This is a genomic window from Sulfurovum aggregans, from assembly GCF_055385215.1.
Map to the genome: position 1 here is coordinate 1,494,102 of NZ_AP042387.1, position 57,671 is coordinate 1,551,772.

At 38.9% G+C, this 57,671-nt stretch carries 57 protein-coding genes and 2 tRNA genes (1 of these 59 only partly in view); 36 read left to right on the top strand and 23 right to left on the bottom strand.

The genetic code is table 11. The features are described 5' to 3' along the window. The 5 genes from ACZ48W_RS07595 to ACZ48W_RS07615 all read left to right on the top strand — a co-directional run. On the top strand, positions 1-108 hold the 3' end of the coding sequence (locus ACZ48W_RS07595) for an IS110 family RNA-guided transposase (RefSeq protein ID WP_464827745.1). 897 nt of this gene lie to the left of the window's left edge; only the last 108 of its 1,005 coding nucleotides appear in the window; the start codon falls outside the window, past its left edge; its stop codon occupies positions 106-108. Between the two features lie 315 nt (positions 109-423). Continuing rightward, the gene (rpsL, locus tag ACZ48W_RS07600) at positions 424-795 is read left to right on the top strand and encodes a 30S ribosomal protein S12 (protein WP_464827746.1); all 372 of its coding nucleotides are present in this window, start codon (positions 424-426) and stop codon (positions 793-795) included. A gap of 198 nt (positions 796-993) precedes the next feature. Then, positions 994-1,461: a 30S ribosomal protein S7 gene (gene rpsG, locus ACZ48W_RS07605; protein WP_464827747.1), complete on the top strand. Its 468-nt coding sequence runs from the start codon at positions 994-996 to the stop codon at positions 1,459-1,461. 11 nt (positions 1,462-1,472) lie between these two features. Further along, positions 1,473-3,563, top strand: coding sequence for an elongation factor G (gene fusA / locus ACZ48W_RS07610; RefSeq protein WP_464827748.1), 2,091 nt, complete (start codon positions 1,473-1,475; stop codon positions 3,561-3,563). 203 nt (positions 3,564-3,766) lie between these two features. Then, positions 3,767-4,132, top strand: coding sequence for a hypothetical protein (locus ACZ48W_RS07615; protein WP_464827749.1), 366 nt, complete (start codon positions 3,767-3,769; stop codon positions 4,130-4,132). A gap of 14 nt (positions 4,133-4,146) precedes the next feature. On the opposite strand, the gene ACZ48W_RS07620 is transcribed toward ACZ48W_RS07615, so the two are convergent. The 3 genes from ACZ48W_RS07620 to queF all read right to left on the bottom strand — a co-directional run bounded on the left by ACZ48W_RS07620 (position 4,147) and on the right by queF (position 5,239). Then, positions 4,147-4,488: a DUF2853 family protein gene (locus tag ACZ48W_RS07620; protein WP_464827750.1), complete on the bottom strand. Its 342-nt coding sequence runs from the start codon at positions 4,486-4,488 to the stop codon at positions 4,147-4,149. Positions 4,489-4,544: 56 nt separating this feature from the next. Beyond that, positions 4,545-4,781 (bottom strand): hypothetical protein, encoded by a 237-nt coding sequence (locus ACZ48W_RS07625; RefSeq protein ID WP_464827751.1) that lies wholly within the window; start codon positions 4,779-4,781, stop codon positions 4,545-4,547. 80 nt (positions 4,782-4,861) lie between these two features. Beyond that, positions 4,862-5,239, bottom strand: a complete 378-nt coding sequence (queF, locus tag ACZ48W_RS07630; protein WP_464827752.1) for a preQ(1) synthase — start codon at positions 5,237-5,239, stop codon at positions 4,862-4,864. A 217-nt stretch (positions 5,240-5,456) separates the two neighbouring features. Here queF and ACZ48W_RS07635 point away from each other — a divergent pair, with 217 nt between their 5' ends. Continuing rightward, a complete protein-coding gene (locus ACZ48W_RS07635; RefSeq protein WP_464827685.1) occupies positions 5,457-6,707 on the top strand; it encodes an IS110 family RNA-guided transposase in 1,251 nt (416 codons plus the stop codon). Positions 6,708-6,887: 180 nt separating this feature from the next. On the opposite strand, the gene ACZ48W_RS07640 is transcribed toward ACZ48W_RS07635, so the two are convergent. The 7 genes from ACZ48W_RS07640 to ACZ48W_RS07670 all read right to left on the bottom strand — a co-directional run bounded on the left by ACZ48W_RS07640 (position 6,888) and on the right by ACZ48W_RS07670 (position 15,721). Then, entirely contained in the window at positions 6,888-8,321 is a 1,434-nt protein-coding gene (locus ACZ48W_RS07640; RefSeq protein WP_464827753.1) for an EAL domain-containing protein, read from the bottom strand. Between the two features lie 47 nt (positions 8,322-8,368). Further along, positions 8,369-10,684, bottom strand: coding sequence for a DNA topoisomerase (ATP-hydrolyzing) subunit B (gene gyrB / locus ACZ48W_RS07645; protein WP_464827754.1), 2,316 nt, complete (start codon positions 10,682-10,684; stop codon positions 8,369-8,371). Positions 10,685-10,810: 126 nt separating this feature from the next. Then, the gene (tsaD, locus tag ACZ48W_RS07650; RefSeq protein WP_464827755.1) at positions 10,811-11,824 is read right to left on the bottom strand and encodes a tRNA (adenosine(37)-N6)-threonylcarbamoyltransferase complex transferase subunit TsaD; all 1,014 of its coding nucleotides are present in this window, start codon (positions 11,822-11,824) and stop codon (positions 10,811-10,813) included. A 97-nt stretch (positions 11,825-11,921) separates the two neighbouring features. Next, positions 11,922-12,452 (bottom strand): RBBP9/YdeN family alpha/beta hydrolase, encoded by a 531-nt coding sequence (locus ACZ48W_RS07655; RefSeq protein WP_464827756.1) that lies wholly within the window; start codon positions 12,450-12,452, stop codon positions 11,922-11,924. 9 nt (positions 12,453-12,461) lie between these two features. Continuing rightward, on the bottom strand, positions 12,462-13,532 hold the full coding sequence (dxr, locus tag ACZ48W_RS07660) for a 1-deoxy-D-xylulose-5-phosphate reductoisomerase (RefSeq protein ID WP_464830482.1): 1,071 nt from the start codon (positions 13,530-13,532) through the stop codon (positions 12,462-12,464). A gap of 12 nt (positions 13,533-13,544) precedes the next feature. Then, entirely contained in the window at positions 13,545-14,303 is a 759-nt protein-coding gene (locus tag ACZ48W_RS07665) for a phosphatidate cytidylyltransferase (RefSeq protein ID WP_464827757.1), read from the bottom strand. Positions 14,304-14,377: 74 nt separating this feature from the next. Beyond that, entirely contained in the window at positions 14,378-15,721 is a 1,344-nt protein-coding gene (locus ACZ48W_RS07670) for an NFACT RNA binding domain-containing protein (RefSeq protein WP_464827758.1), read from the bottom strand. Between the two features lie 210 nt (positions 15,722-15,931). On the opposite strand from ACZ48W_RS07670, the gene leuC reads away from it, so the two are divergent. Beyond that, positions 15,932-17,212 carry a 3-isopropylmalate dehydratase large subunit gene (leuC, locus tag ACZ48W_RS07675; protein WP_464827759.1) on the top strand — a complete coding sequence of 427 codons (1,281 nt, stop codon included), beginning with the start codon at positions 15,932-15,934 and terminating at the stop codon, positions 17,210-17,212. Between the two features lies 1 nt (position 17,213). Beyond that, positions 17,214-17,621: an acyl-CoA thioesterase gene (locus ACZ48W_RS07680; RefSeq protein ID WP_464827760.1), complete on the top strand. Its 408-nt coding sequence runs from the start codon at positions 17,214-17,216 to the stop codon at positions 17,619-17,621. Here the strand turns inward: ACZ48W_RS07680 and ACZ48W_RS07685 are convergent. The 6 genes from ACZ48W_RS07685 to ACZ48W_RS07710 form a co-directional block, all read right to left on the bottom strand. Further along, positions 17,605-18,327, bottom strand: coding sequence for a succinate dehydrogenase/fumarate reductase iron-sulfur subunit (locus ACZ48W_RS07685; RefSeq protein WP_464827761.1), 723 nt, complete (start codon positions 18,325-18,327; stop codon positions 17,605-17,607). The two genes, ACZ48W_RS07680 and ACZ48W_RS07685, sit on opposite strands and share 17 nt — an antisense overlap. A gap of 127 nt (positions 18,328-18,454) precedes the next feature. Next, positions 18,455-20,053: an FAD-dependent oxidoreductase gene (locus ACZ48W_RS07690; protein WP_464827762.1), complete on the bottom strand. Its 1,599-nt coding sequence runs from the start codon at positions 20,051-20,053 to the stop codon at positions 18,455-18,457. Beyond that, positions 20,050-20,991, bottom strand: coding sequence for a D-2-hydroxyacid dehydrogenase (locus ACZ48W_RS07695; RefSeq protein WP_464827763.1), 942 nt, complete (start codon positions 20,989-20,991; stop codon positions 20,050-20,052). The genes ACZ48W_RS07690 and ACZ48W_RS07695 overlap by 4 nt, the downstream gene beginning before the upstream one ends. A 2-nt stretch (positions 20,992-20,993) precedes the next feature. Then, a complete protein-coding gene (locus tag ACZ48W_RS07700; RefSeq protein ID WP_464827764.1) occupies positions 20,994-21,362 on the bottom strand; it encodes a secondary thiamine-phosphate synthase enzyme YjbQ in 369 nt (122 codons plus the stop codon). 37 nt (positions 21,363-21,399) lie between these two features. Further along, the gene (purT, locus tag ACZ48W_RS07705; RefSeq protein WP_464827765.1) at positions 21,400-22,563 is read right to left on the bottom strand and encodes a formate-dependent phosphoribosylglycinamide formyltransferase; all 1,164 of its coding nucleotides are present in this window, start codon (positions 22,561-22,563) and stop codon (positions 21,400-21,402) included. Positions 22,564-22,908: 345 nt separating this feature from the next. Next, on the bottom strand, positions 22,909-23,091 hold the full coding sequence (locus ACZ48W_RS07710) for a hypothetical protein (RefSeq protein WP_464827766.1): 183 nt from the start codon (positions 23,089-23,091) through the stop codon (positions 22,909-22,911). Between the two features lie 160 nt (positions 23,092-23,251). On the opposite strand from ACZ48W_RS07710, the gene ACZ48W_RS07715 reads away from it, so the two are divergent. Both ACZ48W_RS07715 and ACZ48W_RS07720 read left to right on the top strand, forming a co-directional pair. Then, positions 23,252-25,207: a DNA methyltransferase gene (locus tag ACZ48W_RS07715; RefSeq protein ID WP_464827767.1), complete on the top strand. Its 1,956-nt coding sequence runs from the start codon at positions 23,252-23,254 to the stop codon at positions 25,205-25,207. Between the two features lie 9 nt (positions 25,208-25,216). Then, positions 25,217-27,802, top strand: a complete 2,586-nt coding sequence (locus tag ACZ48W_RS07720; protein WP_464827768.1) for a DEAD/DEAH box helicase — start codon at positions 25,217-25,219, stop codon at positions 27,800-27,802. 142 nt (positions 27,803-27,944) lie between these two features. Here ACZ48W_RS07720 and rpsU read toward each other — a convergent pair whose 3' ends face one another. After that, entirely contained in the window at positions 27,945-28,157 is a 213-nt protein-coding gene (gene rpsU / locus ACZ48W_RS07725; protein WP_295419456.1) for a 30S ribosomal protein S21, read from the bottom strand. A 198-nt stretch (positions 28,158-28,355) separates the two neighbouring features. On the opposite strand from rpsU, the gene ACZ48W_RS07730 reads away from it, so the two are divergent. Together ACZ48W_RS07730 and purN are read left to right on the top strand one after the other, a co-directional pair. Continuing rightward, entirely contained in the window at positions 28,356-29,765 is a 1,410-nt protein-coding gene (locus tag ACZ48W_RS07730; RefSeq protein ID WP_464827769.1) for an NAD(P)H-hydrate dehydratase, read from the top strand. Between the two features lie 94 nt (positions 29,766-29,859). Further along, entirely contained in the window at positions 29,860-30,408 is a 549-nt protein-coding gene (gene purN / locus ACZ48W_RS07735) for a phosphoribosylglycinamide formyltransferase (protein ID WP_464827770.1), read from the top strand. A gap of 9 nt (positions 30,409-30,417) precedes the next feature. Here the strand turns inward: purN and thpR are convergent, their stop codons facing one another. After that, entirely contained in the window at positions 30,418-30,903 is a 486-nt protein-coding gene (gene thpR / locus ACZ48W_RS07740; protein ID WP_464827771.1) for an RNA 2',3'-cyclic phosphodiesterase, read from the bottom strand. Positions 30,904-31,116: 213 nt separating this feature from the next. Between thpR and ACZ48W_RS07745 the strand changes: the two genes are divergently transcribed. Genes ACZ48W_RS07745 through ACZ48W_RS07755 form a run of 3 tightly spaced genes read left to right on the top strand, consistent with a single transcriptional unit; the run spans position 31,117 to position 33,074 of the window. Then, on the top strand, positions 31,117-31,362 hold the full coding sequence (locus ACZ48W_RS07745; protein ID WP_464827772.1) for a hypothetical protein: 246 nt from the start codon (positions 31,117-31,119) through the stop codon (positions 31,360-31,362). A 41-nt stretch (positions 31,363-31,403) separates the two neighbouring features. Continuing rightward, entirely contained in the window at positions 31,404-31,727 is a 324-nt protein-coding gene (locus tag ACZ48W_RS07750; protein WP_464827773.1) for a hypothetical protein, read from the top strand. 21 nt (positions 31,728-31,748) lie between these two features. After that, positions 31,749-33,074 carry an MATE family efflux transporter gene (locus tag ACZ48W_RS07755; protein WP_464827774.1) on the top strand — a complete coding sequence of 442 codons (1,326 nt, stop codon included), beginning with the start codon at positions 31,749-31,751 and terminating at the stop codon, positions 33,072-33,074. Positions 33,075-33,089: 15 nt separating this feature from the next. On the opposite strand, the gene ACZ48W_RS07760 is transcribed toward ACZ48W_RS07755, so the two are convergent. Next, on the bottom strand, positions 33,090-33,794 hold the full coding sequence (locus ACZ48W_RS07760) for an SDR family NAD(P)-dependent oxidoreductase (protein ID WP_464827775.1): 705 nt from the start codon (positions 33,792-33,794) through the stop codon (positions 33,090-33,092). Positions 33,795-33,907: 113 nt separating this feature from the next. Here ACZ48W_RS07760 and ACZ48W_RS07765 point away from each other — a divergent pair, with 113 nt between their 5' ends. Together ACZ48W_RS07765 and ACZ48W_RS07770 are read left to right on the top strand one after the other, a co-directional pair. After that, the gene (locus tag ACZ48W_RS07765) at positions 33,908-34,147 is read left to right on the top strand and encodes a hypothetical protein (RefSeq protein ID WP_464827776.1); all 240 of its coding nucleotides are present in this window, start codon (positions 33,908-33,910) and stop codon (positions 34,145-34,147) included. 82 nt (positions 34,148-34,229) lie between these two features. Then, a complete protein-coding gene (locus ACZ48W_RS07770) occupies positions 34,230-34,739 on the top strand; it encodes a shikimate kinase (protein ID WP_464827777.1) in 510 nt (169 codons plus the stop codon). 15 nt (positions 34,740-34,754) lie between these two features. Here the strand turns inward: ACZ48W_RS07770 and ACZ48W_RS07775 are convergent, their stop codons facing one another. Beyond that, the gene (locus tag ACZ48W_RS07775; protein WP_464827778.1) at positions 34,755-34,985 is read right to left on the bottom strand and encodes a hypothetical protein; all 231 of its coding nucleotides are present in this window, start codon (positions 34,983-34,985) and stop codon (positions 34,755-34,757) included. Between the two features lie 300 nt (positions 34,986-35,285). On the opposite strand from ACZ48W_RS07775, the gene ACZ48W_RS07780 reads away from it, so the two are divergent. Together ACZ48W_RS07780 and tkt are read left to right on the top strand one after the other, a co-directional pair. Next, entirely contained in the window at positions 35,286-36,134 is an 849-nt protein-coding gene (locus ACZ48W_RS07780; protein WP_464827779.1) for a polyprenyl synthetase family protein, read from the top strand. Positions 36,135-36,144: 10 nt separating this feature from the next. Then, positions 36,145-38,133, top strand: a complete 1,989-nt coding sequence (gene tkt, locus ACZ48W_RS07785) for a transketolase (protein WP_464827780.1) — start codon at positions 36,145-36,147, stop codon at positions 38,131-38,133. Between the two features lie 21 nt (positions 38,134-38,154). On the opposite strand, the gene ACZ48W_RS07790 is transcribed toward tkt, so the two are convergent. Further along, a tRNA-Leu gene (locus ACZ48W_RS07790) sits at positions 38,155-38,241 on the bottom strand. 117 nt (positions 38,242-38,358) lie between these two features. Between ACZ48W_RS07790 and ACZ48W_RS07795 the strand changes: the two genes are divergently transcribed. Next, positions 38,359-38,436, top strand: a tRNA-Pro gene (locus ACZ48W_RS07795). 7 nt (positions 38,437-38,443) lie between these two features. Here ACZ48W_RS07795 and ACZ48W_RS07800 read toward each other — a convergent pair. Further along, entirely contained in the window at positions 38,444-39,775 is a 1,332-nt protein-coding gene (locus ACZ48W_RS07800; protein WP_464827781.1) for an MFS transporter, read from the bottom strand. Positions 39,776-39,845: 70 nt separating this feature from the next. On the opposite strand from ACZ48W_RS07800, the gene rdgB reads away from it, so the two are divergent. Continuing rightward, positions 39,846-40,436 carry an RdgB/HAM1 family non-canonical purine NTP pyrophosphatase gene (rdgB, locus tag ACZ48W_RS07805; protein WP_464827782.1) on the top strand — a complete coding sequence of 197 codons (591 nt, stop codon included), beginning with the start codon at positions 39,846-39,848 and terminating at the stop codon, positions 40,434-40,436. A gap of 130 nt (positions 40,437-40,566) precedes the next feature. After that, entirely contained in the window at positions 40,567-42,396 is a 1,830-nt protein-coding gene (gene ciaB, locus ACZ48W_RS07810) for an invasion protein CiaB (protein WP_464827783.1), read from the top strand. Here the strand turns inward: ciaB and ACZ48W_RS07815 are convergent. After that, complete coding sequence (locus ACZ48W_RS07815; RefSeq protein WP_464827784.1) at positions 42,389-43,078, bottom strand: hypothetical protein; 690 nt, start codon at positions 43,076-43,078, stop codon at positions 42,389-42,391. The genes ciaB and ACZ48W_RS07815 overlap by 8 nt on opposite strands. 466 nt (positions 43,079-43,544) lie before the next feature. Here ACZ48W_RS07815 and ACZ48W_RS07820 point away from each other — a divergent pair, with 466 nt between their 5' ends. The 14 genes from ACZ48W_RS07820 (at position 43,545) to ACZ48W_RS07885 (ending at position 57,311) form a co-directional block, all read left to right on the top strand. Further along, complete coding sequence (locus tag ACZ48W_RS07820; protein ID WP_464827785.1) at positions 43,545-44,672, top strand: pyridoxal-phosphate-dependent aminotransferase family protein; 1,128 nt, start codon at positions 43,545-43,547, stop codon at positions 44,670-44,672. Next, positions 44,669-45,514: an ATP phosphoribosyltransferase regulatory subunit gene (locus ACZ48W_RS07825; protein WP_464827786.1), complete on the top strand. Its 846-nt coding sequence runs from the start codon at positions 44,669-44,671 to the stop codon at positions 45,512-45,514. The genes ACZ48W_RS07820 and ACZ48W_RS07825 overlap by 4 nt, the downstream gene beginning before the upstream one ends. Positions 45,515-45,651: 137 nt before the next feature. Then, entirely contained in the window at positions 45,652-46,902 is a 1,251-nt protein-coding gene (locus tag ACZ48W_RS07830) for an adenylosuccinate synthase (protein WP_464827787.1), read from the top strand. Between the two features lie 11 nt (positions 46,903-46,913). Next, on the top strand, positions 46,914-47,465 hold the full coding sequence (locus ACZ48W_RS07835; protein WP_464827788.1) for a DUF507 family protein: 552 nt from the start codon (positions 46,914-46,916) through the stop codon (positions 47,463-47,465). Further along, positions 47,465-48,583 carry a glutamine-hydrolyzing carbamoyl-phosphate synthase small subunit gene (gene carA, locus ACZ48W_RS07840; protein ID WP_464827789.1) on the top strand — a complete coding sequence of 373 codons (1,119 nt, stop codon included), beginning with the start codon at positions 47,465-47,467 and terminating at the stop codon, positions 48,581-48,583. Before ACZ48W_RS07835 ends, carA begins: the two co-directional genes overlap by 1 nt. Positions 48,584-48,715: 132 nt before the next feature. Beyond that, the gene (locus ACZ48W_RS07845; protein WP_464827790.1) at positions 48,716-49,756 is read left to right on the top strand and encodes a D-alanine--D-alanine ligase; all 1,041 of its coding nucleotides are present in this window, start codon (positions 48,716-48,718) and stop codon (positions 49,754-49,756) included. Between the two features lie 233 nt (positions 49,757-49,989). Then, the gene (ccoN, locus tag ACZ48W_RS07850) at positions 49,990-51,456 is read left to right on the top strand and encodes a cytochrome-c oxidase, cbb3-type subunit I (protein ID WP_464827791.1); all 1,467 of its coding nucleotides are present in this window, start codon (positions 49,990-49,992) and stop codon (positions 51,454-51,456) included. An 11-nt stretch (positions 51,457-51,467) separates the two neighbouring features. Beyond that, positions 51,468-52,133 (top strand): cytochrome-c oxidase, cbb3-type subunit II, encoded by a 666-nt coding sequence (ccoO, locus tag ACZ48W_RS07855; RefSeq protein WP_464827792.1) that lies wholly within the window; start codon positions 51,468-51,470, stop codon positions 52,131-52,133. A gap of 9 nt (positions 52,134-52,142) precedes the next feature. Next, positions 52,143-52,361 carry a cytochrome c oxidase, cbb3-type, CcoQ subunit gene (locus ACZ48W_RS07860; RefSeq protein ID WP_464827793.1) on the top strand — a complete coding sequence of 73 codons (219 nt, stop codon included), beginning with the start codon at positions 52,143-52,145 and terminating at the stop codon, positions 52,359-52,361. Further along, the gene (locus ACZ48W_RS07865; RefSeq protein ID WP_464827794.1) at positions 52,358-53,245 is read left to right on the top strand and encodes a c-type cytochrome; all 888 of its coding nucleotides are present in this window, start codon (positions 52,358-52,360) and stop codon (positions 53,243-53,245) included. Before ACZ48W_RS07860 ends, ACZ48W_RS07865 begins: the two co-directional genes overlap by 4 nt. Before the next feature lie 3 nt (positions 53,246-53,248). Further along, positions 53,249-53,485 (top strand): DUF4006 family protein, encoded by a 237-nt coding sequence (locus tag ACZ48W_RS07870; protein ID WP_464827795.1) that lies wholly within the window; start codon positions 53,249-53,251, stop codon positions 53,483-53,485. A 123-nt stretch (positions 53,486-53,608) separates the two neighbouring features. Beyond that, positions 53,609-54,238, top strand: coding sequence for a hypothetical protein (locus ACZ48W_RS07875; RefSeq protein WP_464827796.1), 630 nt, complete (start codon positions 53,609-53,611; stop codon positions 54,236-54,238). Further along, positions 54,225-54,773 (top strand): FixH family protein, encoded by a 549-nt coding sequence (locus ACZ48W_RS07880; protein ID WP_464827797.1) that lies wholly within the window; start codon positions 54,225-54,227, stop codon positions 54,771-54,773. The genes ACZ48W_RS07875 and ACZ48W_RS07880 overlap by 14 nt, the downstream gene beginning before the upstream one ends. A 180-nt stretch (positions 54,774-54,953) precedes the next feature. Further along, entirely contained in the window at positions 54,954-57,311 is a 2,358-nt protein-coding gene (locus tag ACZ48W_RS07885; RefSeq protein WP_464827798.1) for a PD-(D/E)XK nuclease family protein, read from the top strand. Positions 57,312-57,671: the final 360 nt, after the last annotated feature.

A 57,671-nucleotide genomic window follows, 5' to 3' on the forward strand; every position in this document is an offset into this window, starting at 1 on the left:
GCTGTGATGAGAAAAATAGTAATGATAACCTTTTCTTTATACAAAACGGGTGAACTTTACGATGAAGAACGTTCTGAAAAATGGAATACTGTGAAGATGGCTTCTTAGTTTAATTAAGTGATTTTAAAGGTGGAAACTGTCCCCTTTATTTCTTTATTTCCATACAATATCCTTACTTTTTTATTTTACTCTCATAATATAAAACTAACGCAAAAATCATGCTCAGTACAAAAGATCAGATACAAGAAAAGCAGAATAGGTCTGCAAGAGGTGTTACCTGCTTTCTATAAGCCTAAATAAAGCTTTTTTCACTATAATATGCCTCCATTTTTCTCGTACATACAGTATATAAAAGCATTTTTAGAGTGTTTTTATATGGTGTAACAGCCAGATTCAATTCAAACTAACCAGAAAGGAAACGATTTGCCTACAATTAACCAATTGATTCGTAAAGAACGTAAGAAGCAAGTGAAAAAATCAAAATCACCTGCACTTGTAAAATGTCCTCAAAGAAGAGGCGTATGTACCAGAGTATATACTACAACACCAAAGAAACCTAACTCAGCACTTAGAAAAGTTGCTAAAGTAAGATTGACAAGTGGTTTTGAAGTGATCTCATACATCGGTGGTGAGGGTCACAACCTTCAAGAGCACTCTATCGTACTTGTAAGAGGCGGTAGAATTAAAGATTTACCTGGTGTTAAGTATCACATTGTTCGTGGTGCTCTCGATGCTTCAGGTGTTGCAAACAGAAAAGTTGCAAGATCTAAATACGGTACTAAAAAACCTAAGTAAGTCTTACTTAAAAAAATAGCTAAATATTCTCGCCAAGAGCGTAGCTTTAGTGAGATGAGTTGAATAGTAGTTTTGCTGCTGATCAAGAAGAAATAAGCATAGTTTAGTCTAGAAACAGACTTGAAACAGGTGTTGTCATTTATCCTTAGGGGACAAGACTTGAGTAAATCAACAATATAAGATTGAAGAGGAAATATAATGAGAAGAAGAAAAGCTCCCGTTAGACCGGTATTGCCAGATCCAGTACACGGTTCTAAAGTATTAACAAAGTTCATCAATGCAGTAATGCTTGATGGTAAGAAAAGTGTTGCGCAAAAAGTAATGTATGCTGCGTTAGAGAGAATTGAATCAAAATCTGGTGAAAAAGGTATTGAAGTATTCAACAAAGCGATGGATAATGTCAAACCTGTAATGGAAGTAAAATCTAGAAGAGTCGGTGGTGCAACATACCAAGTGCCTATCGAAGTTAGACCTGCAAGACAACAATCACTCGGTATCAGATGGATCGTTGATGCAGCGAGAAAAAGAAATGAAAGAACTATGATGGAGCGTTTAAGCAACGAGCTTATGGATGCTGCTACTGAAAAAGGTTCTGCTTTCAAAAAGAAAGAAGATACGTATAAAATGGCTGAAGCGAACAAAGCATTTGCTCACTATAGATGGTAAGGGATTAAGTTATGGCAAGAACGCACAAACTTGAAGACGTAAGAAACATCGGTATCGCTGCTCACATTGATGCAGGTAAAACAACAACAACGGAAAGAATTCTTTTCTATACAGGTGTTGAACATAAAATTGGTGAAGTACATGATGGTGCTGCAACAATGGACTGGATGGAGCAGGAGCAGGAAAGAGGTATTACCATTACTTCTGCGGCAACTACTTGTGAGTGGTTAGGTAAGCAGATCAACATCATCGACACGCCGGGTCACGTTGACTTTACGATTGAAGTTGAAAGATCTATGAGAGTACTTGATGGTGCTGTATCTGTATTCTGTGCAGTTGGTGGGGTTCAACCACAATCTGAGACAGTATGGAGACAAAGAAACCGTTACGGTGTACCTTCACTTGTATTTGTGAATAAAATGGACAGAACAGGTGCAGATTTCCTTGAGGTTGAAAGACAGATCCGTGACAGACTCAAAGGTAATCCTTTGGTCATCCAACTTCCTATCGGTGCTGAAGAGAACTTTGAAGGTGTTGTTGATCTTGTTAAAATGAAAGAAGTTGTTTGGGATAAAGATGCTGAAATGGGTTCTGCATATCATGAGCAGGCTATCCGTCCTGAACTTCAAGAGCAGGCTGAAGAGTTCAGAGAAAAACTGATCGAAGGTATCTCTGAAGTTGATGGCAATGAAGAGCTTATGGAAAAATACATGGAGGGTGAAGAGCTTACTCAGGAAGAGATCGTTGAAGGTATCAAAAAAGCAACGATCAATATGCATGTAGTTCCAATGCTTCCAGGTACAGCCTTTAAAAATAAAGGTGTACAGACCCTTCTTGATGCTGTTGTTGCTTATCTTCCGTCTCCGGTAGAAGCACCTGCTATCAAAGGTACGGAAATGGATGATGAAGATAAAGAGGTCATTGTTGAGTCTACTGATGATGGCGAATTTGCTGCATTGGCATTTAAGATCATGACTGACCCGTTTGTCGGACAGTTGACATTTATCCGTGTATATAGAGGTTCTCTTGAGTCCGGTTCTTATGTACTTAACTCTACTAAAGGGAAAAAAGAGCGTATCGGCCGTATCATGAAAATGCATGCGATCAAAAGAGAAGAGATTTCTGAGATCTATGCTGGTGAGATCGGTGCGGTTGTAGGTCTTAAAAATACAACAACAGGTGATACACTTTGTTCAGATAAAGATAAAGTAGTACTTGAGAGAATGGATTTCCCGGATCCTGTTATCTCTGTTGCGGTTGAGCCTAAAACAAAAGCAGATCAGGAAAAAATGGGACTTGCACTTGGTAAACTTGCTGCAGAAGATCCGTCTTTCCGTGTATCTACAGATGAAGAATCCGGTCAGACTATTATTTCAGGAATGGGTGAACTTCACCTTGAAATTCTTGTAGACAGAATGAAAAGAGAGTTTAAAGTTGAAGCAGAAGTAGGTGCTCCGCAGGTTGCATACCGTGAAACGATCAGAAAAGCGGTTAATAAAGAGTACAAATATGCAAAACAATCAGGTGGACGTGGACAATTCGGTCATGTTTATCTTAGAATTGAGCCGCAAGAGCCAGGCTTTGGTTATGAATTTGTTGATGAAGTTAAAGGCGGGGTTGTTCCAAAAGAATTTATCCAACCGGTAAACAAAGGTATCCAGGAAGCAATGCAAAGAGGTATTCAAGCGGGTTACCCTGTTGAAGATGTAAAAGTTACACTTTATGATGGTTCTTACCATGATGTCGATTCATCTGAAATGGCATTTAAACTTGCAGGTTCTATGGGATTCCGTGAAGGTGCAAGAGAAGCAAATCCGGTTATTCTTGAGCCTATGATGAAAGTTGAAGTTGAAGTACCTGAAGACTTCATGGGTGACGTTATCGGTGATGTTGCTAAAAGACGTGGTCAAGTATCAGGTATGGATGACAGAGCTGGAAACAAGATCGTTAATGCGTTCGTACCACTTTCTGAAATGTTCGGATACTCAACTGACCTTCGTTCAATGACACAGGGTCGTGCGACATACGCAATGGAATTTGATCATTATGAAGAAGTTCCGGCGAATGTAGCTAAAGAGATCATCGAAAAGAGAAACAGTTAATTTTCAGTTTCTTTACTGCATAAATGACTGAACGGGCTTTGTGTCCCGTTCAGTCATTTACTTATTCTCGCTCTATCTAAATTCCATTTAGTCAAATCTACAGTAACTCAACATGAAATTTAAATTATTAATCTATGACAATATTTGAGTATTATTTTATTTCAATTTTAGAATTGCTATACAATAGTATTTAAAGGAAAAAGATGAAAGTTATTATAGATCTTATAGAAGATGTACGTGAACAAATAGCTGATCAGGAAGATTTTATTTTAACCGCTATGCTTTTGAAAGAAGATCCTGAAGATCAAGCTAAACTGATCTATGCAGAGGAAGCACCTATTAATCTTTACAGATTAAATGATGATAGCAAGCAACTTGTTTTTAAAATAGACGGTAGTGATACAAGAGTCTCCATAGGAGCACTTATTCCACCTTTGTTGATACTCGGTATGGATGCAATGATGTATGAGCTCAGAATGAATGTAAATGCTCAGTATGATGATATAGAGATCATCGGGTTTGGCAAGTCTATGGAAGAGAAGAAATATATCCTTTTTATCAGGATATAAGACTTTCTGTCCCTCTACGCGTAAACGGATTCTTTCCCGAACTCTTTTACAAGCAGTGCATAGAACAGAACTCTGTATTTGTTTCTGTTGGAAGTACCCATAGCTTCACACACTTTTTTGATAGCAGCATCAAATTTGGCATCATCTGCATCTAAACCAAGTTTTTTTTGTAAAAAATTCTTTTTTACTGTTTCCAGCTCTGAAGCTTGCGAGCATGATACTGTCTCACTGTCTTTTTTATAAATAGACGGCCCCAATCCTGCAGTTACTTTAGCAATAAGGTCAGCAGATATACTTAACTCAAGTTTTTTAGCCTCAGCAGTATAATGCTCTATCTTTTCATCTCTTTTGCTCATTCTTCTTCCTTCGTATTTATGAATTTGTAGCAATTAATTATAGCTATAAAATTCTTTTAGGTCAAATATTGAGGTTTTTGTGCTAAAAGTATCCAATTCATATTTAGTTTATGAGTGTGAGAAAAGTATGCAATAGATTCAAATGGTATCTTTTTACGTTTTTTTATGACTGCATAGTATTGGGGATCAAGTTGAAGTGCCAAAGCAATATCTCTATCCAGTATTTTCTTTTTTTGGGTTTGAATAGAGAGGATTTTTTTAATTCTTTGCATGACTTCATAAAAATCTATCATGATTCTCCTTTTATTTAGAATAGGATATCATAATGGATTTTTAGAAAAATGTATAAATTTATGTCAAATTGTAATGTTTTTTAGTTTTTTGTACTGTCTATTTCTATAACAGTATGCACATTTCCTCTGGGATTGAAATCTGCTGTAAGTTTCATGGATTTGGGTTTTAAATGACTGTAAAGCGTATCATAGATCTCATTGGCAGAGTTTTCATGTGAAATGTGCCTGGACATAAATGAATTGATATAGAGTTTGAGTGCTTTAAGCTCAATGACTTTTTTATCAGGCTGATAGCTGAGCCGTATCGTCGCAAAATCCGGATATCCTGAGCGTGGGCATAGGCACATGAATTCAGGAAGTTCTATATTGATCGTATAGTTTTTCTGATGTTCATTCGGCCAATAATTCTCTTCACTGTTGATATCAAATTCCTGTATCTCTTTTTCACCGTATTTCATATTTTTCCTTCGTATAATCTATTTATCAACCAAATCGATAAAATAAGGTTGAGTTCAATAAAGACTCATAGTTTTCACAAAAGCTAACAGTAAACAAGTTTTTTTCCTTTTTGGACTTTGGTACCAGCACATAAAACGTCTTGTGTTAGCTTTATAAAATCATCTATAGGATGCTAAGGAGGAGTGTAAGAACTTCTACCTTGTATAACACGAAGCTATGAGAACTTTAAAACTAACACTCAAGGGGTTTAAAATGTATTATGTTGGAATTGATGTTGCTGAAAAAAAACATTATGTGTGCATCCTGGATGATGCTGGTGAATTTGCTGTAAAACCATTTTGGATCTATACGGATATTCTTGGGTTAAGAAGGCTGATTGAACAGTTTGCCAACCTGTCATTAGACAATGATGATTTTATTATTGGTATAGAATCAACAGGAGCTTTTTCTGAGAATTTGTATGAATATATTACAGACAATGACTACCAAGCCGTTTTGCTAAACGCTTATCAGACTGCCAAGTTTCGTGATTTCCGTACCATACGAAAAGTAAAGAATGATGCGATTGATGCCTATGTCATTGCGGAACTTTTATCTACCGGTAAATACAAAGAGAGTCATATCTCCAATGATGCCTATCATTCAGTCAAGGTATTAGGCAGAACCAAACGTTCACTGGAGAAGAAGATAAAAACCATCAAGAGGGAAATCTCTACTGTAATGGCGACTGTCAATCCTGAGATTGGCAGAGTATTTCCAAATATCTTTACCAAGACAGCACTTGCGATCATCAAAGTCTACCCTACTGCAATAGATATGCAAAAAGCTACGCCAAAGAAGCTGACTCGTCTATTCCGTCATATCAAAGGTAACAACTTCTCTGAAGATAAAGCCAAGTTCCTGATCGATCTTGCCAATACTTCAGTATATGCTGGTCGTGCCTATGAAGCCAGATCTCTAATGATCACTACTAATATTAGGATATTAGAGCTTTTATGTCAAGAAAAGAAGCATATTGAAGAACAAATCAAACAACTTATTACCGAAGAAATAAATACAATTGACAATTCTATTGAAAATCTCCAAAGTATACCCGGTATCTCAGATAAAACCATTTCTGCCATATTAGGAGAATGTGGAGATCTCAGGCGATTTGATTCAGCCAAAGCTTTTATTGGCTATCTTGGTCTTTATCCTACACAGTATCAATCTGGCAACTCCAATTCTATAGGCAGGCTTGCAAAAAGAGGCATACCTATTGCCAAACATGCACTTTATATGGCTGCAGTAGGATCTGTATTGCACAATCCTCAGCTAAACAAGATCTTTCGAGACAAAGTCTCTTCGGGTAAATCCAAGAAAGAAGCTTTAATCATTATCTCCAAGAAAATAGCAGCGATCATGTATTCCATAGTCAAACACAATGAACCTTATCAAGCCCATAGAGTATTTATCCCCAACAGGTAAATATTCCCGTTAGTTTTAGCACTTGTGAAAACAATGAGTTTTTAATGAACATTGACCAAATATTGTTTTAGTATCTATTTGATCATTTGAATATTCTTTTCAAATACTCAAATAATCCAACAGGATACCTCTGTCTATAAAAAACAGCTATTGGTTTAAGCTATTCTTTATAGGATGGTTTTAGTTGTATTGATCGATAAGTTGTGTTTCTGTGATAGGTTTGCTGATACCGAACCCCTGGAGATAATCTATACCAAGTTCCCTGAGACACTCTTTCTGCTCCTCTTTGTCTACCCATTTTGCTACAGTTTCAATATGCAGTTCACGGGACATCCTTATTAAAGATTCCAACATTGCATAACTTGTTTTATCATCCAGATTGGTGACATAGTCTCTATCAAACTGAACCATGTCAAATTTAAAATGTTTCATGTATTCCATAGAAGCATTGGATGAACCGAAATTGTCGATACATATTCGTATCCCATGGGACCTGAAGTTTTTAAGTGTGTTAAGGTATCCGCTGAGATCATGGTGTGTTTTTCGTTCATAGAGTTGGATAATAAGCCGGGACGGATCAATTTTCTTTTGATCCAAATAGCTGAAAAGCTTTTTCTGGAAAGAAAGATCCCTAAGAGAAAAAGGTGACAGATTGAATGTAAATGAAATGGTATCATCTACCAGAGGCAGGAGGTCTATGACATGTGTAATAAGTGTAAAATCGTATTCTCTTCCCAGACCTAGGCGATTTATAATGGGTAAAAAGATCCGGGGAAGGATATCCTCTTGTGTATCGGATTTGAGTTTAACGGCGATCTCATAGGTATCTATGGTATTATTCCGTGTGTTGAGCAGAGGTCGGAAAGATAAAAGTAATTTTTTCTTTTGAATGGAATCAATGACCTCTTTTTCTATATTGGAAAGTTCTTCCGCATCTTTTATACTGTCTGTACTTATATTTTTTTCTTTATCGTCTTCTATAGACTGGCCGGCGATTATATCCCGAAGTTGAGTGATTTCTTTTTCAAAGTCATCATTTGTATTGGTGATAATGGCAAATTTATAATCTACCTCCAAATTATTGACCGTTCGGTTCTCTTCTATCAGTGTTTCTAAAATAGTTTGTATATGGAGATGGTTGTCATTCAGGGCGATCAAAAACTCTGAACCGCGATATCTGCCTATAAGTACAGTATCCAAACCATGCTGTTTAAATGCCAGATTCAATTTTCTAGTAATGGTATAGAGAAGATTGTCTATTTGATCGCTACTATAGTTCTCATTGAGTGAAGAGAGGTTCTCTATGCTTAGACAGGCAAGAGATTTTGGGTGATAATGTTGCAGTTTTTTAATAAATGTTTTTTTGTTGAAGCTTTGTGTGGTTTGGTCCAGCAGGGTTTCCTGTACACTCAGGTTCATTAAAAAATAGATGAAATAGATGGTAATAAAGGTAATGGCGGCAAGCAGTATACCGTCAACTGGAGTGAAGGTAAATACCCCTTCTTTGTCAAGTGTGGTATAAAATACAAGAAAAATAAGAATAAGTACGGGAATACCTGCCCTGAGAGCCAGAGTAAACCGTCGTTCTCTTTCTTCTTTTTGTGACGGTAGCATCTAGGCAACCTCTAAATAGCAGCTAGATCCAAAAAAACTTGGTTTCATTATACATCCAGATGTTTCACATCTTTGGCATGACTTTCGATGTAGTTTCTTCTTGGTTCTACTTCATCTCCCATAAAGAGGGTGAAGGTATCACTCGCTTCTTCAATATCATCTATCTTCACTTGTAAAAGTCTTCTGTTCTCCGGTGTCATGGTTGTTTCCCAAAGTTGTTCAGGGTTCATCTCACCAAGACCTTTGTAGCGTTGGATATAGGCACCTTTCTTGGCAGAAGCTTCTACTTCTGCAAAAAGTGCCAGGATATCCTTCTCTTTGAATTCGTCGGTAATATGTTCCTGTATTTTCTGGTGGATATGGATTGCTTCATTGTAGTGAGGGTTGCTGAAGAGTATTTCATCTACTATAAGTTCTTCAAGTCCATCATTAGTCTGTACAAAGTAATGCAGTCTCTCTTCAGTGATGGTTTTGTTAAGGATGTTATAGCCTAACTCTTTGATATATTTTTCAAGTGTTTTTGCCAATGTTGTATTGGACGTACCGACAATATCAGGATTTTCGATCATATAGCGCAGTACTTCAGGCAGTGCGAAACGTTTCTCTATCTCTTTGAGTGTCATTTGATAATAGGCAACAAGTTTAAAGAGATCTATCAGGTCAGCTTCTCCCATTGTTTCACTTTCTATCACTGAGATACCATTTTCGATAAGGAAATCGTTAAGTGCCTTATCATCTTTCAGATAGGTTTCATTTTTCCCTTTTTTATAACGGTAAAGCGGTGGTTGGGCAAGATAGAGATATCCTTTTTCAATAACAGGTTGTAAAAACCTAAAGAAGAAGGTCATTAAAAGTGTCTGGATATGGCTACCATCAACATCGGCATCAGTCATGATGATGATCTTATGGTATCTAAGTTTCTCTTCGTTAAACTCTTCACCTATGCCACAGCCGAGCGCAGTGATCATATTCTTGATCTCATCTGATTTGAGGATCTTCTCAAGTCTTGCTTTCTCAACGTTAAGGATCTTACCTTTAAGTGGTAAAATCGCCTGGAATACTCTGTCCCGTCCTTGTTTTGCAGAACCTCCAGCTGAGTCCCCTTCCACCAGATAGATCTCTGAGATTTCAGGGTCTTTACTTTGACAGTCCGCAAGTTTACCGGGAAGTGTACCGATGCTCATAGAGTCTTTACGTTTTACCAGGTCTTTCGCTCTTTTTGCTGCATCTCTACCTCGTGCTGCAAGTAGTACTTGTGCCATAATGGCTTTGGCTTCTATAGGGTTTTCTTCGAGGTACTTGTTAAAGTTCTCAGAGAAGAATTTCTGGACAAGAGGTCTTACATAGCTTGAACCTAATTTTCCTTTGGTCTGTCCCTCAAACTGTGGTTCAGGTACACGTACAGAGACGATAGCTATGAGACCTTCTTTACAGTCATCCCCGGTAATTTTAGTACCTTTTTCTTTGGCATTGGCATTTTTGGCAATATAACTTGCCATAGAACGTGTTAACCCTGCTCTGAATCCTGCTTCATGCGTACCGCCATCCGGTGTTTTGATGTTATTGACAAAGGAGAGAGATTTTTCACTGTCTGCGTCACAATACATAATAGCAATATCTATTTCAATGTCATCAGCTTTACCTTGGAAAAACTGTGCTTTTGAAAGGGGTTCTTTCGTGTTCATATCTTCTACAAACTGCTTGATACCTCCTTCGAAGTGATAAACTTCTTTCGTTCCATCTCTCTCATCTCTAAAATCAATAGTGATTCTAGGGTTCAGGTAGCAAAGCTCTTTGAAACGCTTCATGAGGATCTCTTTTTGGAAAGTCACACTTTCTGTAAAGATCGTATCATCTGGCCAAAACTCTATTTTAGTTCCCTTTTTCCGTGTAGGGCCAGTAATTGCTAAAGGCTCTTGAGGGATACCGGCAGCAAAAGATTGTTCATGTATGTTACCATCACGGTAGACGGTAAGTCTTAAATCTTTAGAGAGTGCATTTACAACAGAAACCCCAACCCCGTGAAGTCCGCCGGAGACTTTATAGGTGTCTTTGTCAAATTTACCACCGGCATGGAGTACCGTAAGTACAACAGTGGCAGCCGAAATCTTTTCTGTAGGGTGCTCTGCAACAGGGATACCGCGACCATTGTCTTCTATAATCGCTGAACCGTTTTTGGTAAGTGTCACTTTGATAGTGTCACAAAATCCTGCCATTGCTTCATCGATGGAGTTATCTATAACTTCATAGACAAGGTGGTGAAGACCTTTTGTAGAGGTATCACCGATGTACATTCCTGGTCTTTTTCTTACCGCTTCCAGCCCTTTAAGAACTTTAATATTACTAGCACCATATTCTGCCATGTGTAGACTCCGATTTGTGGATTATAAGTGTATATATTTTAGCTAAATATTGCTTAGGAAATGAGTGTTGAATACTAAGTGCCAAGTGTGAAAGGAGAAAAAGCAGAAGAGTGGGGGAAATGGGTGTTAAAGTAGCATTCCACTCTGCTGTTTTTTGGTACTGACAATATCTATTTCATTTGGATCCGCAAACTGCTTTTTTTCATAGGCATCGACCGCATATCTGCCTATCATAGCAGCATTGTCAGAACAATACTGCAGTGGAGCAACATGAAGTGTTTTGCCAAACTCCCTGCAGAGATTTTCATAGGCATTTCGTATATATTTGTTTGCAGATGCACCACCTACGATGGCGAACTCTTTTATCTCTTCTTTTGCAAAGATCTTTTTGCTTTTTTGAAGCAGGTGGAGCTTGACTGCTTTTTGGAAGGAGGCAGAGAGGTCTGCCTTGTCCTGCTCTGTCATCCGGGATGCCCCGCCAAGCTTTTCAACTACCAAACGTACAGCATTTTTCAGTCCGGAGAGGGAAAAAGCGATGAGTGGTGAATTTCGCAGTGGTACGGGGAGGTCAAAACGGTTCTCATCTCCCCTGAGTGCAAGTTGTTCTATAAGGGGTCCACCGGGGTAACCCAAGCCCATCATCTTTGCACACTTATCAAAACTCTCACCCACAGAGTCATCCATGCTTGTGGCAAGTATTTCCATATGGTCAAAACTCTCTACACGAATGACCTGTGTATGTCCTCCGGAGATAAGAAGTACCAAAAGTGGGAAGCGTGTCTCTTTTTCAATAAAAAGTGAGTAAATATGCCCTTTAAGGTGATGTACCGGAATGAGAGGGATATCCAGTAGGGTGGCTAATGTTTTTGCCATGGCAATACCTTCCAGCAACGTTACCCCCAGTCCCGGCTGATTGGTTACTGCAACCGCTTTGAGTTTGTCAAAGTAGGGTTTCGTCTCTTTGAGTATTTCGGGAAGTGCTACTGCATGAAGTCTTGAGGCCAGTTCCGGTACTACACCGCCATAGCAGGAGTGCTGCTCTTCCTGGGAGATCTTTTTATGATAGAGGACTTTTTTCGTCGCTATTTCAGTAATGGCGATGGAGCTGTCATCACAAGAACTTTCGATGCTAAGAATCATTGGTGCTCCTGCTGTAGGGGTATCCCTTGTGGGTACCCTTGTCTTTGAATTTTGTTTTTTTGGTACCCACAAGGGGCACCCCTACGAATAAAAAATATCATAGCTTTTCCATCACAAGTTTTTCTATAAATTTCCATTTCCCATACCCTGAGTCTGCATTGATATGTCCTGCATCCCGGATGATGGTTAAAGGAATATCATAATGAGAAGCCATTTGTTGTGCTTCCTCGACTTTTATATAGGGATCATTGTCTGAGACGATCATCTGTACCTCTTTTGCACAGAGTTTTTGTGGCAACTTACAAGGGAAAAACGTTTTAATGGTATCGACTTCTGTAGTAAGACTCGGTGGTGAGACCATAAAAAGTCTTTTAACCGGAATTATATCCTCCTCACAGAGCCAAAACCAAAGTGTGTTGGCTAAAGAGTGACAAACGACAGTGTCAGGTTTAAAATCTTCAAGCAAAGCTTTGACCTGTTTTAACCATCTGTTCTTAGAGGGAAAATGACAGTTGTCAAGCAGTGGAAATGAGACAGTACCGTAGTTCTTGGCTATTTCACATGCAAGCTCTGCCTGCCAGTGTGGAGCATCACTCCCGCCCCAACCGTGCAAAATAAGGGTCTTCATAAACGCACCCTACAATTGATTAACATATCTTCTTACCTCTTTATCAATCTCAATGATCTCATCAATACTGTTTGCTTTAATATTTTCAAATTTTTTGTAAGCATCCAAAACCATTTCACTCATTCCAAAAAAGCTACACTTTTCATTTTGAAATTTCTCTATAGCTACCTCATTGGCAGCATTGACCACCACACCTAAATGAGGATTGTTCAGAATGTGCTCTTTGATGTTCCAGATAGGGTAACGTGTGGCCTCTATGGGTAAAAACTCCAAAGCACCCATACCAAGCAGGTCAGTTGGTGGGAGGATCTCCTCGGTAACTTCACCTCTAAGTGCAAAGGCAATAGGGAGTTTCATGTCTACTCCTGCAAAGTGTGCAGTGGTTGAACCGTCTTTGAACTCTGCCAGGGCATGGATGATAGACTTTTTTTCTATGACCGCATCGATATTGTTGGTATTAAAAAGCCATTTGGCTTCCAGAAGTTCAAAGAGTTTGTTTGTCATCGTTGCTGAGTCTATGGTGATCTTGTTCCCCATTGACCAGTTAGGATGTTTGAGTGCATCTGAAAAAGTAGCATCTTTCATTTTTTCCAGTTCCCAGTCTCTAAAGGCACCACCACTTGCCGTAATGTAAAGTTTGGAGACGGGACGTTCATTCATCAGGTACCATAATCCAAAATGCTCAGAGTCAATGGGTGTGATGAGGGACATATCTATGAACTCACCTGCAACGACAAGTGACTCTTTGTTCGCAAGGGCTACTTTTTTACCAAGACTTGTGGCTTTGAGCGTGGGTGCCAGTCCTGCATAGCCTACGAGGGCATTGACCACAGTTTTACTTTTTGATTCCTCTATGACCGAGAGGATGCCGTCAGCTCCACAAAGCACATTGGAGTGGTCAACTTTGTCTTTGTCCGCTTCGTTGGCAATGGCGACCACCTTAGGGTTGTGTTCCCTGATCTGTTCATTGAGCAGATCAATATTATTCCCCGCTACAAGAGCCTCTATGCTAATATTGTAACGCTTGGCAATGATGAGAGTGTTGACCCCGATGGAGCCGGTAGAGCCTAAAAGAACGATACTGGACATAGACTATAGAAATGCTCTGAGGGCAATGACCATCATAGGGGCACCAAACAGGTATCCGTCTATTCTGTCTAAAATACCGCCATGACCCGGAAGAAGATCACCGGAATCTTTGACACCTGCTTCACGTTTGAGATAAGATTCGAACAGATCACCGAATACAGAAGCAACAGCAGTAAAAAAAGTTACGACAAGCGCGGTCCAGAATGGTGCAATATACAGCCCGGCATAGGTACCGAACAGAGTGGCTATGAGGACACCACCTATAACACCTTCAAGTGTTTTGTTGGGAGAGGTATCTGAAAATTTTGTTTTTCCGATGGCTTTTCCTGTAAAGAATGCTCCCACATCAGTCAGGGCCACTGTTACCAAAAGCCAGAACATTGCCTGTATACCGAAATCTTCATAGAGAATGAGAAAAAAGAGTATACCGCTTACAGGATAAAGAAAAGGAAGGATAAGTCTTTTATCAAAGTTATGTAGGTAGGCGATGGAAGCACCAAAAAGGATGGCGACGAGAAAGAACAGATCATCAGGATTAGGATAGAAATAGGCAAAGATCCATAAGAGTGCAGCCCAAAAATAGGAGGGAGGCGATACAAGTTTAAAAAGTTTCATTGCTTCATAGAAAGCAAACATATATATGACGCCTAAAAATACCCACATTACAAAAAAACTGTCTATCCAGCCGATAAACCCAACAAGTGCAAGTAGTCCAATGCCTGTAAGCCAACGCTCTTGATAGTCTGTAAAAATTTTTGTCATCTTACTGTTCCTAAATGATTAAATAGAGAACATTATACCACGCTTTGGGTTATAGAAGCCTCTAGCCTCTGATTTTATTCTCTTATCTCTACCCCTTCTTTGGTGACTCTTATTGTGTCATATTTGTTATAAAGTACATTGGAGCCTTCCTGTACTTTTACAAATTTTCGTTTGGTGTAGTCCACTTCGTAATCTCCGGGGTTTTTTACGGAGAAATCAACACAGAGTTTTGCTGCTGCTTTGATGACGCTTTCAGGCAGGTTCTGTTTGTCTGTTCTGATGATGACGTGAGAAGAGGGTACATCTCTTATGTGCATCCAGAGGTCATTGGCTTTGGCGATAGCAAGGAGTTTTTGGTTTTCGTTACTGTTTCTTCCTACCAATACTTTGTAGTCCTCTATCCAAAAGAGTTCTCCCTCTTTTAGTTTCTCTTTTTTACGTTGCGATTTTGCTCTTTTAGGGACAAGAAGTTCAAGTTCATAAGGTTCTTTGGCCTGCTCAAGTGCGTAGTAGATGTTGTCATAAAAGGCTTTTTTACTCTCTAAGTTCTCTTTTTCTATGTGTATATTTTTTGCTTTATTTTTAGCGCGTTTGGCAAGGTTGAAAAAGTAGTCGCTCATACGGTTGACTTTGATATTCTTAGGAAGTTTGATGCTGATCTCATTACCCTCAAAATCATAGGTGTTCAGCTTAGTATCATAGGGTTTGATCTGATAGAGGTTCGCCAGGATGAGGTTGGCATACTGTTTGTATTTTTTTTCCTCTTTTCCCAAAGCTTTTTCATCGGGCAGTTTTGCTAAAAGTTGTGCCAGCTTTTGACTCTTTTTTAAAGTTACAGAGAGTTTCTGCTTTTTCATCTCCAGCAGTTTTTTCGCCTGTATCTGTGTATATTTTTCTTCGAGATATGCATCTACATCAGCTATCTCTTTTGCCTCTTCTGTACGCTCATATGGGGGGATGCTAAGCAGTTCCATTCCTGGACGGATCACACGAAAAGAGCTGTCGGCATCGATGTGTCTAAGGGCTTCGATGATGACTTCATTGTCATCTATAAGTATGGCATTGGTATTCTTTCCTGTAAATTCAAGTTGCAGGTAGATGATCTTGTCTTTGTAAGAACTTTTTGGAGCGATGGTAAAACGTAAAATACGGTCATCATTTGCTACTTCTACACCTATAAGTTTACTTCCGCTGAGCAGAGAGTGAAGCAGGGTGTCAAAAGGTGCATTGTAGCCTTGAAGCGGTCTCTGGCTTGGTGCTTTGTAGATGAAACTGTGTCCTCTGGTCATATTGAAGAAATAGCTGTCGGATTTATCGAACATGATCTCTAAAGTGTTGTCTTCTATGCGTCTGGCACGGCTGATAAAAGTAAAGGTGTTTAATCGTTTTGCTATGGCTTTAAGTTCGTAGAGTTTCATAATCTATCCTAAGCACTCTCGTTCCCAAGCTCCGGCTTGGGAATGCATATATCAGTTTGTATAAAATAAAAAGTGATAAATCATTAAAAATATCTGTATGCATTCCCAACGAGGACGTTGGGAACGAGGGTATAATTTGTTATTGAAATTCTACCATAAATAAATTTCGCTATAATTCGCGTAATAATGATAATGAATTAAGGATAAAAAATGGGACAAACCATTACAGAAAAGATATTCTCGGAGCATGCAGGTAAAGAGGTACATGCAGGAGAGATCGTTAGAGTAGATATTGATATGATCATCGGTAACGACATTACAACACCTATCTCGATCAGAGCATTTGAAGAGAGCGGGGCAGAAAAATTGGCCAGACCGGACAACTTCAGCATCGTAATGGATCACTACATCCCTGCTAAAGATATTGCTTCAGCGAACCAGGCGAAGATTTCAAGAGAGTTTGCCTATAAGCATGACCTTAAATACTTCTTTGATGAGAAAGATATGGGGATCGAGCATGCCTTGCTTCCTGAAAAAGGTTTGGTCATCCCCGGTGATGTCATCATCGGTGCAGACAGCCACACCTGTACACATGGTGCACTCGGCGCATTCTCAACAGGTATGGGAAGTACAGACCTTGCCTTTGGTATGATCACGGGCGGTAACTGGTTCAAAGTACCTGAGACGATCAAAGTAGAGCTTACAGGTAAACCGGGTGAGCATATTTACGGTAAAGATATCATCTTGGAGATCATCCGTATTTTAGGTGTGGACGGTGCACTTTACAAAGCATTGGAATTTACAGGTGATACCATCCAACACCTTGGTATGGATGACAGATTCTCCATGTGTAACATGGCCATAGAAGCCGGAGCAAAGTCAGGAATCATCGCTGTAGACAATATTACAGAAGCATATCTTATTGAGAGAAGAGAGGCAAATAGCGGACTTAGAGCAGAGCCTAAGATCCACTATTCAGATGAAGATGCGAACTATTGCCAAGTCATTAAGATAGATGTTGCAGCACTTTCACCGGTGATCGCGTATCCATTCTTGCCGTCAAACGGTAAACCGGTAGAACAGGCAGTAGCTGATGATCTTAAAATCGATCAGGTAATGATCGGGTCATGTACCAACGGACGTATTGAAGACCTTAGAATTGCAGCGGAGATCATGAAGGGCAAAAGAGTGGCACGTCATACACGTATGATCGTTACACCTGCGACACAGAAGATCTTTCTACAGGCACAACATGAAGGTTTGATGGATATCCTCATTGAAGCAGGTGCCGTGGTTTCCAATCCTACATGTGGTGCATGTTTGGGTGGATACATGGGTATCCTGGGTGACGGTGAACGTTGTGTTGCTACAACAAACCGTAACTTCGTAGGTCGTATGGGTGCAAGAACCTCTGAGATCTACTTGGCTAACTCAGCGGTTGCTGCGGCTTCGGCTATTGCAGGAAAGATAGTAGACCCTAGAGATATCTAGTGTGAATACTTACAGCTACAGATTCAGAGTAACAAGTGATGAGATTGACTTCAATGGTCATGTGCATAATGTTATCTACCTTAGCTGGATGATAGAGGCAGCCACAAAACACTCAGCAGCCGTAGGCTTCGGCTACGAACAATGTCTTGAACTTGGAGGCACCTGGGTAGCCAAATCTCATAATATAGAATACAAAAAACCCGCCTTTGAAAACGATGAACTACAAATGGAGACATGGGTAGAAGAGATAGGCAAGATCATGTCTATCCGCCGTTATGTACTTACCCGTAGTAGGGATAAAGCTCTTATCTGTGAAGGAAAAACGGAGTGGGTTTTTGTAGACAGCAAGAAGATGAGACCTATGAAGATCCCTGTTGTGATCGTTGAGGGGTTTAAAACCCACTATTAGGATCAAACCCAAATCCTCCACCACCAAAATCAGGTGCTCCAAAACTCTGCGCAGCAAAATTTGGGTCAGAGTGTCCGAATTGCAGTGAGGTTCCTCTTAACATAGTGATGTCCATCTTAGGATCTATGCCTTTAGGACAGACAGCGGTACATTCTCCACATAGTGTACAGTCCCACACACCGTTGCTTTGAATGTTGCCTATGATGGTTTTAGCATCTCCTTCACGTTTGTCTGATGTGTAACGGTAGGCTCGTGTGAGGGCAAAAGGCCCTAAGAAGTCCGGGTTTACTGCGTATACAGGACAGGCAGAGTAGCATGAATCACAGAGTATGCAGTCAGTTTGTGTTTCGGTGAGTTTCTCGTCACTGTGTGTCAGTGAAGCTTCTTTACTCTCATGAAGCCATGCTGCAGTTTTTAGCAGTGTCTCTTTGGCCTTGTTTTTATCTACTTTGAGGTCACGTAGGACTGGGTGGTATTGCAGTGGTTCGACAAGATCACCATCTTGTACTTTATGGGCACAGGAGAGTACCTCTCTACCATTTACACGAACAGCACAGGTACCACAGACAGAAGCACGGCATCCTGAAGAAAATGTCAGTGAGGCATCTTGGTTCTCTTTGATCTCGTAGAGGGCTGCAAGAAGTGTCATAGATTTGGAGATTTCAAATTCTTCAATGCTTTTATCTCTTTGAATAGATATTTTCATAATATAAATCCTTCTGTAGGTCGGGTTGCCCTCATCCCGACGTTTATTAAAGATGCAGAAGATGTTTTTTTGCAAATAAGTGTCGGGATCAGGAGAACCCGACCTACGGATGAAATAGAGTTATTTTTCATTCTGTCTCCTTCTTCCACTGCAAAACAATATGCTTCTTAAAATCCTCATTTTCCTCTTCAAACCCTACTTTAAAATGAGCTCCACGGCTCTCATCTCTGGCAATGGCTGAGGAGATAACAGTAGGTGCAAGCAGTAGGGCATTGCTGAACTCTAAAAAGTCTATGAGGTTTGTGTTGTTGGTCGGGCTTTTGTCTTCTATGCCTATCTTGTTTGAAAGTACTTGCATAGCAATGACTTCATCAAGCGCTTTGGTCAGAGTATCATTGTGTCTTACGATGCCAACATTTTGGTAAAAGAGTTTGCCAAGAGCCTCTCTTTGTTCATAGAAGTTTACACTGCTCTCTTGTGCATAGATACTTTCAAGATGGGCTTTGTCTTTTTGCAGTTGTGTGTCATCTGCGGGTTTAGAGCTTGCATAGATAGAGTGTTTGTAGGCATTCTCTCCTGCAAACCTTCCAAAAGCAGTGATCTCAAGCAGGGAGTTCCCGCCAAGACGGTTGGCTCCGTGTACTTTGGCATTGGAACATTCACCTACGGCAAAGCACCCTTTGATGCCTGTCACTTCAAGAGCATAATCCACATCTATCCCACCCATAGTGTAGTGTGCAACCGGTTTGATGGGAATGAGCTCTTGTGCCGGGTCTACATGCTCATGCAGTTTACACAGAGCTACCTCTTGAGGTAGAAGCTCCATGAGTGTTTCTTCACCCAAATGTCTGACATCGAGGAAAACTTCTTTATTTTCCTGAAGTTCTTTAAAGATGGCTCTGGCTACTTCATCTCTGGGTTTGAGTTCATCCACAAAACGCTCACCCTCAGAGTTGACCAGGTACCCGCCTTCGCCTCTGGCACTCTCGCTTATGAGGATGCTGGAGTGTTTGAGTGCAGTAGGGTGGAACTGTATGAACTCCATGTCACTTACAGCACCGCCCGCACGAAGCACAGCTGCCACCCCGTCACCGGTAGAGCCGTAAGCATTGGTAGTAAAGCCATGATAGAGACTGCCGTAACCACCTGTTGCCATGAGCACGGATTTTGCATCTATCTGTTTGACCTCTCCTGTGCGGATGTCTAAAAAGGTTGCTCCTTTGACTACCCCATCTTTAGTGATAAGGTTAAGTAGATAGTGCTCATCCATAAAATCTATGTTCTCTTTCAGGCAGGTGTCATAAAGTGTATGGAGTATCTTGAGTCCTGTGTAGTCCTGTGCGTAACACGCACGTTTAGCGGAAGCTCCGCCCATTTGGCGTTGGGCTATACTATCTTTGCCGCTTTTACCGTTGTCAAGGCGTGAAAAAGGCACACCTAAGCTCTCCAACCAAGTGATAGTCTGTGGTGCATCTGCACACATCTGTCGCACCATGTCTTCATCACAAAGTCCATGCGCGGATTTGACAGTGTCTGCAATATGGGAGCTTATATGGTCTTCACTCACATTTCCAAGGGCGGCGTTAATGCCTCCTTGTGCCATGGAAGTTTGTGAGTTGGTAGGGTAGCTTTTTCCTGCTACAAGTACGGAAGCTCCCATCTCTTTTGCAGAGAGTGCAGCAGTAAGACCTGCACCGCCGCTACCGATGATCAATACATCTATCATTGTTTCTCCAAAAAATTTTCAATATTTTTTACAATACCCTCAAGCAGCTTTTGTCTTGCTTCTATACTCGTCCAAGCGATATGAGGAGTAATGAGAAGCCTCTCTTTATGTTCTATCTGCATGAGACGGTTGTTTAAATCAATAGGTTCTTTTTCCAGTACATCAAGACCTGCATAGATCTCCCGTCTGTCAAGTTCATAAGCAAGATCTGTTTCATTGATGATGCCTCCACGTCCAAGATTAAGTAAAATAGCTTTCTCTTTAAGTAAAGGAAGATTCATTTCATTGATAAGCCCATAGGTCTGCTCATTGAGTGGTGCATGGATAGAGACGATATCGCAGGAAGAGAGAAGCTTGTCAAGCGGTTGGTTCGGGTATAGGTCTGTATGGTTCTTTCCACTTGTTGAGTAGTAACTTACTTCAGCACCAAAGGCTGTAGCTATAGTAGCCACTTCTTTACCAATGGTACCAAGCCCTATGATCCCCCATTTTTTTCCTGAGATCTCATAGAAAGGGCGGCTTATATCGGTAAAGAGTCCGGAGAGGCTCCATAGCTCTGACTGTACGATATTGTCATAATATTTAAGATGTTCAAGCAGATAAAAGAGCATGGCAAAAGTGTGTTGTACGACTGATTTGGTGGAGTATCCTGCCACATTTTTTACTGTAATGTTCAGTGCTTTTGCTGCATCAAGATCTACATTGTTCATTCCTGTAGCTGCAATGCAGATCAATTCAAGTTTGGGAGATCTTTGCATCATCTCCTTAGTAAGAACGACTTTGTTGCTGATGACGATATGGGCTTTCTGTATGCGTTTGGGTGTTTCATCGATCGTACTGTTCTTATAGTGTATGACATCCCCGAACTGTTTCAATACAGTAAGATCAAGGTCTTCGCCAAGGGTTTCCGTATCTAGTATCACGATTTGTTTTCTCATAGTCATTCTCCTTGTATTGTGATGATAATCGTTCTGCGGCCGGCATGGTCTCTGTGCTCAAACAAATAGATACCCTGCCATGTTCCAAGTGCCAATCTGCCTTGGGTTAAAGGAATAGTAAGTGATGCCCCCAAAAGCATATTTTTCAGATGTGCAGGCATATCATCACTCCCCTCATAGGTGTGTCGGAACTTTGGGTAGGATTCCGGGATGAGATCATTCATAAATGTTTCAGCATCACTGCGCACAGAGGGATCGACATTTTCACTGATTGTCAGACTGGCACTGGTGTGTTGTAAAAAAAGGTGTGCGATGCCGGTAGAGACAGAGCCGTCAAAAAGTGCTTCTATCTGATCTGTGATAAGGTGCATCCCCCTTTTGTAAGGGGGAAGTGTAAGCATATACTGCTTAGTGGTCATTGATCTGATCGACGATCTGCGTAGCTCTACGCTTTGCCTCTTCGACTTCATCCAGTACAAGTGAGACTGCCATACGACGACCTACATGAGATTCTGGTTTTCCGAAGACTCTTACGAAGCTGTCTTTTGTAAAGGCAGTGTCGGGTACTTCGAGTGTTGGATTGTGGCTTTCATTTTTAGCTTTATACGCACCACAGGCACCAGATCCATAGAAAGTAAAGTCAAGTGGCAGACCCAGTACCGCTCTTACATGAAGTGCAAACTCACTTTGGCTTTGGGTGATGAGTGTGACCATCCCTGTGTCATGTGGGCGTGGACTGAGCTCAGAGAAGTAAACCTCTTCATCTTTGACGAAGAACTCCACACCGAAGATACCTCTACCCCCAAGACCATCTGTCACGGACTTAGCGATCTCTTGAGCCTTTTTAAGTGCTTCAGCACTCATCTGCATAGGCTGCCATGAGAGGATGAAGTCACCATCTTTCTGTACGTGACCTATGGGCTCACAAAAGGTTGTGCCGGTTTCATTACGGATAGTTAAAAGGGTGATCTCATAGTCAAATGGTACAAACTCTTCTACGATGAGTTCACTTGCATCACCACGTGCCTCTTTGGCTATCTCCCAGGATTTCTTTATATCTTCTGCTGTTCTGGCGATGCTTTGACCGTGACCGGAAGAACTCATCACAGGTTTAATGACACAAGGGAAACCTATGCGTTCACCTGCATCTTTGAGTCCTTCAAGTGTGGTTACAAATTCATATCCGCTTGTTTTAAGACCAAGTTCTTCAGCTGCAAAAACACGGATGTTCTTACGGTTCATCGTTTTGTTGACCGCTTCAGCATTGGGGATCACATGAAAACCTCTTGCTTCTGCTTCAAAAAGTGCATCGATGCTGATGGCTTCCACCTCTGGCAAGATAAAGCTCGGCTTCTCTTTTTCGATGAGTGCAAGTACGGCTTCTTTGTCTTGCATATCGATGGCATACGAACGGTTGGCTACAAGATGTGCAGGTGCATTTTCGTACTTGTCAACAGCAATGACTTCAACGCCAAGTCTTTGTGCTTCGATAGCAACTTCTTTACCAAGTTCACCGGAACCAAGTAACATAATTTTGATAGCATCTTTTTGTAATGGGGTTGTAAATTTCATAGGGAAACCTTTAAAAAAATATTAGAATTATTTTAGCGAAAAGTTAGATAAGGTGTAATGAGTTCATGGAAGGTTAGATTGAAAAAGTATGACAACTTGACATATTTTTCCTACTGGGTAAAAAATTTTGTTAGAATTTTTGTGCATGTTATGACTAGGTTTTGCAAGTGGAGATTTTATATCTTGGCAGGGTTGGGGCTTGGGCTAGCCCAAGAGAAAGGATATGCAATGCGTATTCTAGGCATAGTCATACGGTGCTGGTAGCCCAATAGTAGAGTCAAAGAGGTGCAACTCTTTGGCTCCATGCGAAGATTATAGCATAAACCGATTAATAACAATAAAAATTTACTTCTCCACCTCACGTTTTAATTTTTCCAGTTCCTCATAGTTTTCTTTAGATTTCTTTACCACCTCCTCAAAGGCGAAACCCAGCATGATGATTTTGTAGAGGTTTGGTTTGTTTTTTCTCCAGTTTCTTAACGTCTTTGGGTCTAAATCTAAGTAGATAGCTTTATCTCGTTGAGTCATTTTTTGACCTTTTTAATATAAAAGGTACATTAAAAAATATGTGTAAAAAACACGGGATAAATTCCCGTTTTTTATAAAAATTAGAGTAATTTATCCCGTTTAAATTTAATAAGAGGTAATATATTCCCAATAAAAGTAAAAATTAGGGAAATATGACTCAATGACAAAACAGCAAAAAGACTACATTATTGAACTTCTTCAAGAGGGAAAGGATTTACCTGAAGATTTTAAATATCTACTTTTTCCGACAAAACAAAAAGAGTATGAACTTGTTTATGCAGGGAAGATGAGAAAAGAGGATATTTTAGCAAATAAAGATGGGGTCTATCCTGTTCCACTTCAAGTAGAAAAAGTTTTTAATGGTGACGAGTATAAAGCTTTTGATGATGAGTGGAAAAATATGATTGTGTTTGGAGATAATTTACAGTTTTTAAAAACAATTCATGAAAATAGAGCCCCACTAATAAAAGATAAAGTAAAAGGAAAAGTAAAGCTTATTTATATTGATCCACCATTTGCAACAACTGATGAATTTCAAAATAAAGAGGGAGCTAAAGCATATAATGACAAGAAAAAAGGTGCTGAATTTGTAGAGTTTTTAAGAAAAAGGTTAATAGTAGCGAAAGAGATATTGGCTGATGATGGGAGTATGTATATTCACTTAGATTGGAAAAAAGCTCACTATATCAAATTAATTTTAGATGAAATATTTGGAGAATCAAAGTTTAGAAATCAATTAATATGGAAATATTTTGGTCCAACTTCTACAGAGAAAAATTTTCCAAGAAAACATGATATTGTCTTTTTTTATACAAAATCAAATACTTATTATTTTAATAGTGATGCAACTCTTGTTGAATATGATGAAAAAGCTATAAAAAGATATGATAAGGTAGATGATAAAGGTCAAAGATACAAAATATATTATGATGAAGATGGCTCTGAGAGAAGAGCTTATTTAAAAGCAGGTAAGCCTACAGAAGTATTTTTAATACCTTTTGTTCAGGGTACATCATCGGAAAGATTAAATTATCCTACCCAGAAACCAGAAGCACTTATTGAGCGAATTATTAAAGCAAGTTCAAATGAAGGTGATATAGTTTTAGACTTCTTTGGTGGCTCAGGAACTACAATGGCTGTTGCAGAAAAACTTGGTAGAAAATGGATAACCTGTGATCTTGGAAAACTCTCATATTTTACTATGCAAAAAAGAATCTTACAGATTCAAAACTCAAAAGATTTAGAAGAAGCAAAAAAAAAGTATGGCAAAAAAGCAAAAAGTTTTATAACTGCTAGTCTTGGTAGTTATGATTTAGAAAAAACCTTTGAATTGGAGAGAAAAAAATATTTGGATTTTGTTTCAGGGTTGTTTGAGATTGATTTGAAACCTTTTAAAATTTCAGGATTTAAGTTTGAAGGAAAAAAAGATAATTACCCTGTCATTGTATATGATTATAAAAAATATAAAGATTCAACTATAGATAATTACTACTTAGACGATTTGCATAGGAATATAGGTAAAAAAGTAGGAAGTAGAGTTTACATTGTTGCTCCTATAAACTCCATTGATTTTGTAGATGATTTTGTAGAGATAGATGAGGTGAGATACTATTTTTTGAAAATTCCATATCATATTATTAACGAACTGCATGAAAAGCCTTTTGTAAAAGTAAGACAACCGCAAAGCAAGTCAAAAGTCAATGACATTGAAGAGGCTATCGGGTTTCACTTTAAAAGACCGCCTAAAGTAAAAGCAGAGCTTCAAACGAGAGATGATGAAGTAAAAATAGTCATCAAAAGTTTTCAATCCAGTGAGCTGTCATCAGATAAAACAAAAGAGGAGAAACAAAAAGAAGATTTTGAAAATTTATCGGCACTGTTTATAGACAAAACTTACAATGGCAAATCTTTTGAGATGGATGAGGCTCTATTTGTCGATGAGCTATTGCCAAAAAAGAAAAAAGGGCAAAGTGCAGAAGATTTTGAAAATGAGCTAAAAGAGTTGTCTAAAAATGGTGTAGAGGTACCTTTAACAGCCAGTGAGGTTGGAGAGAAAATCATGGTGGTATTTACAGATATTTATGGTAATGACTTTACTCAAACCTTTACAGTTTAAGGAATACGGATGCAAGATATAAAAATATTTAAACAAAAAGATTTGGTTCTAAAAGTAAACCATAACTATGACCCTATAAAGCTTGATTTGGATAGCTGGAGTCTGTTTTTGGATAAATTGTGTGGAGATAGAGAATATCAAAAAGAGGCTATTCAAAATGCCATTATCTATTTGGCAAGTGGTAGATATGGAAAAATAGAAGATCTCATTGAAGAGAATTATCAAGACAATACTGAGTTACAAGCCAAATACAGCTCTTTGGAAAATTATAAAAAACATCTTCAGCTTCCAAATAAGCTTTTTGCAAATATAGACATTGCAACTGGTGGTGGTAAATCTTATGTCATTTATGGTGTAGCTCAAATCATGTTGGGGTTGGGTTTGGTTGACAAGGTCTTAGTGTTATCTCCATCCCTTACGATAGAGGCTGGACTTACAGAGAAGTTTGAGAGTTTAAGTGGAAGTAGTGGGCTTAAAAAAATGATTCCAAATGAGGCAACATATAAAAATCCTAGAATTGTAGATGCTAATGTGACTGTAAAAAATGGAGATATTTGTGTTGAAAATATTCATGCAGTTTATACTACAACTGGTTCCTCTATTGAAGATAGCTTTAAAAATGAGGGCGATAGAACGCTAGTTTTAAATGATGAATCTCACCATATTTTTAATAAAATTACAGAAAAAGAGACAGGCAGGAGTGAATCTCAAGGACTTAAAAAATGGAAAGAGTTTTTGCTCAATAGTGAGTATGGTTTCAAATATATCTTAGGTTTTACAGGAACAGCTTATCATGATAATGAGTATTTTAATGATGTTATTTACAGGTATTCCTTAAGAGAGGCTATTGAAGATAGGATAGTAAAAAATATAGAGTATGTCCAAAAAGATGATAGCTCTGGAGTTGATGAAAAATTTCAAAAGATTTATCAAAACCATCAAGATAATGTTACTTATTATGACAAGGTAAAACCATTGTCAATATTGATTACAAAAGATATCAATAAGGCTAAAAATTTAAAAGATGACTTAGTAGATTTTTTACTAAAGCAAGAAAAACTTCCAAAAGAGGAGATTGAAAAACAAGTTTTGATTGTGACTTCACATAAAGACCACAAGGTAAATATACCCAAATTAAAAACGGTAGATGAAAATGATGACCCTACAAAGTGGATCATCTCAGTCTCTATGCTAACCGAGGGATGGGACGTAAAAAATGTTTTTCAAATAGTCCCTTGGGAAGATAAAGCATTTAATTCAAAACTTTTAATTGCACAAGTTTTAGGCAGGGGGTTAAGAGTTCCTTTAGAATATCAAAATCCGCAACCAAAAGTCATAGTGTTTAATCACGACTCTTGGAGCAAGAATATAAAAGGTCTTGTAGATGAGGTTTTGGAGATCGAGACAAAAGTGACTTCACAAGTCTTAAAAGAGGGTGATAGAGCAGAATATAATTTTGAAGTTTATAATATTGATTATGCAAAAGAGCAAAAAGAGATACCTCATGCTCCAAAAAATGAGATGACTTTTGACTTTTTGATGAAAAACGGGATACCTTTAGAATCTCAATCAGTAGAAGTTGGAAAGGATACGATACTTATCGATATCAAAGGAAATATACGGAAACAAGAACACAATATAATTAATGAAACATATTCAGTTGAAAGTATAGTTGATAAAATATTAGATGAATTACAAGCAAGATTTGAAGAAGGAAAAATTTTAAATATTGATGTTGAGCAGTATTCAAGTGATAATTTACCCCAAAGAGAAGTTATAGAAGATTTGATAGTAAGATCAATGCAAAAAGTTGGCATTGATAAAGTAGATGGGTTGATTCAAAAAAATAGATCAAAAGTTTTACAATCTTTTGGAACACTTTTGCGGAAAGCCTCTAAGACTGTTATAATAGAGAAAAAAATAAATGATTTGAAAGTTATATCAACAAAAGATTTAGTAAGAGAAAATTTAGGCATTGGAAATTTTAGAAGAGATTATTCTGTATTTTATACAAATAATTGGAAAAATGAAGTTGCAAGTGATGAACAAAAAAATCTATTTCAACAATTCATAGATGATGATAGTTTTCCAAAAAGTGCAGATAAAGAACAAAATGAATATCTTTTTAAAACACCTGTAAATATGGTTTTTACAAATGCAAGACCTGAAAGAGATTTTGTTGAATATTTATGTAAAAAAGAGATTGCACAAAAGATAGATAGTTGGATAAAATCAAGAGATAGAGGTTTTTATAGTATTGAGTATTCTTGGAGAAAAGCAAATCATCAAAAGATAAGTAATTTCAACCCTGATTTTATTCTTAAAATTAACAATGATGATATTGAGTATTTTATTGTAGTTGAGATTAAGGCTGATAAAGATGATAGTATTGAAAATAAAGCAAAATATAGATATGCAAAAGAACATTTTAATAGATTGAATGAAAAATTAGTAGAGCAGGGGATAAAGCAAAAATATATATTTCATTTTTTAAGTCCAAATAGTTATGTAACGTTTTTTGACTATTTGAAAAATGGCAAGTTATTAAATAGGGAATTTAAAAGTGAATTGGAGACTTTATTGGAGATAAAATAGATAAAAAAATTATATGCCTATATAAGACTTTTGATATCGCATAAAAAAGTGTAGGGGGAAAATGATAAAATGTAGTTAATATTTGTTGTGTAAAAAGTAAGATTAAATGAGTAGCAGAGCCAAAGCTCTGCCAAAGACTGGATTACAGTCTAGACTCGTATCTTCTGAGCATGAAAAGTTTTTTAAGGATCTTCTTGCGAGTTGCAATTTTCTCTTTTTTTCTTTTTTCAGTTTCAGTTTCGTAGTGCTGTCTAGCTCTTGCTTCAGTTACGATAAGGTTTCTGTCACATTGTCTTTTGAATTTTCTGTAAGCGTCATCAAATGAATCACGTGAAGTTAGTTTAATTCCTGGCATCGAAAAGCACCCCCTTCCTTATCAAAATTTTTTACCATGAGATCTCCTTTTGCAGAAGCAAAGCTCCTACAAAATTCCTCTCACTAAAGCTTCACCAAAATGGTTCAGATTATGGGTAAAAGAGATAAATATGAAGCGGATTATATCCAAACAAGTTTAATTTATGCTAAGATAATAGTAACAATAAGGAGACTAGTGATGCAAAAAGTATTTAAATCCTGTTATGACTTAGATAAAAAATGTTACGAGACGTATGGACTCACGGAAGATATACTTATGGAACATGCAGCCAGAGGAATGGCTGAGTATATTCAAAATCATTTTGATAAAGGCTCCTCTGTGCTCATTGTAGCAGGTGTGGGCAATAATGGTGCAGACGGCATCGTTCTTGCTCGGCAACTGCATGGGGAGTATGATGTGAGATTGGTCGTGCCTTTTGGAGTCAAATCAGAGATGGCAAAAGTACAGCTTCAGAGAGCAGAAGCGTTAGGTGTCAATCCAGTAAAGGAACTTTATGATGCCGATATCATAGTGGATGCTGTTTTCGGAGCAGGGCTTAACAGAGAGATCGATCAGGAGACACAGTATATGCTTCATCAACTCAACAGCTTTTCTGGACATAAGATTGCCTGTGATGTGCCTACAGGGGTAGGTGAAAACGGTTGTCTGATGCCTATGGCTTTTAGTGCTGATGTCACCATCACCATGGGAGCATACAAAGAGGCACTCTATCTGGATGAGAGTAAAGATACTATCGGAAGGATCATACGGGCCGACCTTGGTATCAGTAGTCAAAAATATGAAGGAGAGAGCCATACTTTTGTGCTTGAACCTTCCGATCTGAAACTGCCAAGCAGAGCAGCATGTTCTACCCATAAAGGAGATTTTGGTCATGCAGCTGTTTTCTGCGGAGAGAAAGAAGGGGCAGGTATCATTGCAGGGATGGCTGCAAGCAGGTTTGGAGCAGGACTTACAACGCTGGTGGTGCACGAAAAGGTCTCTCCTCCTCCGTATCTGATGTATTCAACGGTAGTACCGGATAATGCTTCAGCCATTGCTATAGGAATGGGGTTGGGTGGTCATTTCGATAATGAATTTTTACAAAAGCATGTATTTCAAAGTCATCTTCCCATTCTGCTGGATGCTGATGCATGCTACTCTTCCCAGCTGTTGGGTATTCTGGAACAGAAAGAGAGAGAAGTGGTCATTACCCCTCATCCTAAAGAGTTTGTCGCATTATGGGAACGATTGACAGGAGAACTCCTTACGGTCCCGGAAGTACAGGCCAAACGTTTTGAGACAGTACGCCGTTTTAATGCAAAGTACCCGCATGTTACCCTCCTGCTTAAAGGAGTCAATACCCTTATCATGCAGGAAGAACAACTGTATATCAATCCTTTAGGTTGTTCCAATCTCAGCAAGGGGGGAAGCGGAGATGTACTTTCCGGACTTATTGTTTCGTTTCTGGCACAGGGGTATACAGGAATAGATGCTGCTATACAAGGTTCTTTAGCGTTAGTGATGGCGGCAAATAAGTATCAAGGTGCATCCTATGCTATGTTGCCTACAGATATCATAGATGAGGTAGAAAGACTGGAAATCATATAGGTCTGGATGTATGCTCTCAGAGCTGCTGCATGGTATAGTTAGTTATTTTGTATATGTCGGGTCGATATAATTGACCATTAGCTATAATACCGTCATGAAAAAAATAGCCGTACTTTTTAGTGGCAAAGGTTCCAATTTTGCCCATATTGTCAAGAGTTTACATCAAAAGGAATTTGAGGTTGTCGCAGCATTGACAAACAATCCGAATGCTGAGGGGATAGAAGTTGCCAATACAAACGGTATCTGCTTGGAGATAGTGGATGCAAGAGACTATGAGAGCAGAGAAGCTTTTGATGAAGTAATGGTAAGAAGATTACAGAAATATCAACCGGACTTAACAGTACTTGCTGGGTTTATGCGTATTTTGACACCGGTGTTTACAGAACAGATCAGAAGTATCAACCTGCATCCTTCCCTTTTGCCGAGACACAAAGGACTTAAGGCCATAGAAAAAAGTTATGAAGATGAATACCTTTCAGGTGGGGTAAGTGTACACTGGGTAAGTTCTGAACTGGATGGTGGAGAGCTGATTCTGCAAAAAGAAGTTTCAAAAGAAGGTTTGAATTTTGAAATGTATGATACCAAGATACGAAGTATTGAAAAAGAGGCACTGGTTGAAGCAATAAGGAAAATCTTAGCTTAAGAGATGATCTTAGGATAACTTTGTGTATATTGCTCCTTTTTCTGTTACAGTACTTTTGTAAAGAGAAATTTCCGGGAGTATATATCCCAGTTGTTTTTTTCGATATGTTTTGAGTTTTTCTTTATAGATCTTATAGTTATGTATAGTTTTAATACGGCAGAGTGTGATATGCGGCTTGAAACGATAGAGATCAAACCCTGCTTCTTTAAATTCGGTTGCTTTATCATAAAGCAGTTTTCTTTCAGATCCGGCGAAAAGTACTTTGGGTGGTCTTCCGAAATACCCCAACCCGGAGATATTTGCATTATTTTCTAATGGAGAGATATCTCTAAGCTTTTCTATAATCGGTTTATTTTCTCTGATATCGCCAAGGAAAAGCCAGGTAAGATGAAGATTTTCTTCCTCCACCCATTTCCCCTCTATGATGTCTTGAAAATCTTCTTTTACAGATGCATAATCATCCAATATGACAGGGGAAGCGATAAAGAGTCTCATGGAGTGCCTTTTCGGTATTTTGTTATATTTTTAATTGATATGTCATTATATGATATTTCAACTAATCTTTTAAAAATGAAGATACCTCGTACCCTATGGATCGGGGAGTTTCATTAAACTGATAGCTTTCATAAAGTTTTATAAACCTTTTGTTAGATATGATTATAAGATTTATTTTATATATATAAAGAGAAAAATAGGAGGTAGTACATAATGTCAATATTAAAAGCATCAATATTATTTTCTAAAGCATCTAATGTATATTCACAATTGAGATCCATTAATACGAAAGAAGGTAAAGGAAAATATAAAAAACTTCTAGATAGGTTGGATATCTTGTATGGAATGGACAATACAAAAGAATATAGGGATCAGCTGCAGGATTTTATAGATGAACATGGTAAAGATATTTATAAAAAATATCTTGAGGTCAGTAATGATCAGTTTTGGTTAGAATAAGAATATATTTAGATTCAACAGTATGAGGAAGAGGGTGAAGGTTGAAATACTACAGCGATGAACAAAATAAAAAAGCAAGCTATATGCTTTTTTACATCGTGCAAATATTCATATTACTTATTGTGTATAGTTTTGTCTATACCTCTTTTTTGGCAGTGAAGCTCGCTATAGCCAAATATTCTTTGACTTTTATGGCATACATGCCTGTGGTATTGGCTTTTGTGGTCTATCCTGTAGTCCTTTACAAAGCCAGACAGATGTTCCAAAAAGAAAAAAGATTGCGTGCTGTGGGTTGGATGATGGGATGGGCTTCTCTTATCATCATACTGCTGTATGCATATCTTTCTCAGCTGGCAGGAGTATAATACGCTTTAAAAAGAGATAGCGTGATACGACTTTTCCCACCCAAACATCAAAAGATACTCAAGCTTTCCATTCCCGCGGCAATTAATTCACTATTGGATATGCTGCAAGTGATCACCGATCTTATAATGGTAGGGCGTATCTCTGCATTTGCTGTGGCAGCTGTAGGACTTGGATTGCAGTCACTTATGTTTGTTTTTGCCGTGCTGACCCTGTTACATGTGGGTACATCCGCTTTGCTTTCACGCTTTGTGGGAGCAGGTCAGATAAAACGGGCTTCCACAGGGCTTTCAACACTGCTTCAATTTGCATTCCTGTTGAGTCTACCGGTGATGGTAGCATGGTATTTTCTTGCTTCTAACATCTATGTATGGTTTGGAACAGCACCTGAGGTAGTTGCACTTGGAGCAGATTATGTGCAGATGCTTACATGGATGATGCCTTTTGTTTTTATGAAACTGGTTTTTGTCTCAGCACTTAATTCTGCAGGAGATACCCATACACCTATGAAGGTCAAGATAGGCTCTATCATTCTCAACGTCATCTTAAATTATCTCTTTATCTTTGGACATTATGGTTTCCCGGAACTTGGAGTGATGGGTGCGGCAGTGGGGACAGTCATAGTAAATATGTTAGAGTTTATCGTGTATGTGGTCTTGTACCTCAGACATAAAACACCCTACATTCCTCTATGGCACTACTCTAAAGCGTTACTCTCACGTGCACTTAAAGTAGGGATACCCGCATCGTTTGAACGGTCACTTACTTTTGGAAGTTTTATGCTCTTCACTATCATCATCGCTCACTATGGTACCGAGGTATTGGCAGGATATCAGATAGGATTGCGTGTAGAGGGCTTGGCATTTATGCCAGGTATCGGGTTCACCATTGCAGCGATGGCATTGATGGGGCAGGGACTGGGTGCGAAGAAGCCTGGGCAAGCAAAAGAAGATGTACTTCTTGTACTTAAGTACACTTCGGGATTTATGTTTTTTCTTTCATTTTTTATGATATTTATGCCGGAGAAGATCGTATGGCTTTTTACGGATGATGCCAAAACCATCAAAGAGGCAAGCCTTTATTTGGTTATTGTAGGATTTTCTCAGATCCCTTTGGCATTTAACTTTGTACTTTCAGGAGCACTTAGAGGGGCAGGTGACAGCAAGCGAACTTTGAAGATAAATCTTATCTCTCTGTGGTTCGTACGTATCATCCCTGCATTTTTACTCTCATGGTATTTTGAGTCTATCCTTTTTGTCTATCTGGCAATGATCTCAGATACCTTTGTGAAAGCAACATGGCTGTGGATCACCTTTAACAAAGGTGAGTGGCAAAAGATAAAAGTCTAGGGGTCCGACAGACTCCTAGCTCATTGTCCTTACATCTAAAAAGCTACCACTTTCATACTTTAAAAGTGTATCAAATACAGATATAAGCAGTTTGGCTGCTTCTCTAGGGGTTTGGATCTTTCCTTCTTTCAGTTTTTTAGCAGATGGAAATATTTGGTCATCTACTTTGTTGATGATATGCCGCACCATAGATGTATCTATAACACCGGGAGCAAGTGCAGTGAAATGGATATCAGGTAACTCTTTTGCATAGATAGAGAGCAGCATATTCAGCCCGGCTTTGGAAAGTGAATATGCACCCCAGCCTTTCGATCCGTTGACTGATGCTCCTGAACTGATACCTATTACTTGTTTAACATATGCATATTCATGAAGTGTATCGATGAGCTCTTTGTTTGCCCAGACATTGAGTTCCATTACTTCTTTGATCTTTGCCAGATTGGTTTGATTTAACATTTGGATATCACCGAGTATCCCTGCATTAAGGATGACCACATTAAAAGAATGGTCCATTATAAATGCTTTGATCTCTGCTTTGATCATAAAAGTTTGACTCAGGTCATATGGAAAAAAGAAAAAATGGGGATCTTTGTCAAAAATTTTTGGAAAGGTTCTTCCGATCGCATACACTTTATCACCCTGTGCAAGATACTCTCTGACCAATGCTTCACCTAACCCTGACCCGACTCCTGTAATAAGTATATTTTTACGATTCAGCATTTGGTATTTTTCCTGTATTGGACTTGAATTCCTGTCATTATGTAATCCTTTTATTCTCTTGCTATGCTATAATTATATCAAAGTAGATCATATTAGTGAAAAAAAGGATAAGAATGAGTAAAGAAATAAGAAGTCTGGATGAGAGAATCGAACGTATTTATCGGATGGCAAAGGAACATTTTGGTGAAGTACGTTTTGTGGGGATCAAAAAACATAAGAAGATCGGTTGGGTAGCAAAGGTACAGTTTGATGAATTTGAATCACTTGTTGCAGAAGGTGAAACAGCTGAAGAAGCATTGAAAAATCTACGTAAGCGACTTAAGAAGATCATTGACCGTTACAATATGGTGTAGTGATAAAGCGATGCATCATCAAGTGAAGAGTGAGGAGTGTTGGTATGAATTGCTTTGTAATGCTTTTGGCGGGTGATACAAAATGAAAAAAAATATTATTTTAATAGGTTTTATGGGTGTAGGTAAGGGAACAACGGCACGTGCTTTTACAAAAAAATACGGGACCTATATTATAGATACGGATGATCTGATAGAATCCAAAGAGAACAGAGAAGTCAAAAAGATCTTCGAAAAAAAAGGCGAAGCATATTTCAGAAAGCAGGAGCAGATAACAGCTGACTGGATAGAAAAGTGTGTCAGAAATACATTTGTTAGTTGCGGTGGTGGATTTTACAAAGTAAAAAACCTTAAAAAACTTGGAACAGTAGTATTGCTTGATGCTTCCTTTGAATGGATACACAATCGTTTGAAAACAGCGAAGAATGCTGAAGCGAAACTAGCGAAAAGACCACTTTTCGCCCAGGAAAAAGAGGCTAAAAAGCTCTATAAAGAACGAGAAAAAGCTTATAAGAAAGTAGCTGATGTCATTGTCAATGTAGAAAATAAAAATATAGATGACATTATAGAGGAAATCGCAAAGAAATGTGAATAAGAACACTTTGTGTTCTTATTCACCAAGATCTTCAATATCGATAAAAAATTCGAGAAGTATGATCAGAACATAGAGCGTTGTAATGATAATCAGTGTACTCCCTCCATAAGAGAAGAGCGCATTTTTTACCGATCCGAATGATTCTTCCACATTCATCATGACATAAACCCATATACCAAAAGCGATCAGGATCAAAAATCCTTTCAGATTGAACATTGTTGATGATTTTACTGTTTTTTTCTTCATTTCGGATCCTTTCCATATATTTAGGAATATTTTGTTTTCCCAATAGTCAAACCCCTTGTATATCATGGGTAAAATACCAAAATCAGCATAGTACTTCCCATACAATAGGGGGGCTTGTTCTATAAAAGGAGCAGGTGAGCCTGAGATAGTAAAAATCACATATCCCCAACCTATAAATGCGATCAGTCCAAGAAGTCATTTTGCCCATACGGTAATTGTTAATGTTGTTTCTTCTTTCATACGATTATTTTATCCAAATATAGGTATAATTTTACCAATAATTTTTATCCAAGAGACCCAATGCAAAGATTTGAAAAGTACCTTACCGAAAATTTACCGAAAGTACCGAGTTTTCACCCTGCCTATGAAGAAGCTTTAGGTGTGATGCTTGAGGCTGGAGGAAAACGTTTCCGTCCGATGTTACTGCTTAATATCGTAGAAGCATATGAACCTATGCTTTACCATTCCGCGATGCCTGTAGCATTGGCTCTTGAAATGTTCCATACCTATTCTCTCATACATGATGATCTCCCTGCAATGGATAATGCGGACTTGAGACGTGGACATGAAACGCTTCATAAGCGTTATGATGAGGTAACAGCTATTCTTGTTGGAGATGCATTGAATTCCGATGCCTTCTATCTTATTGCAAAAGCACCTTTGCGTGAAGATATAAAGATTAAGTTGGTAGAGCTTCTTGCCAGAGATGGTGGAAGCAGAGGAATGGTATTGGGGCAGGCAATAGACTGTTATTTCGAAAATATACCATTGGATATTGAGCAGATAAAAATGCTGCATACGAATAAAACGGCCAAGCTCATTGCTGTAAGTCTGCAGATGGGTGCAGTGATCGTAAGACTTGATAAAAAAGTGCAGGATGCATTATATGCTTTTGGTATAGATCTGGGACTGTTGTTTCAGATACAGGATGATATTATAGATGAGACACAAAGTGAAGAAGAAGCAGGTAAAACCACAGGAAATGACGGTGATAAAAATAGCTTTGTCAATCTTTTAGGGCTTGAGGAGACTGTGATCCAGGCAGATACTTTGGCAAAAGATTTACAAAGACGATTTGAAGACTTTGATGAGAAGTTGCAAACAGCTTTACAACCCTTGATGAACACATATTTATATAGACATAACTAAAGGAAACAAAATGGCAATGACAGAGCAAAACAAAATGCGTAAAAAGATGGCGAACACTATCAGATTTTTAGCTGCAGATATGGTACAAAAAGCAAATTCGGGACACCCGGGTGCACCTATGGGGCTTGCAGATATCGCAGTAGTACTTTCTGAGCACCTTAGCCATAACCCCAAAAATCCGAAATGGCTTAACCGTGACCGTTTGGTCTTCTCCGGTGGCCACGGCACGGGTCTTATATATTCATTGCTGCACCTCTGGGGATATGATGTTAGCCTTGATGATCTTAAGAATTTCCGTCAATTAGACTCTAAAACACCAGGACATCCGGAATACGGTCACACAGAAGGCATAGAGATCACAACAGGTCCTTTAGGGCAAGGTGTTGCCAATGCAGTTGGTTTTGCAATGGCAGAAGCATATACGGCAAACCAGGTGAATTCAGAGACATGTGAGCTTATTGACCATAAAGTGTATTGTCTTTGTGGTGACGGTGACCTTCAGGAAGGTATTAGTTACGAAGCATGTGCTTTAGCCGGGCATCTTGGGTTGAAAGACCTGGTACTCATCTATGATTCCAATGAGATCACTATCGAAGGTGATACAAGTATCGCCTGGAGCGAAGATGTGGCAAAGCGGTTTGAAGCACAGAACTGGAATGTCCTTAAGGTCAACGGTCACTGCTATGATGAGATCGATAAAGTGTTGAATGAAGTGAAAACAGCTACAAGACCGACCATTATCATTGCCAATACGATCATTGGTAAAGGAGCAGGAGAATTGGAAGGTACCCACCATACACACGGTGCACCTCTTGGCGAGAAGATCATTGCCGAGTCTAAAGAGAAGGAAGGTTTTAATCCTGATGAGACATTCCAGATCCCTGAAGATGTGCTGCTGAGATTCAGATGTGCCATAGAAAAAGGCGAGTTGGCCGAGAAAGAGTGGATCCACAGACAAAAAGAGGCACCGCTTATAGAACAGAATGAAGCATTGGCAAGATTGCTTAATCCTGATTTTTCAGCGATCGAGTATCCGGATTTCTCCAATGATGCAGAAGTGGCAACAAGAGATTCCAACGGAAAGATCCTTAATGCGATTGCAACAGCTGTTCCATCCTTTATTGGAGGTTCTGCAGATCTTGCACCATCAAACAAGACAGAGCTTAAAAATATGGGTGATTTTCCCAAGGGCAAGAATATGCACTTCGGGATCAGAGAACACTCTATGGCAGCGATTACCAATGCGATGGCACTTTACGGAACAACCATGCCGTTCAATGCTACATTCTTTGTCTTTTCTGATTATCTTAAACCTGCAGCACGTATTGCAGCGCTTACAAGTATCCAAAACTTCTTTGTATGGACGCATGACAGTATCGGTGTAGGAGAAGACGGCCCGACGCATGAGCCGATAGAGCATATCAGCCAGTTCAGAGCATTGCCGAACTTCTATGTATGGAGACCCGCAGACGCAACAGAGAATGTGGAAGCATGGAAAACTGCACTTACCATGAATGCGCCACACGGTTTTGTACTCAGTCGTCAAAAACTTAAAACACTCAAACCGAAAAGAGATTTTGGTGAAGTAAGCAAAGGTGCCTATATCGTCAAAAAAAGAAAAAATGCAAACTTTACCCTTATGGCTTCAGGTTCAGAGCTTATGCCTTGTCTAAAAGCTGCATGCTATCTTGCTCCGCTTGGTATCGTCTGTAATGTGGTTTCTGTGCCGTGTCTTGACCTTTTCAATGAACAGGATGCAGAATATAAAGCAGCAGTAGTTGACCCTAATACTAAAGTACTTGCAGTAGAAGCTGCAACAGCAACGGAATTCTACCGTTATGCAGATGATGTACTGGGTATGGAGAGCTTTGGAGCTTCTGCACCGGCAGGCTTGCTTTTTGAGAAGTTCGGATTTACCAAAGAGGGTATTATGAGACGTGCATGCAAACTGATGGATGTAGAGTATAAAGAAGTAGATCTCGGAGAGTGTAAACTTTAACTTTCGGGTTAGAGGTTTGGGTGGTGCGGCTGAGAGGATTCGAACCTCCACAGGCTTGCGCCCACTAGAACCTGAATCTAGCGTGTCTACCAATTTCACCACAGCCGCGCAAATGGTAGGGGATATTATAGCAAAAAAAAGCACTGTAACAGCAGAAAAAAGTGCTTTTATTCTGTTATATGTCAAATTCTAAGAAAAAATCTTTTATAATCGCAATGTAAATTTCGGGGTGTAGCGCAGTCTGGCTAGCGTGCTATCTTGGGGTGATAGAGGTCGCCGGTTCAAGTCCGGTCACTCCGACCATATATATTTAACTCAACATCCCTCTGATCTCATCTTCATCTATCAGATCTTTTTCATACTTTACAACGGCAATATTCTCTGTTTCATTCACATAACTTTCCACAATAGCTTCATGGCTTGTAAGTGCATGAACTCTTTCCCTGTCAAAGATATCCAGTGGCAGGTAGACATTCCCTCTGTTGTTCGGGTTTGGCATGGTAGCCACCCAGATAAACCAGGCTACTGAGATAACAGCTACGACTATAGCCAGTGTGCCTCTTCCAAAATGCTGCATAAGATACCCGGCCAAGAGGCCTCCAAGGAAGATCCCTACATAGGCAAAAGTATTGGCAACACCAAGAGCAGCACCTTTTTGATGTACTTTGGCGAACTTGGCTACAAAGCTTTGTAGAAGTGGTTCGAACATATTGAAGCCTATGAAGAAAAAGACGACACCGACGATGAATACCCAAGGAGTCGTTGCAAATCCCATGGCAATAAAGCCTAAGAAAATGATGGCAACAGAGATCATGAAAACTTCTCTGCCTTTACCGTATTTTTCTCCGAATACAGCAGCAGGTCCCATAGAGACCAGTCCAAATACCATAGCAGGAAGATAGACTTTCCAAAGTTCTGCTTTTTCCCATCCGAAACCGCCATCATCAAGTGATTGGGTCATGACAAGCGGGATAATAAAGAATGCCATGGTCATAATGGAAGAGTGAAAAAGGAAGGTGATGTACATACGTGTGAGTGATCTGTCTTTAAAGACATCCATTATTTTGGACTCTTCCTCTGCATAACTATGTACGATTTTTGGAGGTTGCGGTACGGCAGTAAAGAGTATGCCTATTGCCATAACAGAAAGGATGGCAGTGAGCCAAAAGAGTTTGTCTATCCCCCAGTGACCTCCTACAACAGGGGCGATGATCATTGCAGCTGCAAAACTCATAGCGATCGTTCCACCCATAATAGCCATGGCATGGGCACGCTGTTCTTCTTTAACAAGGTCAGCGATCATTGCAGATACTACTGAACCGATAGCTCCAGCTCCCTGTAAAAAACGACCGATAAGAAGCATATAAATGTTGTCACTCATTGCAGCGATAACAGAACCGGCAATAAAGATAAGAAGTCCGAAAAGCAGCGTTTTCTTACGGCCTAACTTGTCACTCATGAGACCAAAAGGTACTTGGAAAGCTGCCTGTGTCAGCGCATATCCACCAACGACCAGACCTGCAAGAAATGGTGTGGCACCTTCCATTTCAAGTGCATAAATAGAGAGTACAGGAAGGACAATGAAGAGACCGAAAAATCTTAGAGCCACAATGAGGCTGAGTGGCATGATCTGTTTAATCATGGTAATACCTTTAATACGATAAAATTTGTCTTATTATATTCCTAAAAAGTAAATAAAAGGTTAAAGATTTATGAAAATTGTTTTAGCAACAGGGAACAAGGGTAAATTGCGTGAATTTAAACAGATGTGTCAGGATGAAGTAGTTGCTTTTTCTGATCTTTTGGGTGAGTTTGATATCGTAGAAGATGGTGATACATTTGCGGCCAATGCACTGATAAAAGCACGTACCATTTATGAAAAATTGGGAGAGGAGTACCTGGTCATCTCTGATGACAGCGGTATTTCACTGCCCGTATTGGATGGTGCACCGGGGATCTACTCTGCCAGATATGCAGGAGAGGATGTTACAGATAAAGATAACCTCTATAAACTTATTGCTGCTGTGAAAGAAAAAGGTCTAAAATCAACACCGGCGTACTATACAGCGGCTATTGCCATTGTCTCCAAGTATGGTGAATATGTAGTGCATGGATGGATGCATGGTGATGTCATAGATGAAGCCAGAGGTGATAAAGGTTTTGGGTATGACCCTATGTTCATCCCTGCCGGCTTTGACAAGACCTTGGGTGAACTTGATGATGAAGTGAAAAAAGAGATTTCACACAGGGCAAAGGCGATGAAGTTGGCTAAACCGATTATTCAGATGTTAAAAAACAAATAAAATATCGTCATTCTAGGCTTGACTGGGGATCTGTAGTGAAAACTAAAGAGAATATTTAAAGATTTATTATATATTGATTTCTAGATCCCCGTGTCAAGTACGAGGATGACGGATAATGAAAGGATATAACATGAAACAAAAATTTATGCAGGATCTGCAAACTATTTATGATGAGTTGCAGGCAAGACAGACAGAACTTAACAGTTATTATCAACTTTTAGATAAAGGAAACGAAAAAGCTTCTGAAGTAGTGGATGCTTTTTTAACGCTGTTGGATCTGGAGAAAAATGATGATTCTGTGATGGCAGCACTTACGCGTATAGTGAACCTTAGAGAAGATGCATTGGAGCAGGTACTTCAAAAGAGTGGTTTGAGTGATGAAGATATTATCGTTAAAAAAGAGTTGGCGTATGGTTTTGTGAGCAGTATGCACATTAACCGTCATGAAGCTTTCATCAACTGGGTAGATCAGAAAGAGTTGCTGACACCGTTCTACCGTGCACTTCTGCTTGGGGTACATCAGGTAGGTATTGCAATGAGTGTCTGGCAGAGTGTTTGGACAGATCATATTATTCATGGTATTAATATCGAACTCTCAAAAATGTTCAAAGGGGATGACAGTAAAGTTTTTGCAAAACTTCAAGAGGAAGGGCTTTTGGATGTCGATACTAATGGATGTACAGGAGACCGTTGCTATTCTGTATTGATGAAAGACGACCGGGAGAAGTACAGAAGTGTGGCCTATGCTGAAGCATTTCCCCAAGAGGTAAAAAGTGTTACTACGGCTTTGGAGCAACTCATAGGACTTTTGGGAACGCTTGAAGATGAAGTATTTGGACAAAAAGAGGAGTGGATAGTCTATTTTAAGGCAATTAAAACAGCACTGAACGAAACCAGAACAGAGAAACTCATCAAAGAGTGGGCAGATGTAGACAGAGCCTGGATGGCAGTCAAAACACCACTTCAGGTAGGGCATCCGTTGGAGTATTATGAAGATCACTACAGAAAAGCAGTAGCCTTGGAGTGGGATCTTCGCATCGTAAATCCTAAGCTTCAAGAGGGCTCACACACACGAGAAAACATCAAGCACTTTGCTTCCAAAATGGCAGAAGAGTTTGGAAATGAAGCCCAAAAGATCATGGCTAAAAACCTCACCCAGGTGGATGAAACGCAACTCTACATCGGTCAGCCGATCCTCTACTATGCAGCAGAATTTAACGGACTTTTTTCCGCACAGGTCGTTCCTAATGATGAACAGGTCTCAGCTGAACTTGGCAAGAAGATCTTTGCTTACGCAGATTTTGTGATGGAGAGTAAAAAGTCCAAACCGATCATGAAACTTTCAGTTGAGACAATGGGTGAAGCGTTTGTAAAAAAACAAAAAGCACTCATAGAAAACGAGCCGAAACTCTGGCAAGAGATCTATGATATCTCAACCGTGGGGCATGAATACGGGCATATCCTCTGGATAGACTCAGACACAGAGACAAAGATGAACGGCTCAGGGCAATTTAAAAATATAGAAGAGTTCAAAGCAACTTCCGGTGGACTCATGGCATTTTTCTCGAATGAAAGGGAAGCGTTAAAAAAGCATATTGTAGATGATCTTGTATCTCGTGCTGTGGGGCTGATGGCTTGGAGAGAAGTCGGTGAAGTATTGCCGTATTATTGTGAAGGGCTTATCCATTTGGACATACTGTTCGGTTCGGGTGTCATCACCTATGATGAACAGATAAAGATAGACTACAGTAGGTATGATGCGATGAAGGAAAGCTATCAGAATGCTTACAGGAATTTAGCGCAAACCTACCTCTCCAAAATAGATGCAAATGAGTATCTGAAACAGTATGCTGTCAAAGAAGAGGGTGTCTATCTCCCTGTGAAAGAGGAGATAAGATCATTCGTAGAGCATTATTATACACGGTATAAAGAGATCGGGCAGCAGACGGTGACTATTTAAGTAACTTTGTAGATGGTTTCTGTTGATGTTTCAGTAGTTGTATCAACTCTTTTTTAAGATTTTTATCTGCATTTTCATTGGCAATGATCTCCAGGGTTTTATTGATCCGTTCATGTTGATGTTGATTCTCTTGCATCTGTGCTTTGTGAAGAAGCTCTTCTTCTTGAAGTTGAAGTTTGAGTAGCTGATTTCTTCTATGAATAAGATAGAAGAGCAGAAAAAAGGCAAGTATCAATAGTGTACCGGCAATTAAATATTGCTGGTACACTTTCGTTTTCTCTTTTTCTATCTCAACAATGTACTTTTGTTTCTCTTTGGCAATGATGATCTTGCTCTCATATTCGGTCTGATTTATTTTTTGTTTTGTTTGATGCTCTATTTTGCTTTTTTGGAGTTCTATCTCTTTAAGGTCTTTCTCTTTTTTTGCAGCAATAGCAGCAAGTTTTTCTTCATGTTCCGCTTTAATGGTTGTCAGAGCAATGATCCTGTCTTCTTTGGAAACAGCTGTCGTTTTTGGAGATGTTTCTTGATGCAGAGGAGCTTTTATCTCTTGTGTATTTCTTTCTTTTTCAATGGAACTTTTATCGCGCAGTAAATGAGGCTTTTGTATTTGTTTGTGATCACTTTGGCATGCAGTAAAAGTGAGGGTTAAAGTGAGTAGAATGATTTGTATATATCTCATATAATGATCCTTATTTGCAAGCCAAATTGTATCAAATATAGACTTTATATACGTATCATAGTGAAAACTAATTTTACAATAGAACTCAATAGCAACCTTTAACTGTTTTTGATCCTCTTCTCATCTTCAAGAATGAATTTGGAGAGTTCTTTGCAGAAATCAGAATAGCACACATAATTTTTATTGCCGACTTTGTCGCTATGCTTGAGCTGTAGTCTTAAATAATCCTTTTTTTTATGATAGAGGAACATGATCCCGTCTTTGAAAAAATTTTTTGTTTTATATTTTTCATCATTGATCTCCTTCTGCTTCAGACTATTCTTAATTATACACCTTTTTGATCTGTAAAGTAAAATTTAGTATAGATACCCAAATCCCGTTTAAAACGCTTTACCAACTTCTAACCTCTTTTTAGCTATAATCGCCACTAATTATGCCATCACAAAAGTGATTTTAGAGGATAAATATGTTACTTTTTACACCAGGACCTACGCCAGTACCGGAGTCAGTAAGACTGGCTATGGCGACACCGACACTGCATCACAGAACACCAGAGTTTGAAGCGATTTTTGCAGAGACCCGTGAACTTCTTTTTAACCTTTTTGCTACTGATGAAGTGATCATGCTTGCCTCATCAGGTACAGGAGCGATGGAAGCTGCGGTAACGAATCTTTGTCATGATACTTTACTCAGTATTAACTCAGGGAAATTTGGTGAACGTTTTGGGAAGATCGCACTTGCCAGCGGATTGAAAAATGTAGAGATCAAAAATGAGTGGGATACACCGGCTTCTGTGGAAGCAGTGGTTGAGGCAGTGAAAGCAAATCCTCAGATAGATGCGCTGGCTATCCAGATTTCTGAGTCTGCGGGCGGTCTTCGTCATAGTGTTGAGGAGATAGCAGCAGCAGTCAAAGCGATCAATCCAGAGATCATGGTCATTGCTGACGGTATTACAGCTGTGGGGGTTGAACGTATTGATGTCTCCAATATTGACTGTTTGATAGCGGGGAGTCAAAAAGCGTTGATGTTACCACCAGGTTTGTCTATCCTTGGTTTAAGCTCCGCAGCGATTGAGAAGATCGGTGCAGGCAAAGGGTACTATCTCAACCTTGCTTCTGAGATTAAAAAACAGTCTCAAAACACCACGGCATATACAGCAGCAACCACACTCATTATCGGACTTCGAGAAGTACTTCAGCAGATAGAAGCCAACGGTGGTATCGGGAAGCTTTACTGTGATACCGCACGTCGTGCAAAAGCAACACGCTTTGCGTTAGAGGCTCTCGGGTTGCATTCATACCCAAGCACACCGGCACGTTCTATGACTACGATAGATGATGAGAATGCATCTGAGATCCGTACGCTGTTAAAAACAGAGTTTGGTGTGAATGTTGCAGGAGGGCAAGACCACCTCAAAGGTAAGATCTTCCGTATCAACCAGATGGGACTTATAGAGCCTTATGAGATGGTATGGGTTGTGAATGCTGTGGAGCTTGCTTTGGCTAAACTTGGTCGTAGAGAGTTTGACGGTACGGCAAGTCGTGTCTTTAATGAGACCTACTTCAAAACAATGTTGACCAAAGAAGAGAAATGATATTTGAACACGAAATCCCTAGTGGGTCAAAACTCTATTTTGGGCAAAGTGCCAGAGTAAAAAGAGAGATAGAATTTGTTTCAAGTGAGATACTTGATAATCTTGGTTTTGAAGAGATCGTCACACCACTCTTCTCATACCATCAGCATGAGTGTTTTGATGATAAGAAGCCTTTGGTAAGGCTCAATGATGAAGAGAATCATGAAGTAACACTTCGTGCAGACTCTACAGCAGATGTAGTACGCATCGTAACAAAAAGACTTGGGCGTAGTACAGAGTCTAAAAAATGGTTTTACATCCAACCAACGGTAACATTTCCAACTAAAGAGCAGTATCAGATAGGTGCAGAAGTGATAGATGGAAGTTTTGAAGAGATAGCGAAGACAACAACCATGCTTCTAAAAGAGATAGGTGCAGAACCAGTGATGCAGATAGCAAATATCCGTATTCCTCATCTTTTAAATGAGAAGTATGGTGTCTCTTTGGAGGTTTTAAAGTCTATGCATGTTGAACAGATCATGGGCGCTGACTTACCTTGGATCGAACAACTTGTAAGATTGAACGCTATAGGTGATTTAGATGACCTAAGTGCATTCCCTGATGATATTAAAGCAGAACTTGAAAAGATAAAAGAGGCAGCTTCAAAAGTAGAATACAGTAATATGGTGATCTCTCCGCTTTTTTATGCGAAGATGAGATATTATGATTCTTTGACATTTAGAATGTTCGAGGGAAATAATCTCTTAGCCATGGGTGGAATCTATACGATAGATGGTGTTGAAGCAGCAGGATTTGCACTCTATACGGATGAGTGTATCGCAAATAAAATGAACAGAGGATAGGTAGTATGTCAGTACTAACTAAGCATTCAAATATGACTAGTCATATGAGCCTGCTGCTGAAGCAGTCTCAGCGACAGCGTAGTTTTTTGGGCTTTGCTCAAAAAATGTTCAATAATAATAACAGAGGATAAGGCAAGATGAGTAAAGCAGATTTGATCGTAGGTCTCCAGTGGGGAGATGAAGGAAAAGGGAAGATTGTTGACCATATGGCGCAGACACATGACTATGTATGTCGTTTTGCAGGTGGACACAATGCTGGACATACCATTGTTATCGGTGATAAAAAGTATGCGCTTCACCTTATCCCGTCCGGTGTACTGAATCCCAGTGCAAAGAATATTGTCGGAAACGGGGTAGTGCTTTCTCCAAAAGATTTTATTAAAGAGATGGAGCAGTTCGATAATCTGGAAGGAAGACTTTTCCTTTCAGACAAAGCGCATATCCTTCTTCCTTACCATGCACTTATTGATCAGGCAAGAGAGCGTATGAAGGGTGATAAAGCTATTGGTACCACGGGTAAAGGTATCGGACCTGCCTATGGTGATAAAGTGGCACGTGTAGGACACAGACTGGGAGAACTTCTCAATCCGGGAAAAATGACGGCAAAGATCATTGCTTTTTTTGAGATGAATAAACCGGTATTTGATGCGATGGGTGTAGAAGCACCTAAAGAAGCCGAATTAATGGCAGAACTGGAAGGATACAGAGAAATACTTGCACCGTTCATTACCGATACAACACAGTTGATGTGGGAGATCATGGATGCAGACAAGAAGATCCTTCTTGAAGGTGCACAAGGGACAATGCTCGATATTGACCATGGAACATATCCCTATGTGACCTCGTCAACGACAGTAAGTGCCGGGGCATGCTCAGGACTTGGACTTAATCCGAAAGATCTGGGTAAGGTGACGGGTATTGCAAAAGCATACTGTACCAGAGTAGGGAATGGACCTTTCCCGAGTGAAGATTTTGGAGCAGAAGGAGACAAGCTTCGTGAAAACGGACATGAATTCGGTACCACTACCGGACGCCCAAGAAGATGCGGATGGTTCGATGCAGTGGCCATGCGGCATGCAGTACGTGTGAATGGAGTTGATCAGGTAGCACTGATGAAATTGGATGTTCTTGACGGTTTTGATGAAGTGAAAGTATGTGTAGCATATGAAGTAGAGGGTAAAGAGATCAACTATGTACCATATGACCTGGAAGATGCAACACCGATTTATAAAAGTTTTCCGGGTTGGGACAAGACAGAAGGTGTAAGAGAATTTGATGATTTGCCTGAGGCAGCGAAGTCATATATTTTGGCACTTGAAGAGATGATCGGGACAAAAATGGGGATCATATCCACAAGTCCGGAGCGTGAAGACACAATTATTCGATAGAAGGGGTAAACATGAGATTAAAACCACAACAGACAGGATATGTAGCAACCAAAATAGGGATTGACCTAGCCAATGCACCTTTTATCACTATGCCTAAAGGCAGAGAAGCAGTCGTTGCTGCTGCAAAAAAGATTATCGATGAAAACCTTGCCAAAGAGTGGGCACTTGATGAAAAGGTCAAAAAAATCCTTGATGAGAATTATGATGAGATAGAGTTCCAGCATGCTGATGAGAGACAGCTTTTTTTTATGATCAAAAAGAAAATGGCTCCTGAATTCGGTGTGATCATGAATTATGATGACAGATATAATGACTTGGCACACCTTATCCTGGATGAATTGTATGAAAATTATCTTGCAGAATATACTGTGAATGAAAATCAGGTGAAGAATGTGATCTTCAAAGCGTTTAAAGCTTTCTCTGATGCTTATGATGAAATAGACGATATTGTTTATGAGAAGATCAGAAATATGGAAAGAGAGATCATACCCGGTTCTCAGGACTATGAACTGCTTTATGAGAGACTGTATCAGGAAGAACTTGCAAAGAGAGGAATGTTATAATGCAAAAGGTATCACTTTATTTTGAAAATGGATTAATGCTTGAAGCTAAAAGTTTTGGTGCAGAAGGAACCTCTGTAGGAGAGATCGTCTTTAATACTTCTCTCACAGGTTATCAGGAAATTGTAACTGATCCCTCGTATGCGGGTCAATTCGTGACATTTACTATGCCGGAGATAGGCAATGTAGGCTGTAATGCGCAGGATATGGAGAGTAAGAGTGCTCACTGCAAGGGTATCATTGTTCGTTCATATCAGGGGCGTCCGTCCAACTTTAGATGCGAAGAGACTTTGGCGGAGCTTCTTAAAAAAGAGAATGTACTTGGTATCACTGAGATAGATACCAGATTCCTAACAAAGATGCTTAGAAATGAAGGTGCCATGATGATGGTAGCTTCAACGGAGATCCATGAGAAAGATGAACTTAAAAAAGTCTTGGAATCCTCACCCCGCATCGAAGAGGTGAATTATATCGAGCAGGTAAGTACAAAAGAGTCTTATGTACATACAGAAGCACGCTACAATACAGATACTTTTGAATATGATACCCCCAAAACAACGAAAAAGATCATTGCATTGGATTTTGGTATCAAAAGAAATATTTTGAATGAGCTTACACATGCAGGAATGGAAGTAACAGTAGTGCCAAACTCCATGTCTGCCGAAGATATCATAGCAAAAATAGATGCTAAAGAGATAGATGGTGTATTTCTTTCCAATGGACCGGGTGACCCGCTTATCTTAAAAGAGGAGCAAGAGAAGATCAAAAAACTTATTGCACACAAAGTACCGCTTTTTGGTATTTGTCTAGGGCATCAGTTACTTTCTATTTCTCACGGGTATGATACATATAAACTTAAATTTGGACACCATGGTGGAAACCATCCTGTCAAAAATACAGTAACAGGGACAGTAGAGATCACTGCACAGAACCACAACTATAATGTACCGGATAACATTACTGAAGTAGCAACGGTTACACATGTGAACCTCTTTGATAATACGATTGAAGGGCTGAAGTACAATGACTCTCCGACGATGTCAGTCCAGCATCACACGGAAGCGAGTCCCGGACCGCATGAAAGTGCTTATATCTTCGGTGAATTTGCAAAGATGTTGTAAATAGATGAACAAATGTTATGGTAAATGCTCTTGAAAGCGAAGTGATTCGAGAGCTGTGACATTTATTTTAAAGTAAATAGGAAATCAAATTTCAAGAGCAATATTATATCTTTTGGAAAAGAGGAAAAAAAGATGAACATAGCCATTTTATTTGGTGGATCAAGCTTTGAGCATGAGATAAGCATTGTCTCTGCCATCACCATGAAAAAAGTACTTAAAAAAAGTGGGTTGACCTATATTTTTATAGACAGTAACAGAGAATTCTATCTCATAGATACAAAAACGATCAATTCCAAACTATTCTCTTCAGGAGAGTATAAAAAGAGTAAGCAGTTAACGCTTAAAAAAGGCGGATTCTTTATTGATGGCATATTCGGCAGTAAAGTAGTCGATTTTGATGTAGCACTTAATCTTATCCATGGCAGAGACGGAGAGGATGGAAAAATGGCTTCTATGATGGAATTCTACGGTATTCCTTTTATATCACCTCGTATGGAAGCTTCGGCACTTTCGTATAACAAACTCTATACGAAGTTTTTAGCGCAAAGTTTAGGTGTGAAGACAGTAGACTATGAGTATCTTTCTAAAAATGATGAAAGAAAAATCACTATGGCATACCCTGTTATCATTAAACCGGTACGCTTGGGCAGCAGTATAGGTGTAAGTATTGTAAAAAGTGAAGCGGAACTTGATTATGCACTGGATGTAGCATTTGAATTTGATACGGATGTTATTGTTGAACCATTTATAGAAGGGGTCAAAGAATATAATCAGGCAGGTTGTTATACTCAAGAGTGGGAACTCTCTATAGTAGAAGAACCGCATAAAGAAGAGTTTTTGGATTTTGAGAAAAAATATATGGATTTCTCACGTGATTCACAGGTTTTAGCTGCAGATATTTCTGATGATTTAAAAGTTAAAATCCAAGAGACTTTCAAAAAGATTTATGATCCGCTTTTTAAAGGAAGTATTATCCGTTGTGACTTTTTTGTAGTGGATGATGAAGTACTTTTAAATGAGATAAATCCTATCCCCGGTTCTATGGCAAATTATCTCTTTGAAGATTTTGAAGGGATGATCTCTAGGCTCTCTAAGCATTTACCACGTGAACAAAATATCACTCTTGACTATCAATATATTCACTCTATCCAAAGTGCAAAAGGAAAAGCATAAATGCTTTTTCAGGAGGTTTATATAGGAGTAATTTTATCCTATATAAATCTTGAATTTTTGCGACTATAAGGCTGTTTGCGATAATTTTTTCTACATTGTTAAACATAATTTAACAAATCTTTTTTACCTCTTATTATTTTAAGCTTTATATGTGAAAAAAAAACCTATAATAAAGTCGAATGTTGTCAAATATTGTCATTTTACAACATAGAATTTTTTACAAGGGGGTATGCATGCAATCAAACGCAGCATTGGAATACGATTATTCCGTAGCAAAATTGTTTACTTATACAACGATTTTGTTTGGATTTTTAGGTATGTTAATTGGTACGCTCATCGCAGCACAACTGGCATTTCCGGAATTAAACTACTTATTGGGTGAATATGGTACTTTTTCAAGACTAAGACCAGTTCATACAAATACTGTTATATTTGGATTTACCGTAAGTGGGGTTTTCGCTACATTCTATTATGTAGGGCAGAGAGTACTTAAAGTTTCTATGGCAGAGTCTAAGTTTTTAATGTTTATCGGTAAACTTCACTTTTGGCTCTATTTTATTGGGGCACTTTTAGCTACAATAAGTCTTCTTTTAGGTTATTCTCAATCTAAAGAGTATGCACAATATGAGTGGCCAATAGATGTTGTTATTGTTGTTATATGGGTACTTTGGGGTGTCTCTGTCTTTGGGCTTATCGGTATCAGAAGAGAAAAAGCACTTTATATCTCTATATGGTATTACATTGCTACATTCTTGGGGATAGCTATGCTTTACCTTTTCAACAACATGGCAGTACCGACATACTTTGTATCTGGCGGACTTGGTAATATCATGCACTCGGTTTCTATGTACTCAGGTACAAATGATGCATTGGTACAATGGTGGTATGGACATAATGCTGTTGCATTTGGATTTACAGTACCTATCGTTGCGATGATTTATTATTTCCTTCCAAAAGAGTCTGGTCAAGCGATCTACTCATATAAATTATCACTTCTCTCATTCTGGGGATTGATGTTTATTTACCTTTGGGCAGGTTCTCACCACCTTTTATGGTCAACAGTTCCGGATTGGATGCAAACAATGGGATCAGTATTCTCAGTAGTACTTATTCTTCCTTCATGGGGTTCAGCGATCAACATGCTCCTTACTATGAAAGGTGAGTGGAACCAGTTAACTGAAAACCCACTGATCAAATTCATGGTACTTGCATCTACATTCTATATGCTTTCAACACTTGAAGGTCCTATTCAAGCGATCAAGTCGGTTAATGCAATTGCACACTTTACAGACTGGATTCCTGGACACGTTCATGATGGTGTACTTGGTTGGGTTGTATTTATGATCATGGCAGGTCTTTTCCATATGGCTCCAAGAATGTTCAAAAGAGAGATTTACTCTAAAAAGCTTTTGGAAGCACAATTCTGGCTTCAAACAACAGCTGTTGTTCTTTACTTTACGTCTATGTGGATCGCAGGTATCACACAAGGTATGATGTGGAGAGCAGTTGATGAGTATGGTAACTTGATGTATAGTTTCATCGATACAGTTACCGTACTTCACCCTTACTATGCGATCAGAGCACTTTCAGGTGTACTTTACCTAACAGGATTCTTGATGTTCGCTTACAATATGTATAAAACTATGACTTCTTCCAGAGAGCTTTCTGAAGAACCACAGTTTAGATCACCTATGGCATAAGGAGGTAGGTTATGTTTCATTGGTTAGAAAAAAATCCATTCTTCTTTGCAGTAGGAGTATTCTTGGTTATCGCGTTTGCAGGTCTTATTGAGATTCTGCCTAACTTTGCTGAAGCGTCAAGACCGGTAGTAGGGCTTAAGCCTTATACGGTACTTGAACTTGCAGGTAAAGAAGTCTATAAAAAAGATGCATGTATTGCTTGTCACTCACAGCTTATCCGTCCATTTAAAGCAGAAACTGACAGATATGGTCAGTATTCACTTTCTGGAGAGTATGCCTATGACAGACCATTCCTTTGGGGTTCAAAAAGAACAGGTCCGGACCTTCACCGTATCGGTAATTACCGTACAACAGATTGGCATGAAAACCATATGTGGGATCCAAAATCTGTAGTTCCTGAGTCTATTATGCCAGCATATAAACATCAGTTTACAAATATTGCAGACCTTGAAACAGCTTATGCTGAAGCCTTAACTGTTAAAAAAGTATTCAATACACCTTATGATACACCAAATGGTGTAAAACTGGGAACATGGACTGAAGCAAAAGCTGCTGCTTTGGATGAAGCAAAAAAGATCACTGCTGATATGAAAAATCAGAATGTTAAAGATGCAGTTGCAGCAGGGAATATTCCTGAAATTGTTGCACTTATTGCGTACCTTAACAGATTAAAGTAATGAGAAAAAATGGATATTAGAGAACTTCAAGGCTATGCCAGTTTCTTTATGACCATTGTTTTAGTGATGGTGTTGTATGGGTATATTATATACCTTTATAGAAGTGAAAAAAAGGGTGAAAAGGATTATGAAAAGTTAGGAAAAATTGCTTTGGATGATGAGATCGACAGCAAACCTATCAATGATAGTTCCGCAAGCCCAAGTGAAAACAAGGAGCAAAATAAATGAATGCGTTAATGATAAAGGGACTTCTCTTTGCAGCAGTGCTTATAGCAGCTACGATTTATGTAGTGAAGTCTATGAACATTGATTTGAGTGATCCTATCAATATAATTACGATAATTGGTGCTATAGCGATTGCAGGGCTTACAGTAGGTGTATCTATCAAATATATCAACCAGATGAAAACAGATACATCAGGTGGTAAACTTGCTGATGAGAACTGGGATGGTATCGGTGAGTATTTAAATGAACTTCCTAGTGGTTGGGCATACTCATGGTTAGGAACTGCGATTTGGGCTATGTGGTATATGATTTCAGGATATCCTGTCAATGCATTTAGTCAGATCGGACAATATAATGAAGAGGTAAAAGCTTATAATACTAAGTTTGAAGCAGTGCATAAGAATGCTGATGCAGCAACACTTCAGCAAATGGGTGAGTCTATCTTCCTAGTGCAGTGTGCACCATGTCATGGTACAACAGGTGATGGTCTTTCCGGTAAAGCACATGACTTTACAACTAGAATGAGTAAAGCACAAGTACTTGACGTAATCGAAAAAGGTTCTAACCAGTTGGGTTATCCGAGGGGTGCAATGCCTCCAATGATGGCTACAGGTCAAGATGCTGAAGATATTGCAGCTTATGTTGCCGGTGGTATGAAAGGTGAACAGCCTGCAGCTTTTGCAGCATGTGCTAGTTGTCACGGAGCAGATGGTAAAGGTATGAATGGTATGGCAGCAAATATCGCTGACTATGATGAAGCACTTATTACAAATGTTATTAAAAATGGTAAAAAAGGTGCACTTGGTACAATGCCGGCATTCCATGACAGAATGACTCCTGTGCAGATAAAAGCGCTTGCAACATACATTAAAACGTTAAAAGGATAAAAGATGGCAGCAACTGAAAATACAAATAGAGCCGTATTTGGTCTCAATGGTGTAACAGGTATGTTGATAGCAACTGTACTTTTGCTAAGTATCCTTGTCTTCCTGACAGTATGGGGTATTGGGGTACAACAAGGCAGTGCCAGTAATTACTATGATCCAACACCTATTACCGGTAGTTTGGATAATGTAAAAGCAAATAGTAAAGAAAATGCAAACTTTGCATTTGTAGATGCTAAGTAATTCATAAAGGATAAAAAATGATTACAATTATGGATAAAGTATTGGGATGGAGTATGGTTGTTTTTGCTGTATATACAGCATGGGCAGTACTTACCCCTAACCATCTTTTTATAGGATAATTATATGTTCAAAGTTCAAGTAAGGTTCGCCTTGCTTGCTTTGTTACTTCCACTTCTTCTGAACGCAACACATATTCTCAAAGATGACATTTTAAAACCTGAAGCTTCAAAACTAATTGAGCAAATGGCAGATGAGTTGCTATCTAAAACAGCTATTAACGGGTATGTAGTCGCCACTAATGAAAACTTCCCTGAGAAGTTCAATTTGGTAGCATATAGTAAGAAGTATGAAGCTAACCTAAGCAAGCCCTATGTGATGCTGATATTTGCACCCAATGCAGTGATTACCGCAAAATCTAGAACAAAAGGTAGAGTAGCACTCATTCCTTCAAGTAAAGAATTGGTGTTACTCTATGATAAAAGTGATGTCATGGATGCAACGATCGATGTAATAGCAGCAAAAGATAAAAACAGTATAGAAGATAAGTACAATATTGGCGTGGTACAAGGTTTTTCCGAATTGGCAGACCAGATTGCTGATTCAAAAAATGTTGAGATGACAACCACGCTTCCAAACGAAACACGATATATTATTACGGTGCTGAAAGTTATTGTGATTATTGGTGCACTGTTGGTATTTTGGATGTTTATTTTTAGACCGATATTTATGAGGATAAAAAATGGCAAACAATAAAGAAAAAACCTATTGGCCACATATGATACTTGGCTTTCTTATAGTTGGTATCACACTGAGCTACTGGACAGTAAAGTCTGCATCATCTCTGCCGGTGCAAGAGTCAAATGAATATATGTTAAAGTATCAGATCGCAGATATGAATATCAATGAGATCATGGAAAGAAAGATCGCATTTGATAAAAACTATGATATCAATATTATTGGTGTAGAGACAATGGTTATGAAAGATAATGTGAACAGTAAGGTTCGTCAGGTTGATCCCGTAAAGTTAAAACAGGGAATAAACATATTTAACTATACTATTTTAAAAAAAGACGGTACAGCAGTTTCAGATGCCAATGTGACATTTCTGCTTACAAGACCGCATACAGTTAAAGATGATAAACTGGTTGAGAATATTCCGTTTGAAGAGGGTAGATTCCGTATAGGTGATATCAATATCACAAAACCAGGCAGATATACTTTACAATTAAGAGCAAAAGTTGGTGAAACTATAGGGTACTCACAAATTTCTGCTTATTTAAAACCATGAGAGACCCGTTAAGCTAACGACAACTGCTTGTCGTTAGCAGGGGTGGAACCAAAGTGGTCGTAGCGAAGCGAAGCCACGACGGCTGAAACTTTAATAAGATAATCTCTTTTCATTATGAATTATCTGTCAATTTGACATATTTCCCCTTTTTGTATCGGGTTCTATGTTATACTTCTTCTCATGAATCAACTCCATATTTACCCCACATCACGAGCATTAAGAACAGTAAGTTCCCAGCATAAAGAGCAAGATGGATTTCTTCCTGCACTCATGCGTATGGATGAGTTTGAACAGCGTGCCATACTCATAGAAAACAGAATACAGATAGATCCCTTACAGCGTCTTTTACTGCTTAGAGAAGCGGCACGTTTTGAGGCTTTTGATACTTTGAATGTCAATCGGGATTTGGTACGGTTTTTTACCAAAAGTGATGCACTCTTTAAGTTCTTTGAAGAGTTGGCAGTGGAAAATATAGGTTTTGAAACTTTAGCCCAGGCAGATGCTTATGCAGAGTTTGAAGCCCATCTGTCTATCCTGGAGACACTTTTAAACAATTACAGGAAACTTCTTGATGAGAAAGGATTTACAGATAAAGCATTCATACCAGGCTCTTACAGACTCAATGAAGCTTTTTTACAAAGTTATGAAACCATAGAGATCCATCTTGAGGGATACTTGAGTTATTTTGAGTTGGCACTTTTAGAAAAAGTATCACAGCAGACACAACTTATCATACATTATACGACAAGTAAGTTCAACAAAAAAATGCAAGAACGTTTTGAAGCATATGGTCTGAAATTACCCAATGATGCGCATATATCTTTTGATTTTTCAGGTAAAAAGATCATAGAGCAGGAGAGTAACAGCGCAAATATCAATGCTTCAGTCTTTAGTGTGGAAGAGCGTGAAGAACAGATCGCTATTGCATTTGAAAAAATAGAAGAGATGGTACGTTCAGGCATAGAGCCGGAAAAGATTGCACTTATCTTGCCGGATGAGAGTTTTAAAGAGCACTTTACTCTTTTTGATACACACAACAACCTAAACTTTGCGATGGGGTATGATTATAGTAATGGACGAATCTACAAATCACTGGAAGCACTCTATGGATATTGGAAAAGCTTTGATGCCCAGAATAAGAAGTTATTGGAGCGTTACGGCTTTCAACTTGAGGAGGTAGAGAAGATAACCCCTTCCAAGTCAGTAGATATAAAAACATTCTTTACCTTACTCAATGGACTGGAATTGCTGGATATTCCACTGGAGTCTCTAGAGAAAAAAGAGAAAGTTAACGAACAAGTATATGAAAAGTATCTGCATCTCCTAAAGATATTTGAAATCCAAAAACTCTCCATAAAAGAGTGGCTCTTTTTATGGCTTAAAACACTCTCAAAAATTACCTTTGATGATGTGAGAGGGGGTAAGATCACGGTGATGGGTGTACTTGAGACCAGAGGTGTGAGCTTTGAGGGTATTGTGATCGTAGATTTTAATGAGGGTGTGGTGCCTGCTACATCCAGCAAAGATCAGTTTCTCAACTCTTCTGTGCGTGCCTTTGCAAACCTTCCTACTAAAAATGACAGAGAAGCCTTACAGAAACAGTATTACAAGCGTCTGTTGGAACAAGCTTCACAAGCAGTTATACTTTACAGCACCAGTGATAACAAACTTCCTTCAAACTTCCTTTATGAGTTGGGATTGGACAAAGCAGAACAAACAAAAGCCCAGTTTGATCTACTCTATGCACAATCATCACAACTCATAGATGAGAATGAGCCTGTGGTTGAAAACTTTGATGCACAAGCCGTTACATGGTCAGCGTCAAGACTCAAAACCTACCTGGAGTGTAAAAGAAAGTATTACTATCGTTATATCCAAAAGATAGAAGCGAAAAAAGGGGATGAGCTCATAGAGGGCTTGTTTCTACATACACTCTTAGATCATCTCTATAGAGAGCAAAGTTGCTATGACTCAAAAGAGGAAATGACTCAAGCACTTCATAAACTGATAGACGAGCTATTGCCACAAGATGACGCGAAGATAGCCTACCAAAAACTTTTATGGAAAGAGAAATTAAAAGGGTTTGTTGAGAGACAAATAGAACATTTTAAGGCTGACTGGAAAGTAGTAGAGAGAGAAAAAGAGTTCCAAGGTGATATAGGTGGTTTACGCTTCAAAGGACGCATAGACCGCATAGACCAAAATGCTACACATACACTTGTGTTAGACTACAAAAGTGGCTCAACGAAAGAGGCAAATAAATCTAAGAACTTAGAGAAACTGACAGATTTTCAGATGAGTATTTATCACCATATGCTTAGCTCAAAATACCAAAACATCACTCTGGCTTTTATAAAAATATTAGAGAACGGTGAGATGGAAGAGATAACATCTTTGGAAGAGAAGAATGCACTTTTGGCAGAACATATCATAGAGTTAAAACAGACAAAAAGTTTTGTAGCTGAAAAATGTGAAGATCTGCAGAAATGTAAGTACTGTGAGTTTACTTTGATGTGCGGAAGAGGAACGTATCTCTGATACTTAGAATGGAGTGGAGACTTCAGTCCCACAGAAAGTTTAAACTGATAGCAAGTTATATAAAACTTCTAAAAATCTATGATTGTGAGGTGGGACTGAAGTCTCCACTTCCGAGATAATATGTCAATTTGACATATTTTTCCCAAATCCCGAAATAGAAAATTCATTTCATAAAAATTGAGAGACTATAACCCGTTTTTGTCTCCGAACTGTAAAAAAGTGTGCTTAAAAGAGCTCTTTGTATCCCTATGTCAACAAAGTGGTGCGTCAAATACTCTTTTTAAAGCCATTTTCCTGATTTTTTGACATAGCTATCCTGTCACTTTGTCTGAAGAAGAAATGATAAAGGGAATGCCGCAG

What these genes read in the sequence shown, in the direction of transcription:
- rpsG (WP_464827747.1), top strand. Translation starts at nt 994, where the DNA reads ATGAGAAGAAGAAAAGCTCCCGTTAGACCGGTATTGCCAGATCCAGTA.
- fusA (WP_464827748.1), top strand. Translation starts at nt 1,473, where the DNA reads ATGGCAAGAACGCACAAACTTGAAGACGTAAGAAACATCGGTATCGCT.
- ACZ48W_RS07615 (WP_464827749.1), top strand. Translation starts at nt 3,767, where the DNA reads ATGAAAGTTATTATAGATCTTATAGAAGATGTACGTGAACAAATAGCT.
- ACZ48W_RS07620 (WP_464827750.1), bottom strand. Translation starts at nt 4,488, where the DNA reads ATGAGCAAAAGAGATGAAAAGATAGAGCATTATACTGCTGAGGCTAAA.
- ACZ48W_RS07625 (WP_464827751.1), bottom strand. Translation starts at nt 4,781, where the DNA reads ATGATAGATTTTTATGAAGTCATGCAAAGAATTAAAAAAATCCTCTCT.
- queF (WP_464827752.1), bottom strand. Translation starts at nt 5,239, where the DNA reads ATGAAATACGGTGAAAAAGAGATACAGGAATTTGATATCAACAGTGAA.
- ACZ48W_RS07635 (WP_464827685.1), top strand. Translation starts at nt 5,457, where the DNA reads ATGAGAACTTTAAAACTAACACTCAAGGGGTTTAAAATGTATTATGTT.
- ACZ48W_RS07640 (WP_464827753.1), bottom strand. Translation starts at nt 8,321, where the DNA reads ATGCTACCGTCACAAAAAGAAGAAAGAGAACGACGGTTTACTCTGGCT.
- gyrB (WP_464827754.1), bottom strand. Translation starts at nt 10,684, where the DNA reads ATGGCAGAATATGGTGCTAGTAATATTAAAGTTCTTAAAGGGCTGGAA.
- tsaD (WP_464827755.1), bottom strand. Translation starts at nt 11,824, where the DNA reads ATGATTCTTAGCATCGAAAGTTCTTGTGATGACAGCTCCATCGCCATT.
- ACZ48W_RS07655 (WP_464827756.1), bottom strand. Translation starts at nt 12,452, where the DNA reads ATGAAGACCCTTATTTTGCACGGTTGGGGCGGGAGTGATGCTCCACAC.
- ACZ48W_RS07665 (WP_464827757.1), bottom strand. Translation starts at nt 14,303, where the DNA reads ATGACAAAAATTTTTACAGACTATCAAGAGCGTTGGCTTACAGGCATT.
- ACZ48W_RS07670 (WP_464827758.1), bottom strand. Translation starts at nt 15,721, where the DNA reads ATGAAACTCTACGAACTTAAAGCCATAGCAAAACGATTAAACACCTTT.
- leuC (WP_464827759.1), top strand. Translation starts at nt 15,932, where the DNA reads ATGGGACAAACCATTACAGAAAAGATATTCTCGGAGCATGCAGGTAAA.
- ACZ48W_RS07685 (WP_464827761.1), bottom strand. Translation starts at nt 18,327, where the DNA reads ATGAAAATATCTATTCAAAGAGATAAAAGCATTGAAGAATTTGAAATC.
- ACZ48W_RS07690 (WP_464827762.1), bottom strand. Translation starts at nt 20,053, where the DNA reads ATGATAGATGTATTGATCATCGGTAGCGGCGGTGCAGGTCTTACTGCT.
- ACZ48W_RS07695 (WP_464827763.1), bottom strand. Translation starts at nt 20,991, where the DNA reads ATGAGAAAACAAATCGTGATACTAGATACGGAAACCCTTGGCGAAGAC.
- ACZ48W_RS07700 (WP_464827764.1), bottom strand. Translation starts at nt 21,362, where the DNA reads ATGCACCTTATCACAGATCAGATAGAAGCACTTTTTGACGGCTCTGTC.
- purT (WP_464827765.1), bottom strand. Translation starts at nt 22,563, where the DNA reads ATGAAATTTACAACCCCATTACAAAAAGATGCTATCAAAATTATGTTA.
- ACZ48W_RS07710 (WP_464827766.1), bottom strand. Translation starts at nt 23,091, where the DNA reads ATGACTCAACGAGATAAAGCTATCTACTTAGATTTAGACCCAAAGACG.
- ACZ48W_RS07715 (WP_464827767.1), top strand. Translation starts at nt 23,252, where the DNA reads ATGACAAAACAGCAAAAAGACTACATTATTGAACTTCTTCAAGAGGGA.
- ACZ48W_RS07720 (WP_464827768.1), top strand. Translation starts at nt 25,217, where the DNA reads ATGCAAGATATAAAAATATTTAAACAAAAAGATTTGGTTCTAAAAGTA.
- rpsU (WP_295419456.1), bottom strand. Translation starts at nt 28,157, where the DNA reads ATGCCAGGAATTAAACTAACTTCACGTGATTCATTTGATGACGCTTAC.
- ACZ48W_RS07730 (WP_464827769.1), top strand. Translation starts at nt 28,356, where the DNA reads ATGCAAAAAGTATTTAAATCCTGTTATGACTTAGATAAAAAATGTTAC.
- purN (WP_464827770.1), top strand. Translation starts at nt 29,860, where the DNA reads ATGAAAAAAATAGCCGTACTTTTTAGTGGCAAAGGTTCCAATTTTGCC.
- thpR (WP_464827771.1), bottom strand. Translation starts at nt 30,903, where the DNA reads ATGAGACTCTTTATCGCTTCCCCTGTCATATTGGATGATTATGCATCT.
- ACZ48W_RS07745 (WP_464827772.1), top strand. Translation starts at nt 31,117, where the DNA reads ATGTCAATATTAAAAGCATCAATATTATTTTCTAAAGCATCTAATGTA.
- ACZ48W_RS07760 (WP_464827775.1), bottom strand. Translation starts at nt 33,794, where the DNA reads ATGCTGAATCGTAAAAATATACTTATTACAGGAGTCGGGTCAGGGTTA.
- ACZ48W_RS07765 (WP_464827776.1), top strand. Translation starts at nt 33,908, where the DNA reads ATGAGTAAAGAAATAAGAAGTCTGGATGAGAGAATCGAACGTATTTAT.
- ACZ48W_RS07770 (WP_464827777.1), top strand. Translation starts at nt 34,230, where the DNA reads ATGAAAAAAAATATTATTTTAATAGGTTTTATGGGTGTAGGTAAGGGA.
- ACZ48W_RS07775 (WP_464827778.1), bottom strand. Translation starts at nt 34,985, where the DNA reads ATGAAGAAAAAAACAGTAAAATCATCAACAATGTTCAATCTGAAAGGA.
- ACZ48W_RS07780 (WP_464827779.1), top strand. Translation starts at nt 35,286, where the DNA reads ATGCAAAGATTTGAAAAGTACCTTACCGAAAATTTACCGAAAGTACCG.
- tkt (WP_464827780.1), top strand. Translation starts at nt 36,145, where the DNA reads ATGGCAATGACAGAGCAAAACAAAATGCGTAAAAAGATGGCGAACACT.
- ACZ48W_RS07800 (WP_464827781.1), bottom strand. Translation starts at nt 39,775, where the DNA reads ATGATTAAACAGATCATGCCACTCAGCCTCATTGTGGCTCTAAGATTT.
- rdgB (WP_464827782.1), top strand. Translation starts at nt 39,846, where the DNA reads ATGAAAATTGTTTTAGCAACAGGGAACAAGGGTAAATTGCGTGAATTT.
- ciaB (WP_464827783.1), top strand. Translation starts at nt 40,567, where the DNA reads ATGAAACAAAAATTTATGCAGGATCTGCAAACTATTTATGATGAGTTG.
- ACZ48W_RS07815 (WP_464827784.1), bottom strand. Translation starts at nt 43,078, where the DNA reads ATGAGATATATACAAATCATTCTACTCACTTTAACCCTCACTTTTACT.
- ACZ48W_RS07820 (WP_464827785.1), top strand. Translation starts at nt 43,545, where the DNA reads ATGTTACTTTTTACACCAGGACCTACGCCAGTACCGGAGTCAGTAAGA.
- ACZ48W_RS07825 (WP_464827786.1), top strand. Translation starts at nt 44,669, where the DNA reads ATGATATTTGAACACGAAATCCCTAGTGGGTCAAAACTCTATTTTGGG.
- ACZ48W_RS07830 (WP_464827787.1), top strand. Translation starts at nt 45,652, where the DNA reads ATGAGTAAAGCAGATTTGATCGTAGGTCTCCAGTGGGGAGATGAAGGA.
- ACZ48W_RS07835 (WP_464827788.1), top strand. Translation starts at nt 46,914, where the DNA reads ATGAGATTAAAACCACAACAGACAGGATATGTAGCAACCAAAATAGGG.
- carA (WP_464827789.1), top strand. Translation starts at nt 47,465, where the DNA reads ATGCAAAAGGTATCACTTTATTTTGAAAATGGATTAATGCTTGAAGCT.
- ACZ48W_RS07845 (WP_464827790.1), top strand. Translation starts at nt 48,716, where the DNA reads ATGAACATAGCCATTTTATTTGGTGGATCAAGCTTTGAGCATGAGATA.
- ccoN (WP_464827791.1), top strand. Translation starts at nt 49,990, where the DNA reads ATGCAATCAAACGCAGCATTGGAATACGATTATTCCGTAGCAAAATTG.
- ccoO (WP_464827792.1), top strand. Translation starts at nt 51,468, where the DNA reads ATGTTTCATTGGTTAGAAAAAAATCCATTCTTCTTTGCAGTAGGAGTA.
- ACZ48W_RS07860 (WP_464827793.1), top strand. Translation starts at nt 52,143, where the DNA reads ATGGATATTAGAGAACTTCAAGGCTATGCCAGTTTCTTTATGACCATT.
- ACZ48W_RS07865 (WP_464827794.1), top strand. Translation starts at nt 52,358, where the DNA reads ATGAATGCGTTAATGATAAAGGGACTTCTCTTTGCAGCAGTGCTTATA.
- ACZ48W_RS07870 (WP_464827795.1), top strand. Translation starts at nt 53,249, where the DNA reads ATGGCAGCAACTGAAAATACAAATAGAGCCGTATTTGGTCTCAATGGT.
- ACZ48W_RS07875 (WP_464827796.1), top strand. Translation starts at nt 53,609, where the DNA reads ATGTTCAAAGTTCAAGTAAGGTTCGCCTTGCTTGCTTTGTTACTTCCA.
- ACZ48W_RS07880 (WP_464827797.1), top strand. Translation starts at nt 54,225, where the DNA reads ATGGCAAACAATAAAGAAAAAACCTATTGGCCACATATGATACTTGGC.
- ACZ48W_RS07885 (WP_464827798.1), top strand. Translation starts at nt 54,954, where the DNA reads ATGAATCAACTCCATATTTACCCCACATCACGAGCATTAAGAACAGTA.